52 protein-coding genes and 1 tRNA gene (2 of these 53 running past the window's edge) are annotated in these 57,671 nt (G+C 29.3%); 34 read left to right on the forward strand and 19 right to left on the reverse strand.

Annotated features, from left to right (window positions below):
* Nucleotides 1–458 carry the 5' portion of a response regulator transcription factor gene (locus tag SHK09_RS09795; RefSeq protein ID WP_319810592.1) on the reverse strand. The gene continues 220 nt to the left of window position 1, outside the view, so the window shows 458 of its 678 coding nt (coding positions 1–458); the start codon lies at nt 456–458; its stop codon lies beyond the left edge, outside the window.
* Entirely contained in the window at nt 451–2,049 is a 1,599-nt protein-coding gene (locus SHK09_RS09800) for a HAMP domain-containing sensor histidine kinase (RefSeq protein WP_319810593.1), read from the reverse strand. Before SHK09_RS09800 ends, SHK09_RS09795 begins: the two co-directional genes overlap by 8 nt.
* Before the next feature lie 120 nt (nt 2,050–2,169).
* Between SHK09_RS09800 and SHK09_RS09805 the strand changes: the two genes are divergently transcribed.
* The 6 genes from SHK09_RS09805 (at nt 2,170) to gldA (ending at nt 8,870) form a co-directional block, all read left to right on the forward strand.
* Nucleotides 2,170–2,526, forward strand: coding sequence for a hypothetical protein (locus SHK09_RS09805; protein ID WP_319810594.1), 357 nt, complete (start codon nt 2,170–2,172; stop codon nt 2,524–2,526).
* A 12-nt stretch (nt 2,527–2,538) separates the two neighbouring features.
* Nucleotides 2,539–3,372 (forward strand): GLPGLI family protein, encoded by an 834-nt coding sequence (locus SHK09_RS09810; RefSeq protein WP_319810595.1) that lies wholly within the window; start codon nt 2,539–2,541, stop codon nt 3,370–3,372.
* 89 nt (nt 3,373–3,461) lie between these two features.
* Nucleotides 3,462–4,301, forward strand: coding sequence for a GLPGLI family protein (locus tag SHK09_RS09815; protein WP_319810596.1), 840 nt, complete (start codon nt 3,462–3,464; stop codon nt 4,299–4,301).
* Between the two features lie 31 nt (nt 4,302–4,332).
* On the forward strand, nt 4,333–7,083 hold the full coding sequence (locus SHK09_RS09820; RefSeq protein WP_319810597.1) for a TonB-dependent receptor: 2,751 nt from the start codon (nt 4,333–4,335) through the stop codon (nt 7,081–7,083).
* 24 nt (nt 7,084–7,107) lie between these two features.
* The gene (locus tag SHK09_RS09825) at nt 7,108–7,923 is read left to right on the forward strand and encodes a hypothetical protein (protein ID WP_319810598.1); all 816 of its coding nucleotides are present in this window, start codon (nt 7,108–7,110) and stop codon (nt 7,921–7,923) included.
* Nucleotides 7,924–7,976: 53 nt separating this feature from the next.
* A complete protein-coding gene (gldA, locus tag SHK09_RS09830; protein ID WP_319810599.1) occupies nt 7,977–8,870 on the forward strand; it encodes a gliding motility-associated ABC transporter ATP-binding subunit GldA in 894 nt (297 codons plus the stop codon).
* A 319-nt stretch (nt 8,871–9,189) separates the two neighbouring features.
* On the opposite strand, the gene SHK09_RS09835 is transcribed toward gldA, so the two are convergent.
* From SHK09_RS09835 to dnaE, 3 genes are all read right to left on the reverse strand, one after another.
* A complete protein-coding gene (locus SHK09_RS09835) occupies nt 9,190–9,840 on the reverse strand; it encodes an HAD family phosphatase (protein WP_319810600.1) in 651 nt (216 codons plus the stop codon).
* Nucleotides 9,840–11,153, reverse strand: coding sequence for a D-arabinono-1,4-lactone oxidase (locus SHK09_RS09840; protein WP_319810601.1), 1,314 nt, complete (start codon nt 11,151–11,153; stop codon nt 9,840–9,842). The genes SHK09_RS09835 and SHK09_RS09840 overlap by 1 nt, the downstream gene beginning before the upstream one ends.
* A gap of 81 nt (nt 11,154–11,234) precedes the next feature.
* Nucleotides 11,235–15,575, reverse strand: a complete 4,341-nt coding sequence (gene dnaE, locus SHK09_RS09845; RefSeq protein ID WP_319810602.1) for a DNA polymerase III subunit alpha — start codon at nt 15,573–15,575, stop codon at nt 11,235–11,237.
* Nucleotides 15,576–15,904: 329 nt separating this feature from the next.
* Here dnaE and SHK09_RS09850 point away from each other — a divergent pair, with 329 nt between their 5' ends.
* The 3 genes from SHK09_RS09850 to SHK09_RS09860 all read left to right on the forward strand — a co-directional run bounded on the left by SHK09_RS09850 (nt 15,905) and on the right by SHK09_RS09860 (nt 21,194).
* A complete protein-coding gene (locus SHK09_RS09850; RefSeq protein ID WP_319810603.1) occupies nt 15,905–19,078 on the forward strand; it encodes a TonB-dependent receptor in 3,174 nt (1,057 codons plus the stop codon).
* Nucleotides 19,079–19,145: 67 nt separating this feature from the next.
* Nucleotides 19,146–20,147 carry an endonuclease/exonuclease/phosphatase family protein gene (locus SHK09_RS09855; protein ID WP_319810604.1) on the forward strand — a complete coding sequence of 334 codons (1,002 nt, stop codon included), beginning with the start codon at nt 19,146–19,148 and terminating at the stop codon, nt 20,145–20,147.
* Between the two features lie 12 nt (nt 20,148–20,159).
* A complete protein-coding gene (locus tag SHK09_RS09860) occupies nt 20,160–21,194 on the forward strand; it encodes an alkaline phosphatase D family protein (protein ID WP_319810605.1) in 1,035 nt (344 codons plus the stop codon).
* A 119-nt stretch (nt 21,195–21,313) separates the two neighbouring features.
* Here SHK09_RS09860 and SHK09_RS09865 read toward each other — a convergent pair whose 3' ends face one another.
* Both SHK09_RS09865 and SHK09_RS09870 read right to left on the reverse strand, forming a co-directional pair.
* A complete protein-coding gene (locus tag SHK09_RS09865) occupies nt 21,314–21,943 on the reverse strand; it encodes a Crp/Fnr family transcriptional regulator (protein WP_319810606.1) in 630 nt (209 codons plus the stop codon).
* A 239-nt stretch (nt 21,944–22,182) separates the two neighbouring features.
* Entirely contained in the window at nt 22,183–22,629 is a 447-nt protein-coding gene (locus SHK09_RS09870) for a PA2169 family four-helix-bundle protein (protein ID WP_319810607.1), read from the reverse strand.
* 443 nt (nt 22,630–23,072) lie between these two features.
* On the opposite strand from SHK09_RS09870, the gene SHK09_RS09875 reads away from it, so the two are divergent.
* From SHK09_RS09875 to SHK09_RS09890, 4 genes are all read left to right on the forward strand, one after another.
* Nucleotides 23,073–23,618 carry a 30S ribosomal protein S16 gene (locus SHK09_RS09875; RefSeq protein ID WP_319810608.1) on the forward strand — a complete coding sequence of 182 codons (546 nt, stop codon included), beginning with the start codon at nt 23,073–23,075 and terminating at the stop codon, nt 23,616–23,618.
* Nucleotides 23,619–23,637: 19 nt separating this feature from the next.
* Nucleotides 23,638–24,162, forward strand: a complete 525-nt coding sequence (rimM, locus tag SHK09_RS09880; protein WP_319810609.1) for a ribosome maturation factor RimM — start codon at nt 23,638–23,640, stop codon at nt 24,160–24,162.
* 46 nt (nt 24,163–24,208) lie between these two features.
* A tRNA-Ser gene (locus SHK09_RS09885) sits at nt 24,209–24,295 on the forward strand.
* A gap of 91 nt (nt 24,296–24,386) precedes the next feature.
* Nucleotides 24,387–25,109 (forward strand): tRNA1(Val) (adenine(37)-N6)-methyltransferase, encoded by a 723-nt coding sequence (locus SHK09_RS09890; RefSeq protein ID WP_319810610.1) that lies wholly within the window; start codon nt 24,387–24,389, stop codon nt 25,107–25,109.
* Nucleotides 25,110–25,194: 85 nt separating this feature from the next.
* Here SHK09_RS09890 and SHK09_RS09895 read toward each other — a convergent pair whose 3' ends face one another.
* Nucleotides 25,195–26,565 (reverse strand): saccharopine dehydrogenase family protein, encoded by a 1,371-nt coding sequence (locus tag SHK09_RS09895; RefSeq protein WP_319810611.1) that lies wholly within the window; start codon nt 26,563–26,565, stop codon nt 25,195–25,197.
* A gap of 73 nt (nt 26,566–26,638) precedes the next feature.
* Between SHK09_RS09895 and SHK09_RS09900 the strand changes: the two genes are divergently transcribed.
* From SHK09_RS09900 to SHK09_RS09925, 6 genes are all read left to right on the forward strand, one after another.
* Entirely contained in the window at nt 26,639–27,019 is a 381-nt protein-coding gene (locus SHK09_RS09900; protein WP_319810612.1) for a DUF423 domain-containing protein, read from the forward strand.
* A 93-nt stretch (nt 27,020–27,112) separates the two neighbouring features.
* Nucleotides 27,113–28,723 carry a phosphoenolpyruvate carboxykinase (ATP) gene (gene pckA, locus SHK09_RS09905; protein WP_319810613.1) on the forward strand — a complete coding sequence of 537 codons (1,611 nt, stop codon included), beginning with the start codon at nt 27,113–27,115 and terminating at the stop codon, nt 28,721–28,723.
* 145 nt (nt 28,724–28,868) lie between these two features.
* A complete protein-coding gene (locus tag SHK09_RS09910; RefSeq protein ID WP_319810614.1) occupies nt 28,869–30,023 on the forward strand; it encodes an NAD(P)/FAD-dependent oxidoreductase in 1,155 nt (384 codons plus the stop codon).
* Nucleotides 30,024–30,207: 184 nt separating this feature from the next.
* Nucleotides 30,208–30,540: a YtxH domain-containing protein gene (locus tag SHK09_RS09915; protein ID WP_319810615.1), complete on the forward strand. Its 333-nt coding sequence runs from the start codon at nt 30,208–30,210 to the stop codon at nt 30,538–30,540.
* Nucleotides 30,541–30,543: 3 nt separating this feature from the next.
* Nucleotides 30,544–30,891 (forward strand): hypothetical protein, encoded by a 348-nt coding sequence (locus tag SHK09_RS09920; RefSeq protein ID WP_319810616.1) that lies wholly within the window; start codon nt 30,544–30,546, stop codon nt 30,889–30,891.
* 24 nt (nt 30,892–30,915) lie between these two features.
* Nucleotides 30,916–31,116: a hypothetical protein gene (locus tag SHK09_RS09925; RefSeq protein WP_319810617.1), complete on the forward strand. Its 201-nt coding sequence runs from the start codon at nt 30,916–30,918 to the stop codon at nt 31,114–31,116.
* Nucleotides 31,117–31,205: 89 nt separating this feature from the next.
* Here SHK09_RS09925 and SHK09_RS09930 read toward each other — a convergent pair whose 3' ends face one another.
* Nucleotides 31,206–32,240, reverse strand: coding sequence for an AraC family transcriptional regulator (locus SHK09_RS09930; RefSeq protein WP_319810618.1), 1,035 nt, complete (start codon nt 32,238–32,240; stop codon nt 31,206–31,208).
* A 305-nt stretch (nt 32,241–32,545) separates the two neighbouring features.
* Here SHK09_RS09930 and SHK09_RS09935 point away from each other — a divergent pair, with 305 nt between their 5' ends.
* Nucleotides 32,546–32,992 (forward strand): PA2169 family four-helix-bundle protein, encoded by a 447-nt coding sequence (locus tag SHK09_RS09935; protein ID WP_319810619.1) that lies wholly within the window; start codon nt 32,546–32,548, stop codon nt 32,990–32,992.
* Between the two features lie 199 nt (nt 32,993–33,191).
* Complete coding sequence (locus tag SHK09_RS09940) at nt 33,192–33,353, forward strand: DUF1328 domain-containing protein (RefSeq protein WP_319810620.1); 162 nt, start codon at nt 33,192–33,194, stop codon at nt 33,351–33,353.
* Between the two features lie 66 nt (nt 33,354–33,419).
* Here SHK09_RS09940 and SHK09_RS09945 read toward each other — a convergent pair whose 3' ends face one another.
* On the reverse strand, nt 33,420–35,894 hold the full coding sequence (locus tag SHK09_RS09945) for a M14 family metallopeptidase (protein ID WP_319810621.1): 2,475 nt from the start codon (nt 35,892–35,894) through the stop codon (nt 33,420–33,422).
* Between the two features lie 203 nt (nt 35,895–36,097).
* On the opposite strand from SHK09_RS09945, the gene bshC reads away from it, so the two are divergent.
* Together bshC and rlmF are read left to right on the forward strand one after the other, a co-directional pair.
* Nucleotides 36,098–37,690 (forward strand): bacillithiol biosynthesis cysteine-adding enzyme BshC, encoded by a 1,593-nt coding sequence (gene bshC, locus SHK09_RS09950; protein WP_319810622.1) that lies wholly within the window; start codon nt 36,098–36,100, stop codon nt 37,688–37,690.
* Between the two features lie 134 nt (nt 37,691–37,824).
* On the forward strand, nt 37,825–38,679 hold the full coding sequence (gene rlmF / locus SHK09_RS09955; RefSeq protein WP_319810623.1) for a 23S rRNA (adenine(1618)-N(6))-methyltransferase RlmF: 855 nt from the start codon (nt 37,825–37,827) through the stop codon (nt 38,677–38,679).
* Here rlmF and SHK09_RS09960 read toward each other — a convergent pair.
* From SHK09_RS09960 to argS, 4 genes are all read right to left on the reverse strand, one after another.
* The gene (locus SHK09_RS09960; RefSeq protein ID WP_319810624.1) at nt 38,676–39,278 is read right to left on the reverse strand and encodes a hypothetical protein; all 603 of its coding nucleotides are present in this window, start codon (nt 39,276–39,278) and stop codon (nt 38,676–38,678) included. The two genes, rlmF and SHK09_RS09960, sit on opposite strands and share 4 nt — an antisense overlap.
* Nucleotides 39,279–39,406: 128 nt before the next feature.
* Nucleotides 39,407–39,781: a LysM peptidoglycan-binding domain-containing protein gene (locus tag SHK09_RS09965; protein WP_319810625.1), complete on the reverse strand. Its 375-nt coding sequence runs from the start codon at nt 39,779–39,781 to the stop codon at nt 39,407–39,409.
* Nucleotides 39,782–39,919: 138 nt separating this feature from the next.
* Nucleotides 39,920–41,308 (reverse strand): dihydrolipoyl dehydrogenase, encoded by a 1,389-nt coding sequence (lpdA, locus tag SHK09_RS09970; RefSeq protein WP_319810626.1) that lies wholly within the window; start codon nt 41,306–41,308, stop codon nt 39,920–39,922.
* Between the two features lie 146 nt (nt 41,309–41,454).
* Nucleotides 41,455–43,230 carry an arginine--tRNA ligase gene (gene argS / locus SHK09_RS09975; RefSeq protein WP_319810627.1) on the reverse strand — a complete coding sequence of 592 codons (1,776 nt, stop codon included), beginning with the start codon at nt 43,228–43,230 and terminating at the stop codon, nt 41,455–41,457.
* A gap of 166 nt (nt 43,231–43,396) precedes the next feature.
* Here argS and SHK09_RS09980 point away from each other — a divergent pair, with 166 nt between their 5' ends.
* Both SHK09_RS09980 and SHK09_RS09985 read left to right on the forward strand, forming a co-directional pair.
* Nucleotides 43,397–43,921, forward strand: a complete 525-nt coding sequence (locus SHK09_RS09980; RefSeq protein WP_319810876.1) for a YkgJ family cysteine cluster protein — start codon at nt 43,397–43,399, stop codon at nt 43,919–43,921.
* 158 nt (nt 43,922–44,079) lie between these two features.
* On the forward strand, nt 44,080–44,919 hold the full coding sequence (locus tag SHK09_RS09985) for a sterol desaturase family protein (RefSeq protein ID WP_319810628.1): 840 nt from the start codon (nt 44,080–44,082) through the stop codon (nt 44,917–44,919).
* 7 nt (nt 44,920–44,926) lie between these two features.
* Here the strand turns inward: SHK09_RS09985 and SHK09_RS09990 are convergent, their stop codons facing one another.
* A complete protein-coding gene (locus tag SHK09_RS09990) occupies nt 44,927–46,195 on the reverse strand; it encodes a DUF1343 domain-containing protein (RefSeq protein ID WP_319810629.1) in 1,269 nt (422 codons plus the stop codon).
* A gap of 3 nt (nt 46,196–46,198) precedes the next feature.
* On the opposite strand from SHK09_RS09990, the gene SHK09_RS09995 reads away from it, so the two are divergent.
* The 3 genes from SHK09_RS09995 to SHK09_RS10005 all read left to right on the forward strand — a co-directional run bounded on the left by SHK09_RS09995 (nt 46,199) and on the right by SHK09_RS10005 (nt 50,580).
* Complete coding sequence (locus SHK09_RS09995) at nt 46,199–47,434, forward strand: ABC transporter permease (RefSeq protein WP_319810630.1); 1,236 nt, start codon at nt 46,199–46,201, stop codon at nt 47,432–47,434.
* 264 nt (nt 47,435–47,698) lie between these two features.
* Nucleotides 47,699–49,057 carry a pyridoxal-phosphate dependent enzyme gene (locus tag SHK09_RS10000; protein ID WP_319810631.1) on the forward strand — a complete coding sequence of 453 codons (1,359 nt, stop codon included), beginning with the start codon at nt 47,699–47,701 and terminating at the stop codon, nt 49,055–49,057.
* Between the two features lie 233 nt (nt 49,058–49,290).
* Nucleotides 49,291–50,580 carry a dipeptidase gene (locus SHK09_RS10005; protein ID WP_319810632.1) on the forward strand — a complete coding sequence of 430 codons (1,290 nt, stop codon included), beginning with the start codon at nt 49,291–49,293 and terminating at the stop codon, nt 50,578–50,580.
* Nucleotides 50,581–50,863: 283 nt separating this feature from the next.
* Here SHK09_RS10005 and lipA read toward each other — a convergent pair whose 3' ends face one another.
* The 4 genes from lipA to SHK09_RS10025 all read right to left on the reverse strand — a co-directional run bounded on the left by lipA (nt 50,864) and on the right by SHK09_RS10025 (nt 53,786).
* Nucleotides 50,864–51,733, reverse strand: coding sequence for a lipoyl synthase (lipA, locus tag SHK09_RS10010; protein WP_319810633.1), 870 nt, complete (start codon nt 51,731–51,733; stop codon nt 50,864–50,866).
* A gap of 179 nt (nt 51,734–51,912) precedes the next feature.
* The gene (locus SHK09_RS10015) at nt 51,913–52,476 is read right to left on the reverse strand and encodes an RNA polymerase sigma factor (protein ID WP_319810634.1); all 564 of its coding nucleotides are present in this window, start codon (nt 52,474–52,476) and stop codon (nt 51,913–51,915) included.
* Nucleotides 52,467–53,570: a glycosyltransferase gene (locus tag SHK09_RS10020; RefSeq protein WP_319810635.1), complete on the reverse strand. Its 1,104-nt coding sequence runs from the start codon at nt 53,568–53,570 to the stop codon at nt 52,467–52,469. Before SHK09_RS10020 ends, SHK09_RS10015 begins: the two co-directional genes overlap by 10 nt.
* A gap of 12 nt (nt 53,571–53,582) precedes the next feature.
* Complete coding sequence (locus SHK09_RS10025) at nt 53,583–53,786, reverse strand: membrane or secreted protein (RefSeq protein WP_319810636.1); 204 nt, start codon at nt 53,784–53,786, stop codon at nt 53,583–53,585.
* Between the two features lie 127 nt (nt 53,787–53,913).
* Between SHK09_RS10025 and SHK09_RS10030 the strand changes: the two genes are divergently transcribed.
* The 6 genes from SHK09_RS10030 to SHK09_RS10055 form a co-directional block, all read left to right on the forward strand.
* Nucleotides 53,914–54,744, forward strand: coding sequence for a mechanosensitive ion channel family protein (locus tag SHK09_RS10030; protein WP_319810637.1), 831 nt, complete (start codon nt 53,914–53,916; stop codon nt 54,742–54,744).
* Nucleotides 54,745–54,827: 83 nt separating this feature from the next.
* The gene (locus SHK09_RS10035) at nt 54,828–55,409 is read left to right on the forward strand and encodes an RNA polymerase sigma factor (RefSeq protein ID WP_319810638.1); all 582 of its coding nucleotides are present in this window, start codon (nt 54,828–54,830) and stop codon (nt 55,407–55,409) included.
* Between the two features lie 130 nt (nt 55,410–55,539).
* Nucleotides 55,540–55,860: a hypothetical protein gene (locus tag SHK09_RS10040; RefSeq protein WP_319810639.1), complete on the forward strand. Its 321-nt coding sequence runs from the start codon at nt 55,540–55,542 to the stop codon at nt 55,858–55,860.
* A 5-nt stretch (nt 55,861–55,865) separates the two neighbouring features.
* Nucleotides 55,866–56,357 (forward strand): hypothetical protein, encoded by a 492-nt coding sequence (locus SHK09_RS10045; RefSeq protein ID WP_319810640.1) that lies wholly within the window; start codon nt 55,866–55,868, stop codon nt 56,355–56,357.
* Nucleotides 56,358–56,527: 170 nt separating this feature from the next.
* Complete coding sequence (locus tag SHK09_RS10050; protein ID WP_319810641.1) at nt 56,528–56,830, forward strand: EF-hand domain-containing protein; 303 nt, start codon at nt 56,528–56,530, stop codon at nt 56,828–56,830.
* Between the two features lie 30 nt (nt 56,831–56,860).
* Nucleotides 56,861–57,671 carry the 5' portion of a CotH kinase family protein gene (locus tag SHK09_RS10055; RefSeq protein WP_319810642.1) on the forward strand. It continues 617 nt past the right edge of the window, so only the first 811 of its 1,428 coding nucleotides appear in the window; it begins with the start codon at nt 56,861–56,863; the stop codon falls past the right edge of the window.

Genomic DNA, 57,671 nt, shown 5'->3' on the forward strand with positions numbered 1-57,671 from the left:
GTTTGCTCTTCTTTAGAAAAAAGAAGTATTTGTTTCGTTAAATTAAAAGAATAATTGCCAATTTTAATATTTTCAGAATCTGTTTTTACTTCAACTCTATCTAACAAAGATTTCATTCTAACAATTAGTTCTTCCATAGAGAAAGGTTTTTTTAAATAATCATTTCCACCATGTTTAAACCCTTCTAAAACATCACTAGTTTGCGACTTTGCTGTTAGAAAAATAATAGGAATACTTTTATTTACTTGTCTAATTTCTTTAGCTAATGTAAAACCATCTTTAATAGGCATCATTACATCTAAGACCAAAATATCTGGGCACTCGTTTTTATAAATGTCAAAAGCTTCCGCTCCATTTTCTGCATGAAAAACAGTAAAATTTCTAGATTCTAAACTTTCTTTTACAATTAAACCTAAACTTGCTTCATCTTCTGCTAAAAGCACTTTAATATTATCCATTTGGCAAGTTTATTTTAAAAATTGTATTATTTTTTATTGATGATAAAGTTAAAGTTCCATCATGTTTTTCTATTATTTTTTTGCTGTAATACAAACCAATTCCAAAACCCTTTACATCGTGTGTGTTTCCTTTAGGAACTCTGTAAAACTTGTCAAATATTTTCTCTTGTTGGCTTTTATCTATGCCTAAACCATTATCTGCAACTATAATTTCTGTGGTGTTTAAAATAGAATTTATGTTTATTTCTATAAGATTTCCTCCATATTTTACAGCATTATCAATTAGATTAGAAAGCACATTTTCAAAATGAAAATCGTCTATTTTTAAGTAAATTGGTTTTAAGTTTGAAGAGAATATAATTTCTTTTTCTGAATGTAAAAATTGATGTTTAGTAACTAACCTTTCTATAGTTTCTACAATATCTATTGTTTCCTTTTTTAAGATTAATTGTTCGCTGTCTAAAGTGACAGTTTCTAATAATTTTTCTACCATTTGATGTAGCTTTTTTAACTGAACAGAAGACATTGCTAAGTACCTCTTAGTTTTCTCTTTATCATCTAAAACATTAAAATTTTCTATAGCTTCGATTGCAGTAGAAATTGTAGCAATAGGTGTTTTAAACTCGTGCGTAATATTACTTATTAGATCGTTTTTAATAGTTGCTAATTCTTTTTGTTTGTTTATAATTTTCAACAAGTAAAATAAACTAGAAATTACAGCTAAAGATAATAATAACGATAAGAAAATACCGAAAGAACTTCTCTTTAATGCTTCTAAAGTTGGGTTATTATAGTATAGTTTAAAAGTTTCGTCTTCTCTAACAAAGGTAGATTTAGAACTAATAGAAAATGTGTTTTTATCTAAAATAGAGTCTTTTGTTTGATGAAATAAAGTGTCGTTTTTTAAATGATGAAAACTTGTTTTAAGGTTTATTTCTTTTTGTTTTAATTGATTTTCTATTAAAGAATCTATTTTTTCATATTCTACAGATTGGTCTAAAAATGAAATAAAAATGGGCTTTAAGTTGGTTAAAATTTTTAAACTATCTGCTGCTTTTTTTCCTCTATAATATTTAACAGAGGTTTTAGAACCATCTTTATTTATAGTATAGCCTTTTTTGTTGTCTGTAAATTGAGTAACTATTTTTAAAGAATCTGGTTTTTTCGAAATAGGAGTGTCTTGATCTAAATTAAATTCTGTAACAAATTCTTTTGTAGAGTTCATTAAAGAATCTCTAGCCTCTTTAGACATTTTTTCGTCTGTTGTAAACTTTAAATTGGTAATTTTTATAGTAGGTTTCTCTTCAGAAGTTTTTCCTTTCATCTTTTTTAAAAGTTTACCAATAGAGCTACTTTTAAAAGATTTATTGTTATCTGTATTTTTACTGTCTATTATAGTTAGAAAATTACTTTTTGCTAAAGAAGAGTAATATTCTTCTACAGCATTATCTAAGCTTAATTGAATTTCATTAGTTACCTGTCTTTTGTTTTCTTCATAATTTTTATAATTCCAATAAAACTGTATTGCAATAGTTGCTACAATTGTAATTGTAATAAAAGTTAAAACCCAATGATGTTTTTTGCTTATCATATTACAAATATAGTTGCAAAAAATTATAAAATTAGTTGGTTAACACTCGTTAACACTTATTAACCTTAAAAACTAGTTAAGCGTTGCATCTTTGTAATATAAAATTTAAAAACAAGCCAAATGAAAAAAGTACTAACCTTATTTTTATTAACCTTTTCAGTTATATTATTTGCACAAAAAGAGAAAACAGAAGTTGAATATTTTGAAAATACCGCATTAAAAGTTACTTCTTTAAAAATTTCTTCTGGTTCAGTTAAGGAGTTAGAAAATATTAATTGGATAGATTTGAAGAGTGTTTTTGAGTCCAATAAAAAAACAGAAACGATAAAGTTGGTTTTTGAAATAGATTTAAAAGACTCTAAAAATAAATTCAAAGGCTCTTTTTCTATTAAAGACAAAACCCAAAATATAGATTCCTTAATTACTAGAGCTAAGAAAATGTTAAAAAGTTTGATAAAAATATCTAAAAATTATTAAAATAAATTAATTATGAAAGTATTATTAACAACAACCTTATTACTTTTTGTTATGTCTTTAGTTGCACAAGATTTTCAAGGGAAAGCAACTTATAAAACACATAGAAAAAACTCTTTTAAAATAAAATCGATTAATGGATCTTCTTCTAATGACAAGTTTCAAAAAGAAATGGAAGAGAAGATGAAGAAAATGTTTCAGAAGACATTTATTTTAAACTTCACAAAAGAAGAGTCTACATATAAGCAAGAAGCAACTTTAAAAGCTCCACAACCTCAAGCAAATGGTTTAAGTTTTGTTTCTTTTGGAGGTGGAAGTGACAATAGTATTCTTTATAAAAATATTAAGGAAAATTCTTATGTAAATAAGACAGATATTATGGGGAAAGCTTTTTTAATAAAAGATGATTTAAAGAATTTAGATTGGGAATTAACTTCTGAAACTAAAAATATTGGAACCTATACCTGTTATAAAGCCACTTATTCTGTAGAAGCAGAAAAAACAAGTATGAAAATGGCAGATAACCAATTAAAAGAAACCAAAGAAAAATACACAAAAACAACTACAGCTTGGTTTACAATGCAAATACCTGTAAGTAATGGTCCCGAGAATTATGGTGGTTTACCAGGTTTAATTTTAGAAATTAACGATGGTAAACTAACAATTGTTTGTACAGAAATAATTTTAAATCCAAAAAGTAAAATTAAAATAGAAGTTCCTGAAAAAGGAAAAAAAGTAAATCAGAAAAAATTTGATGAGATTCAAGAAAAAAAATCTAAAGAAATGATGGAACGATTTAGTTCTAAAAGAGGAAGTGGTAATACTATTGAAATTAATATTGGCGGATAATTTTTTTTATTTAGTAATTAAACTTTTAAGTTTTCTTTAAGTCTAAGAATTAGTGATTAACATCATTTTGAATAAAAAGACAAAAACTTATGAAACCATTATTTACATTATTTCTAGTATTACTATCAGTAGCAACTTTTGCACAAAAAGATTTTCAAGGAAAAGCAACTTATATGTCTAAAACAACAATGGACATGGATCGTTTTTCTAGAAACGGACAATTATCTGAAGCTAGAAAAAAACAAATTGCAGATAGAATGAAATCTATGTTAGAAAAAACATTTATTCTAACGTTCGATAAAACTGCTTCTACATATAAAGAAGATGCAAAATTAGAAGCTCCTGGAGGTGGAGGAGGTTTTAGATTTGGAGGATTAACTGGTGGAGGTACCAAATATAAAAACACCAAAGATTTGGTGGCCTTAGAGTCTACAGAGTTTTTTGGAAAAAAGTTTTTAATTTCTGATACTATGGAAAGACCAGAATGGCAATTAGGAAGCGAAACTAAGAAGATAGGAGAGTATGTTTGTTATAAAGCAACATTAATTAAAGAAGCTAACCCTTTAGATTTTTCAAATTTTGGAAGAAGAGGAGGTAATGATGATAAGAAAGATTCTAAAGAAACTGAAGCGCCTAAAAAAACAACAATTACTGCATGGTATACTCCTCAAATACCTGTAAGTAATGGCCCTGGAGAGTATTGGGGTTTACCTGGTTTAATTTTAGAAATTAATGAAGGTAGAACAACTATTCTTTGTACAGAAATTGTTTTAAACCCTGGTGAAAAAGAAGAAATAGATACACCTACTAAAGGAAAGAAAATTACAAGAGAAAAATATAATGAGACAATTACTAAAAAGATGGAAGAAATGAGAGAAAATTTTAGTGGAAGAGGTGGTAGAAATGGTGGTGGAAGAGGTAGATCTTAATTAGTAGAAAAATCAATTAAACAAACAGAAAATGAAAAAAATTATATTAATAGCCATTTTTATGGTTTCATTAGTTTCTAGCGCACAAGTTACTTTAACAGGTGTTGTTAAAGATAGTATTGGTGCACCTTTAGAGATGGCAAATGTTTTAGCTATAAATAAAGTTACTAAGAAAATGTCTTCTTATGGCTTTACAGATGCTAAAGGAAGATATAAGCTAGATTTAGATAAAAATAGTACGTTTGATATTAAAATAAGTTACATCGGTTTTAAAACATCAGACTTTGTAATTGTTACAAAAACTGATGATATTGTTAGAAATGTTGTTTTAACAGAAGACAATTCTTTAGATGAAATAACAATTGTTTCTAAAATGCCAGTAACTATTAAAGGAGATACTATTGTTTATAATGCAGATTCTTTTAAAAATGGTTCTGAAAGAAAGTTAGAAGACGTTTTAAAAAAATTACCAGGTGTAGAAATAAATGATGCAGGAGAAATAGAAATAGAAGGTAAGAAGGTAGAAAAGTTAATGATAGATGGTAAAGATTTCTTCGACGGAGATACTAAATTAGGTTTAAAAAATATTCCTTCTAATGCAGTTGATAAAATTGAAGTTTTAAGAAATTTTGGAGATGTTGGCCAGTTAAAAGGTGTGCAAGACAACCAAGATAGAGTAGCAATAAACATTAAGTTAAAAGACGGAAAGAAGAACTTTTGGTTTGGAGATATTACTGCTGGTTCTGGTAGTGCACCGGATGAAAGTTTGTATCTTTTTCAGCCAAAATTGTTTTACTATTCACCTAAATATACTATAAATGTTATTGGAGATGTAAACAACATGGGTGAAGTAGTATTAGATAGAGGAGATATTAGAAGTTTTAGTGGTGGTTTTAGAAGTCAGAGTCCTTCTAACGGAACAAACATAAGTTTAGGAAGTGCAGGAATTGGTTTTTTATCTGCAAGTGGAAGAAATGCAAATAAAATTGAAACTAAATTAACTGCTTTAAACTTTAGTTATTCACCTAACCAAAAATTAGATTTAAGTGGATTTTTAATTTTCTCTAGTAATACAAATGGACAGAGAAGTATTAGTGATATTGATTATGTAGATCCAGCAACACCAGATGATTTTAAAGAAAGTTTAACAGATCAAACAAGTAATACTGGTTTATTTAAGTTTAGCGCTAATTATAAAAAGGATATTAACAATCAATTAGATTATGATATTATTGGTCGTTTTTCAAACGAATTTAGAACAGATGCCGTAAATTCTCTTGTTTTAAGTGATATAGCAGAAAATGAAAGAGGAACTCCATATACTATTAATCAGAATTTGAGTTATTTCTATACAGCAAATGAAAATAATATTTTTGCTTTAGAGGTAAAACACCAATTGCAAGATGAAGATCCTTTTTATGTAGCTTCATTAGAAAATAACCCTAATAATAATGATGATGTAGATAATGATGGTTTTGATGATGCAGCAGGAAGTTTAGGTTTAGATAGAAGTAATTTGTTTTATAATTTAGAACAAGACAGAAAAGTAAAATCCAATCAATTAGATGCAAAACTAGATTACTATAATATTTTAAATGCAAAAAGTAATTTAAACCTTGTTGTAGGAACCATCTTAAGTAAGCAGAATTTTGATTCTAAGTTTTTTCAAATTTTAGATAACGGAACTAATTTTGATCCTACCCCAACAATTCCTGGAAATACAGATCCAAGAACAACAAATGATACTGAATATAATTTTACAGATATTTACGCAGGTTTAAGATACCGTTTAAAATCGGGTATTTTTACATTTACTCCTGGTTTTACTGTGCATTCTTATTCAGTAAAAAATACACAATACCAAACAGAATTATTAAAAGATACGTTTCAGAAGTTTTTTCCAGAATTTAATATGATTGCTCAGTTTAAGCAAAGTGAAAGCTTACGTTTTTCTTATAAACAAGAAGTTAATTTTACAGATGTAAATCAATTAGCAAGAGGTATTGTTGCCAATAGTTATAACTCTTTTTTCTTCGGAAATGAAGAATTAACCAATGCAAGTTTACATAATGTAAGCTTAAATTATTCTAGTTTTAATTTGTTTAACTATACAAATGTTTTTGCAAGAATTAACTACAGAAAAACTATAGATCAAATAAACAGAAATACTATTTTTGAGCCTGGTTCTGTTGTTTCTAGTAGTACTTCTATAAATTCGCCTTTAGATAACGAGAGTTTTACAGCTTTTGGTAGAGTAGGTAAGACATTTGGTAAAATTAAAACTTCTTTAGGTGCTAATTATAATTATAGCAAAACGTATCAGTTTGTAAATGAAGAAGAAAATACAAATAAAATTAATAGTCATTCTTATAATACAAGTATTGGTACTAATTTTAGAAAAGCGCCAAATGTAACTTTAAAGTATGCTGTAAGTTTTTCAGACCAAGATAACAGTGCAAGAGCTGCTATTGTAAAAAGTGTTACACACAGACCGTCTATTAGTTTCGATGCTTATGTTTGGGATGCTTTAACAGTTCGTTCAGATTTTGCTTTTAATGAAGTAAGACAAGACGGTAACAAACAAAACTCTTTTAGTATTTGGGATGCTACTTTAGCTTACAGAAAAGACAAAGATGCAAAATGGGAATATGAGTTAGTAGGAAGTAACCTTTTAGGAACAGGTTCTACAACTAGTATTAATAATGGTACAATTTCTTATTCTATAAATGAAACGTTTATTTTACCAAGATTTGTAAGTCTTCGAGTAAGATATCAATTATAGTATAAATTAAATTTTTAAGTAAAAATGGCTCAAGAAATTGAGCCATTTTTTATTTACTTTATTTATTTTAGCCAAATGAGTTTACTAGCATCTAAATCTCCTTTTTACGCAACAGCTAAAAGTTTAGGAATCCTTTTCTTATTTATTGGCTTCGGACTATTTTTAGATAGTGCTTACATGGTAGAAATTACAGAAAATGCACAATTGTATGCCAATATTAGTATGGTTATTGGTTTTGCTATTGCTTTTTGGCAAGTAAATAAACGTGTAAGAGAACAAATGATTTATGCTGTTCTTATAGCAATTGTTGGTGAGTATTTATTTTCTATTGTTTTAGGAATGTACACCTATAGGTTAGGCAATGTGCCGCATTACGTACCACCAGGTCATGCTTTAGTATATGTTGGTGTTTTATACTTTTCTAAAGCAGCTTCAATAATAAAGAATAAAATAAAATTAGAACAAATTTTTACTGTTTTTATTCTTATTTATGCAACAGTTTTTCTAATTTTTAGGTTTGATGTTTTTGGTTTTTTAATGACAATTGCAACGCTCTTAATACTAAGAAAAAAGCCAAGAGAGAAACTATTTTACCTTGCTATGTATGTTACAGTTGCTTATTTAGAAATTATTGGTACTAATTATTTATGTTGGGAATGGCCAGCAACAGCTTGGGGAGTTTTCGATTTTTTACCAAGTCATAATCCACCAAGTGGTATAAGTCTTTTCTATTTTTTATTAGATTTAGGTACTTTGTGGCTATATAAGAAACGACATAAAATAGCGTGGTTAAGGATGAAAAATATTCGAAAAGTTAGATTAAATCTGTCTAAACCATAAACTAAAAGTCTTTTTATATCGTTAATTAAAGTGATAACTAATTTTCTTATTAAATGTCTATAAAAGTAACATCCGTTTCTAAAGTTTATAAAACTCAAAAAGCATTACACAATGTTTCTTTTTCTGCAGATAAAGGCCAAATTATTGGTTTTTTAGGTCCTAATGGAGCAGGGAAATCTACAATGATGAAAATTTTAACCGGTTTTATTAAACCTAATGAAGGTACCGTTTTTGTTGATGAGATCGATGTATTAGAAAATCCATTGGAAGCACAAAAAGTAATTGGTTATTTACCAGAGCACAACCCTTTGTATAAAGATATGTATGTGCGCGAATATTTACAGTTTCAAGCAGCAATTTTTAAGGTTGATAAAAGCCAAATAGAAGCTTGTATAGAAAAAGTAGGATTAACTTTAGAAGCACATAAGGTTATTAATCAATTATCTAAAGGATATCAACAAAGAGTAGGTATAGCTGCAGCTATTTTACACAATCCTAAAGTACTAATTTTAGATGAACCAACAACAGGCTTAGATCCTAATCAATTAGTAGAAATTAGAGGGTTAATTAAAGAATTAGGAAAAGACAAAACTGTTTTGTTTTCTACACATATTATGCAAGAAGTAGAAGCAGTTTGCGATAGAGTTATTATCATTAAAAAAGGAGAAATTTTAATTGATGAACAACTAAATGAACTTAAAGAAAATAATCTGCAAGTTATCGAAGTTACTTTCGATTATAAAATTGAAGAAAAGCTTATTAAAAGACTACCAAACGTAGTTTCTTATAAAAATACTTACGATAATACTTGGTTTGTTACCTTTGAAAGTGAAGACGATATGCGACCTGTTATTTTTGATTTTGCACAAGAAAATGGTTTAAAAATTCTTAGTCTAAATACACAAAATAAAAACTTAGAAACGCTGTTTAGAGAAGTAACTGCTTAGGTTTTTATTAAAAATAATTTTCCTTTTTATTACTTTTCAATCAGTTTTGTCATTTCGAATGTAAAGAGAAATTTCATAAGAGTGATACTCCAAGATTTATAAGTGTTCTGTAATTTTACTTTCGTTAAAAATAAAAATATCACGACTTTGTCACTTAGAAGTTATGAGAAGTCGCATAGCGATAACAACTCAAATGAGTTTGTTTTGTACTTTTTTCTCGATAGTTTACCTAATTATAAAAAATAAATAGATACCTTTTAATCACAAAAAAAACATAGAAGAGTATTCTATGTTTTTTAGGAATTATTTTTTCTAAAAATTATTTAGTTAAATATTGATAAGCTTCTAAAACAGTTGGAAATGTAAGTATGCTTCCTACTTCTTTAAGTTCTCTTTCAGTATAAGCTGTGGTAATTCCAATGGGTTGCATACCCGCTAATCTAGCTGCATTGGTACCTGTTAAACTATCTTCAAAAACCCAAATATCTTTAAAATCCTCTTCTTTAAAATTTAAAGCTTTTGCAAGAGAAATATAAGCTTCGGGAGCCGGTTTTGGTTTTACATAATCTTGTAAACCAAAAACAACATCAAAGTTTAAATCTAAATGATAAATGCTATTTTTTAAAAACTGTTTTGTAGCGTTACTAGCAATTCCGTAAGGTATTTTTTCTTGGGATAAAAATTTTGTTATTTCACGAATTCCTGGTAATAAAACAGGAACAGTAAAGTATTTATCTAAATGTTCATCTTTTAAATAATACAAATCTTCTGTCTGCTCTTTTTTACCAATAACATTGCAAAAATATTCGGCAATTATCATTGGAGATTTTCCTGAAAGACTTTTGGGAAAAGGAGCTATTTCTGTATTAAATAATTCTTTAAAAGCAGAAGCCCAAGCCGAATTATGGCTTTCTTTACTGTTAACAACTACGCCATCAAAATCAAATAAAAATCCTTTAGGTATTGCCATTAATTACTTTTTTTTTCGTTAAATATTTCTGTTAAGTACGGATTCAAAAATTTATTAGTTGGGTCTAATTCTTTTCTTAAAAGTTTAAAATCTTCCCATTTATCATATATTTTAGAAAGTTCAGCATCTTTAGCAGCAAAACGTTTTCCCCAATGTGGTTTTCCTCCGTATTTTAGAAATATCTTCTCAATACTCTTAAAAGCTTCATAAGTATCTGCAGTAGCAGCATTTCTAGAAACACAACCCATTGTAACGGTGTCTTTGCCAAAAGCATAGCTTAACCAAGATTTGTCTTTATAAACAAAACGAACATCCATAGGAATATGAATAAACGATTTGTTACTCCATTTGTTTATTTCTGTTTTCAATTCTTCAAAAACAGTAGGAAAAACATCTAAACCAATGGTCCATTCTGCCAATTCTAAAGTAGAACCTCTAGATTTTGTAACGGTTGCTTGGTATAATGAACCTTTGTGTTCTTTTGTAGAACTAAAAAAACCTCTGTATAAAAGTTTGTTTGCAATGGCAGTTATCCAAGGGAAAACATGTGTGTATTTATATAATATTTTAGAAGCTGTTCTTCTATGTTTTAAATACTTAGGACCTAAATCTTCGATAACTTTTGTATTTGGGTCTATTTTATCACCAGTAATAACATAACCTTTATCTGTATGAGGAAGCCATAAAATTCTTAAAAAGTCATGTTTTTTTAAGCGTTCACCTATTTTAGGTAACCAAACGCTATCATCTTCAGGACCTTCTTTTATATGTAAAGTATAGATTGGTTCACATTTAAAAGTGATTTCAGAAAATACACCAAGAACACCAAGTGAAACTCTAATAGCATTAATTAATTGGTCTTTATCTGTTATTACTTTAAGAGAACCATCTGCTAGAACAACACTACATTTAGTCATGTATTCAGAAATAAGTTTACCGCTTGTACCATGTGTTCCTGTAGCTAAAGCACCACCAATAGTAATTGTATTTATATCTGGTAAACAAGGTATACACCAACCTTTAGCTTCTATTGCTTCTAGTAAATCACCTAAGATTACACCAGATTGTACGGTTACTGTATAATCAGTATCGTTAAAAGATAAAATTTTATTATAGGTTGTAATATCTATTAATGTGTCTACTCCAGATGCTATATCTGCAGAAGATTGTTTTGTTCCAAAAAAACGAACTTTTTCAGCATCCGTTATTACTTCTTGTAATTCTTTTTCTGTTGTAATTTTGTAAAGTGATTTGTAGTTGTATGTAAGATTTTCATTCCAACTTACCCAAACACCATTTTTGTTTTGTTTCATGTATTTTTTAAAAGATTAAACAAAAGTAGTAATTATTCTCTTTTTAGAGCACTTACTTTCATTTTATTCTGTTAATTAGAATCAATTTAATTTATAAGCAATTTCCTGACTATCGAGAGTTGCTAATAACTCATTGGTAATATGTATTTTAGTGTTTCTACTAGGTAAACTCACTTCTAATTTTTCTATTTCATCCCAAACAGTAAAATTTAAACCTTGCTTACCAGGTGTATTTTTTAGAATGGATTCTAAATTTAAAATGGTGTCTTCTTTAATTTGATTTAAAGGAAGTTGAATGGTTACTTTTTTACAGAGTTCATCCATAATGTCGTGTAACAATTTCATTTCTGTAAACTTCAATCGAGGTTCACCAGCAACACCTGTTTCTTTATTAGTCCAACCAGGTTGCACTGTAGAACGTATAAATAAAAACTGATTAGGTACCAAGAAATGTTGCATTCTTAAATAATCTTCACCAAATATTCTAAATTCATTACTATCTCCATAATCTTCAACAGTAAACATTGCCCAACCTTTTCCGGCTTTAGAAACTCGATGTTGTACATCTGTAATTATTCCAGCAAAGGCTAAATTCATGTTTACAAACTTTGCCAAATCTGCTTTAAAATATTTTAAAGAAGCGTTGCAAAACTTTAATTCATTTTTAAAATCGTCTAAAGGATGTGCAGAAATATAAATTCCAATTACTTCCTTTTCTTGTTGAAGTGATTCCATTGTTCCCCAAGTTTCACATTCTGGAATATCTGGTTCAGGAAATTGAACTGTAGAAGCTTCGCCAAACATAGAAACTTGTGCAGAATTTTCGTTTTCCTGATATTTACTTCCAAATTTCATGGCACGTTCTAAGAACGTTAAACCTTTTTCGTCTGTTACAAAATATTGAGCCCTATGTGTATCTGTAAAAGAATCGAAAGCACCTGCTTTTATTAAACTATCAAAAGATTTTTTATTTGCAGATCTTAAATCTACGCGTTTTGCCAAGTCGAAAATAGATGTATAATTTCCGTTTTCTTCTCTTTCTTGAATGATAGCTCTTACGGCTCCAGCACCAACACCTTTTACGGCTGCCATACCGAAACGAACTGCACCTTCTTTGTTTACAGAAAATTTTAAGAAAGATTCATTTAAATCTGGACCAAAAACAGGTAATTCCATTCGTTTACATTCTTCCATAAAAAAGGAAACTGCTTTAATATCTTTCATATTATTAGAAAGTACAGAAGCCATATATTCTGCAGGATAATGTGCTTTTAAATACGCAGTTTGATACGCAATCCACGCATAACAAGTAGAGTGAGATTTGTTGAAGGCATAACTTGCAAAGGCTTCCCAATCTTTCCAGATTTTCTCTAATTTTTCTGGATCATGACCTTTTGCAGCTGCTTGCTCTACAAACTTAGGTTTCATCTTATCTAGAACCGCAATTTGCTTTTTACCCATTGCCTTACGTAAAACATCGGCTTCACCTTTGGTGAAATCTGCTAGTTTTTGTGATAAAAGCATTACTTGCTCTTGGTATACTGTAATTCCGTAAGTTTCTGCCAAATACTCTTCCATGGCAGGTAAATCGTACTCAATATCTTCTGTACCGTGTTTTCTATTAATAAAAGACGGAATATATTCCATTGGTCCAGGACGATATAATGCATTCATGGCAATTAAATCGGCAAAAACAGTTGGTTTTAAAGAACGCATGTGCTTTTGCATTCCAGGAGATTCATACTGGAAAATACCTACCGTTTCTCCTCGTTGGAAAAGCTCGTATGTTTTTACATCATCTAAAGGAAACGTTTCTGGATCTAACGTAATATCATGTCTTGCTTTAACAATTTTAACGGTGTCTTTAATTAAAGTCAGCGTTTTTAATCCCAAGAAATCCATTTTTAATAAACCTGCATCTTCAACGACAGAGTTATCAAATTGGGTAACATACATATCGGAATCCTTTGCCAAAGCAACAGGAACATAATTGGTAATATCTCCAGGTGTAATAATTACACCACAGGCGTGAATACCCGTGTTTCTGACAGAACCTTCTAGTATTGTTGCTTTATTAATAGTTTCGGAAACCAAATCGTTTCCGTAAGACATGTTTTTTAATTCCTCTACTAATTGTTTTTCTTCGGCTCGTAAAGCATCTACTTTACCTTTACTTTTTGCATCATCCCCAAAAATATTTTTTAGTTTAATTCCCGGAATTAGTTTTGCAATTCTATCTGCTTCAAAAAGAGGTAAATCTAAAACTCTGGCAGTATCTCTAATAGAAGATTTTGCCGCCATGGTTCCATATGTAATTATCTGCGCAACTTGGTTTGCACCATATTTATCAATTACATAATCCATTACACGTCCACGTCCTTCATCATCAAAATCAATATCAATATCGGGCATCGATACACGTTCTGGATTTAAGAAACGCTCAAAAAGTAAATCGTATTTAATAGGATCTATATTGGTAATCCAAAGACAAAATGCAACTACAGAACCCGCTGCAGAACCACGTCCAGGACCAACTGCAACATCCATTCTTCTAGCTTCTCTAATAAAATCTTCTACAATTAAGAAATAACCAGGATATCCTGTTTTTTCAATAACAGATAATTCAAAATCTAAACGTTCTTTAATAGATTCTGTAATTTCTCCATATCGTTTTTTTGCACCAACAAAAGTTAAGTGTTTTAAGAAGTTATTCTCACCACGTTTACCTTTATCGGCTTCATCTGCAATATCTTTAAACTCTTCTGGAATGTCGAAAGCAGGCAATAAAACGTCTCTTGCAAGTGTAAATATTTCAACCTTATCTACAATTTCTTGAATGTTACTAATAGCTTCAGGTATATCTGCAAACAACGTTTTCATTTCGTCGGTAGACTTAAAATAATACTCGTCGTTAGGTAAACCATATCTATAACCACGTCCTTTACCAATAGGAGTAGACTGTTTTTCACCATCTTTTACACACAATAAAATATCATGTGCATTTGCATCTTTTTTTTCTAAGTAAAACGTATTGTTGGTGGCAATAATCTTAACATCGTGCTTTTTAGAAAATTTTAATAAAGTTTCATTTACAATTTTTTCGTCTTGTTGATCATGACGCATCAACTCAATATATAAATCGTCTTTAAATTGTTCTTTCCACCAAATTAGGGCATCTTCCGCTTGTTTTTCTCCAAGATTCAAAATTTTACTAGGAACCTCACCATATAAATTCCCCGTTAAAACAATAATGTCTTCTTTGTATTGTTCTACAAGAGCTTTATCAATTCTTGGTACATAATAAAAACCATCTACAAAGGCTGCAGAAGACATTTTAGCTAAATTGTGATATCCTTTTTTATTTTTAGCAAGCAAAACAACCTGATAACCGTTGTCTTTTTGCGATTTATTTTTATGATCTTCACAAATATTAAACTCACAACCAATAATTGGTTTCATTGGAGTTGCTGCTGTTTTATTATGATTTAAAACAGCATTCACAAAATGGAAAGAACCCATCATGTTTGCAGTATCTGTCATAGCAACTGCAGGCATGTTATCTTTGGCCGCAGCTTTTACAATATTACCCAATTGCATGGTAGATTGTAAAACAGAATATTGTGTATGATTGTGTAAATGCGAAAATTGTACATTTTCTAGTTCTGCTAAACCATCTGAAGTAGATTTTGTTTCTGCAGTACCTTTTAATTTCTCTATGCGTTGGCGAATTATATCGCTTTCTTTTTTAAGATTGATGTGTTTTAAACCAATAACCTGAATCGGTTTTGGGTTCGCTTCCGAGTAATTTTTAAAATAATCATCATCTACATCTAACTGTTCTTTGGTAAATTCTCTAATACGAATTAACTCTAAAAAACAACGTGTAGTTGCCTCAACATCGGCAGTTGCATTATGCGCATCACCAAAACCAACACCAAATAAATGATTGTGTAATTCTGTTAACGTTGGTAGTTTAAATTTTCCTCCACGACCACCAGGAATCTGGCACATTGTTGCCGTTTTCTCTGTACATGTATCTAAAATAGGCAAAGGAGTCATCTTATTTTCGATACCTAATCTATGGAATTCACAGCCCATAATACTGAGGTCGAAATTTAAATTCTGACCAACAATAAATTTCGTTTTGCCTAAAACCTCGTTAAACAATACCAAACATTCTTCTAATGAAATACCTTGTTCTGCTGCTAATTCAGTCGAAATTCCGTGAATTCTTTCTGCATCATACGGAATATTAAAATTGTCTGGTCTTATTAGAAAATCGTTGTGTTCTAACACATTTCCCATCTCATCATGCAATTGCCACGCAATTTGTATACACCTAGGCCAGTTATCTGTATCGGTAATTGGAGCATTCCAACTTTTAGGTAAACCGGTAGTTTCTGTATCGAAAATTAAGTACATAAAAAGGCTTTTTTTGTGATGAGATTGTTCGTTTTAAACGCACTGTAAATTTAAAGGTTTGTTACTTAAAAAGAGTGGAAGATTTATAAATTTTATCAACAGATAAAAATATATTTATTTAAAATTTAGAATACTATTTATTACTTCTTTCTTTTAATCTATATGGTTTTTTTCTAGTGTTTTACTTTTGATAGTACTGGTGATTATCTTCTTTTTTCAATATTAAGAAACGTTTAAGTTAATATTAAATCTTTATAAATGTTAATATTTAACATCGGTAAATGTTTCTCCAAGTCTAGTTTTGGCACTTATTAAAACTAACTCAACTTATGAAATTATTAGTAGTAAAAATTCGTGTTTCCATTAGTGTGATGATAACTTTTGGATTATTCTTTTTAAGTATTCATCAATCTTTTGGGCAAGCAACAAATGCTTCTATAAAAGGAATAATAACAGATAAATTAGGAGAGCCTTTAATGGGAGCAACTATCGTTGTTAAAAATTCTTCCACTGGTTTTACTTCTGGATCTATAACGAATGAAAACGGAAGTTATAAAATTCAGCAATTACCTCTGGGCGGACCATATGTTGTAACGGCAAAGTATTTAGGGTTTCAAGATGCAGTTCAAGAAGGGTTTACATTAAATTTAAGTGATGTTATAACCATTGATTTTATTTTACAAGAATCTGCAACTTCTTTAAATGAAGTTATAATTTCTTCGAATAGCATTTATAAACGTATTCAGCAAATAGGAGCTTCTACTAAAATTGGAGAAGTTCAAATTAAAAATTTACCATCTGAAGGAAGAAATTTTACAAGACTTACTAGTTTGTCTCCGTTACAAGGAGCAGGAAGTCTAAATTTAGGAGGGCAAAGAAGAACTTCTACAAATGTAACTATAGATGGTGTTAATTTTAGGAACACATTAACAGCAGGTGAAATAGGAAGAGGACCTTATACAATTTCTCAAGAAGCTATTAGAGAGTTTGAGGTTTCTACAAATGATTATGATGTAACACAAGGGCGCCAAGGAGGTGGTTCTATTACTTCGGTTACAAAATCTGGTACAAATGAATTTGAAGGAAGTGCTTTTTTTTATCATAGGGCAGATAACCTACAAAGTCAATATACAATTCAAGGGCAAAAAAGAGATGCAGATTTTTATAACTCTCAATCTGGTTTAAGTATCGGTGGACCAATAATTAAAGATAAATTGCATTTTTTCTTAGTTTATGAAAGGCAAGATGCAGGAGATCCTCAGTATATTGGTAATATTCAAAGTGATAATGATGCGAATCGTTTGCGTATTTCTGAAACAAGTTTAAATAGATTTTTACAAATAGGAAGAGATAAATATGGTTTAAGTAATTCTAAGCAAGTAGGCCAATTTGATAGAGTTACAGAAGCAAATAATTTATTTTTAAGATTAGATTGGCAAATTAATGACAAACACAGATTAACGTTTAGAAACTTATATAATAAATGGGACAATCCTTTAAGCGTAAGTGATAATTCTAATATAGAAGTAGCAGAATCTTATTCAGACTTTGTGTCTTATGAGAATAGTATGTTCCTTTCATTACGTTCTGTTTTTTCATCTAGTGTTACTAATGAATTTAAAGTACAGTATCAGCGTGCAGAACGTGTTTTTAGTCCTAATGCAGAACTGCCATCACAAAATATTCCAAGAGCAATTGTGCAAGTAGAATCTACGTTGCCTAATGGTACTGTTAGTAATAGAAGTGTACAATTAGGTGGGCAGCGTTTTACGCCAGAAACTAATTTAGAAAAACAAATACAAATAGCAAATACTCTATATATTAACTCTGGTAAATTTAATTTTACTTTTGGTACAGATAATTTAATTACTTCTTTAGAAACACAATTATCTAATGAACAAAATGGACGCTTTTTCTTTGATTCTTTAGATGATTTTGATAATTTAAACGCATCTAGATATGCTCGTGAAGTGCCATTACAGGGATCTACTTTGGTAAAGCAAACGGTGTTAGATTTATCTCTTTTTGGTCAAGTAGAATTTGATATAAATCCAAATTTAAATTTTGTAGGAGGAATACGATATGATGCAACAGCATTTTTAGATGCGGCAGAGTTTAATTCTTTAGTATATAATGAATTAGGTGTTCGTACAGATGAAAAACCTGAAGATTTTGATAACATTCAACCAAGATTTCAATTAACGTGGAATATTAAAGGAAACGATACAGATATTTTAAAATTAGGTGGTGGTGTATTTACTTCTCAGCCACATTATTATGCGCAAGTAAATAATATTCAAAATAGTGGAACATTATTAGGTGCCATTGATGTTACAGGAGCAGATGTTCCTGCTCCAGATTTTATAGGTTATAGAAACGACCCAAGTACTGTACCTGGTGTACCAGCAGGTGTTACTCCGTTTTCGACAATAAATGCAGTGAGCAAAGATTTTGAAGTGCCAACTATTTACAAAGCAAATATTAATTATACGCATTTTTTTGGCGATAGATATAGTTTAGGATTAAATGCTGTTTTTAGTCACACAAAAAATAACTACGTATATCAAGAAACTAATTTAGTGGCAGAACCATATTTTGTAACACCACAAGGTAGAGAGGTTTTTGTGCCAGCAAATACTATTTCGGCAAATGGTAGCACAGATTGGACGGCCTCTAGAGCTTCTAATTTAGTAGGTAGAACTTTGGTTTTAAATTCTGATGGTATCTTAGATAACCTTGCTTTAGTAGTAGATGGTTCTGCTAAAATAGGAAAAGATGGTTATCTAAGCGCTAGTTTTACTATAAACCAATCGAAAGATAATTCTTCATATAACTGTTGTGTAGCTAATACATCTACATTTCTTCCTGTTACTGGAGATCCTAGAGATCTTAATTATGGTTATTCAGATAATCATTTTGATACTAAAATAGTAGTTAATGGAGCAACACCAACATGGAAAGGATTTACATTAGGAGCAACAATTGTTGGAACTGGCGGCACAAGGTATTCTTTAAAGTCTGGCGGTAATAGAAGTGCAAATGGAGACTTTAACTTAAGTAATGATATTGCTTATGTATATGATCCTAAAGATTCTAATACGCCTCAAGATATTGTAGATAGTTATAATGAAGTTTTAAATGACCCAGAAACATCACAAGGTTTTAAAGATTACTTGAGAAAAAGTTTTGGAGGTTTTGCAGAAAGAAATGGCGGAAAAAATCCTTTTAATGCTACAGTAGATCTTCGTCTTCAAAAAAAGTTTAATTTATCAAGTAACAAGCATTCTTTAGAGCTTTCTGCAGATGTTTTTAATTTTATGAATTTATTAAATAAAGAATGGGGACGTAGCCATAACCTTGGTAACAGAAATTTTATGAATATCAATGGTTTCGATCAAACAACAAAAGGGTATCAATATAGTGTGCAAACCGGTGCAGGTACAGAACCTATAAACGGTACTCCTTGGAGGTTGCAAGTAGGTGTAAGATATTCGTTTAATTAATATAAGAATTGTTTAATTTTTTATGGGCTTGGTGTCTCTTTATCAAGCCCTTTTATAGTAGTAGATTATGAAAAATTGTATTTATAGTATCGTATTTTTAATTTTAGTAGGATGCAGTAGTGCTAGTAATTTAATAGAAAATGATTCTTATTTCTCTAAAGAAAACTATGTAGCTAAACATAATGGAGAAGTGGTGCCTTTTGGATATAAATATTCTAAAAAGAAAAGTTTTAAAGTGCTTTCTTGGAACGTAGAACATTTTGTAGATTCTTTTGATGATCCTTATATAAATTCAAAAAGAGAAAATAAACCCGACTCTTTAATGGGTAATAAAGTTGATGATTTAATAGCTGCTTTAAAGAAAATAGATGCAGATGTAGTTGTTTTGCAAGAATTTGAAAGTGCAAAATTTTTAAGAAATATTGCTGATAATGGTTTGTCAGATATGGGGTACAAATATTTTGCAGATGTACCTAGCCATGGATGGTATATGAATGTTGTTGTTATGAGTAAATTTCCGTTAGGTGTTATTTATGGTTATGGAAATGTAACAACGCCTATTTTAGAATATAGAAATGATAAAGGAGAACCAGAGACACAAAACACATTAAATACTAGAATGTGGTCTGTTGAGGTGTATCCTAATTCAGATTATAATTTTTTACTTACTGGCGTCCATTTAAAAGCAGGTAGAGGAGAAAGAAATATAGCAATGAGAAAGGGGCAGATTAATTTTTTAAAACAACAGTATAAACGATTTTTAAAAGAAGACAAAAATAAAAATATTTTAGTAGTAGGAGATTTTAATAGCGTACAAGGTAGCGAAGAAATTAATTTATTTTTAAATGAAGAAAGTAAGCGAGAAAAATTTATAGATCCACTACCAAAAACGGTAATGACACACCCTTCTAATGCTCCTGAGCGTAGGTTAGATTATATGTTAATCAATACCAATATGTATAAAGTATATAAAGAGAATTCGGCTAAAGTACCTCAACTTTTTACTCCAAAAAAAATGAAAGAAATTAGCGATCATTTACCAGTAATAACAACATTTATCATCAAATAAAAAGTTTAAAAAATGAAAAAAATTATTATAGCACTTGTAGTTTTTACAGTTTTGTCTTGTAAAACAACTTCTAAATCGAGTGAAAATAAAGTTTATTTTAAGCAGTCTATAAAAGAAGAAAAAGCAGATTTTGTACTTGCTTTTGGTTCTTGTAATAAACCAAATCAAACCAATCTGTTATGGGATGATATTGCTGAATTAAATCCGGATGTATGGTTGTGGGGAGGAGATATTATTTATGCAGACACAGAGAATATGGATAAAATGGAAGCAGATTATAATCTTCAAAAAAAGCAAAAAGGATATGCAAGCTTGTTAAAAGAAACGAAGGTTTTAGGAACTTGGGATGATCATGATTTTGGAGCCAATGATGCAGGTGTAGAATATCCTAAAAAAGTAAAAAGTCAGGAATTACTTTTAGATTTTTTAGGAGTTGATGAAAATTCTCCCAGAAGAAAAAGAGAAGGTGTTTATAATTCTGACGTTATAGAAACAGCTAAAGGATCTGTGAAAATTATTTTGTTAGATACTCGTTATTTTAGAACAAGTATTGATGAAAAAAGTGTGAATGGTATTCAAGAGAATCGTACTATTCTAGGAGCCGAACAATGGGCTTGGTTAGAAAGTGAGTTGGTTAATTCATCAGCAAAATTTAATATTATTTTAAGTAGTGTACAGGTAATTCCAGAAAAACACCCATATGAAAAGTGGGCAAACTTTCCGTTAGAACGTAAAAAACTACTTGATGTAATTGTGTCTTCAAAAGCTAATAATGTTATTCTATTGTCTGGAGATCGTCATATATCTGAGTTTTCTAAAGAAGAGGTTAGCGGTTTAACTTACCCTTTAATTGATTTTACATCTAGTGGAATGACACACGCAAGTGAGAACTTTACCAAAGAATACAATCCGGCGAGAATTGGTAAAGTTATTTCTACAAAAAGTTTTGGGGTGTTAAAAATTAATTTTGATAAAAAAGAGGTTGTCATGGAAATGCGTGGAGACGGCACTTTACAACAAAAAATAGTGCAAACTTATCCTTTATAAAGGTCTTATAAGTAATAATATGCTCTTTGCATACAATTCTTATAACTTGTCTTTTTTATGTAGAACATGAAGTTTATTGTGTTACTTAATTTTAAGATGGTGTTTTGTTTCCGAGAATTTTAAAAGATTAATTGTTTTTCTTTTTGTAGAATAGAAGCAACAGTTTGACGGGTGACCCCAATAAGGTCGCCCATATCTTGTTTTGTTAACAAGTTAAAAAGAATATGAGATTTTCCATTGGCATCTTCTATTTGCAAATTATAGTGTTTTTGAAGTGCTATAATTCTTTCTTCAATTTGTTTTTCTTTAATATTTTTTAATTTTAATTCTGCAGAGCACCACCTTTTTACAAGATAAGAAATAAACCAATTTGTAATAATTGGGTTGGTTACTATAATTGTTTTAAAAAAGTCTAAATCGTATACTCTAATTTTACAATCTACTAATGCTTTTGCATATTCTTGAAATTGGCCATTTAGGTATTTTAAATTGCCAAAAAATTCTTGATGAGGTAATATTTCGTAAACAAAACTTTCTCCATTATCAGAATATCCACCAAGTTTTACAGCTCCATAAATAATTTCATAGATGTAGTTTTCTTTATTTGGAGGTAAATAAATGTAACTGTTTTTTTTTACGTCTATTTCTAATATATGTTCTTTACTTATGAAGATTTCTAAATTATTTAATTCAGAAAAGAGGTCGAAATCCTCAAAGCCTTCATTACTTGGTCTGTTAACATTGCGCATTATCAATGAGTTTAATCAATAAAAATATAGGTTTCAATAAACTTATGTGTTAAGTTATTATTATTTAACATGTTAAATTTTATAAAAATAGAGGTATATTAATTTGCTGGCTAAACTATTTCTGTGCATAAATATAGTTTTAGTTACTAAAAAATAAAAACAAAAAAAGCCAATCTATTTAAAGATTGACTTTTTAAAATGTTTAAAAGGAATAGTTTTAACCTATTCGTATTTTCTTATTAAGCTAACTCTTCTTTTACCATTAATAAATTTATAGCAGCTTGAATTTTTTGTTGTTGTTTTTCTAACATTTTTCTTGTAGAAGGCGCAAAAGCATCTTCTTTTAATATTTCTTTATACTCATCTAAACTAGCTCTTTCTCCTCTTAATGATTCTTCTAGAATAGCTTCTTCATCATTTGAGCTAAATAAAGATTTTAAGGTCATCCAGTTTCTGTGTATTGCCCCTTTAAAAGAGCCATCATTTTCTGGTATTTGACCGTAAGATAGAATTTCTGTTCTTAAATCTTTTGCAAATAGGCTTCTTTCTGAGGCTCTATTTTTAAAGAATATTTTTAATTTTGCGTTGTCTACATTATCAGCTGCGTTTAAATACCCTTTTTCGGCATCATAATTTTTCTCTAATAATTCGTTTAATTTGTTCGAAATTTTTTCTGTGTACTTCATGTTGTCATTTTCATTTTAAATTCCAATAGCTTATTTTAAGATGTGTATTGTTTCACATCTGGTACAAAATTAGAAAACATTAGAGGATGCGATTGATTCATAAGGTTTAGAATTTAACTCATTTGATTTTATGAATTATAGTTAGGCTTTTCGATGATAAGAAAAATCGCATAAATTTTATCTTTATTGTAATTACTGTAGTTAACGGATTTGTTTCTATTATCGATTTAGTTTAATTATTTGCGTTAGGGATTGAACGGTTTGTTTGAGTTCTTTTTGAAGTATGAAAAAAAGCGAGTAGTGAAAGCACGCTCGAACGCCATAAAAAATATTGATAATTAAGGTTTTAGTTTAAAAAGGTTTTTGTATTTTTGCGCCCACTTACTACGAGATAGTAAGATTTTTAATAATCAAGGTCGAGAACCTTAACAAATTAACAAATTATGTCTGTAAAGATTAGATTACAAAGACACGGTAAAAAAGGGAAACCATTCTATTGGATCGTTGCCGCTGATGCTCGTGCAAAAAGAGATGGTAAATACTTAGAAAAAATAGGTACTTACAATCCTAACGTTAACCCTGCAATTATCGATTTAAATATTGATAAAGCTGTAGAATGGTTACAAAATGGTGCGCAACCAACTGATACTGCAAAGAACATTTTATCTTACAAAGGTGCAATGTTAAAGAATCATTTAGTTGGTGGTGTTAGAAAAGGAGCTTTAACTCAAGAACAAGCAGATGCAAAGTTAGCAGCTTGGTTAGAAGAAAAAGCAACTAAAGTTTCTGATAAAGAAGCTGGATTATCTAAAACACAATCTGACGCTAAAGCAGCAGCATTAGCAGCAGAAAAAGCTGTAAACCAAGCAAGAATTGAAGCAGCTAAACCAGTTGTTGAAGAGGTTGCAGAAGTAGCTACAGATGTTGAAGCAGCGGCTGAAGAGGCTCCTGAAACAATTGATGAAGCAGCAGCAAAAGCAGCAGAATAAATTATAAATTTATACGAAGATGCGTAAAGAAGATTGTTTTTATTTAGGCAAAATCGTTACAAAATATAGTTTTAAAGGGGAAGTTGTTATCAAATTAGATACCGACGAGCCTGAGTTGTACACAGAAATGGAATCAGTTTATGTCGAATTTGGCACAAACTTGGTTCCATTTTTTATTGATAAAAGTTCGTTGCACAAAGGAAATCAGTTACGTGTTCAGTTTGAAGATGTATATTCTGATGAGGAAGCGGATTCTATATTAAAATGTGGTGTTTATTTACCATCTACAATGTTACCCAAGTTAACTGGTGATAAGTTTTATTATCATGAAGTAATTGGTTTTACAGTTGTTGATGCAAACTTTGGTGAGGTAGGACAAATTGTTCATATAAACGACAAAGCTGCACAACCTCTTTTTGAAATTGATAGAGATGGGAAAGAAGTTTTTATTCCTATGGTTGATGATTTTATTAAGAAGGTAGATAGAGAAAATAATACAATTCAAGTTGAAACTCCAGAAGGATTAATAGAGCTTTATTTGTAACAATTATTATGTTAAATTTAATACTTAAAGTGTTTATTTAACATATAGAAAGGTGTCTGAGTGGTCGAAAGAGCTACCTTGGAAAGGTAGTGTGCTGGTAACGGCACCGAGGGTTCGAATCCCTTCCTTTCTACATTATAAAACCTAAAGTTAAAAAGGTAAAAAAAAATTACAAGTTCTGTGTTTAATTGCACGGAACTTTTTTATTTAAAATATATTTAATTTTGTCGAAACCATTTAAATTTAAAGAGTTTACAATTCATCAAGATAAAACAGCCATGAAAGTTGGTACAGATGGTGTGTTATTAGGAGCTTGGTGTTCTGTTGATGATTATTCTGATACAATTTTAGACATTGGTTCTGGTACTGGTGTTATTTCTCTAATGATTGCACAGCGTTCAGACGCCATGACAATAGATGCTGTAGAGGTAGATGAGAATGCATATGAGCAAACTGTAGAGAATTTTGAGAAATCTGAATGGGGAGATCGTTTGTATTGTTACAATGCAACTTTTAATGAATTTGCTGATGAAATAGCAGAGGAGGAAGAAACTTATGATTTAATAGTTTCTAATCCGCCATTTTATACAGACGATTTTGAAACAGAGGATGATGCTAGGAATAAAGCACGTTTTACTTCTTCACTTTCTTTTGAAGAACTTATAAGGGGGGTTTCTAAAATATTATCTGAAAACGGTATTTTTTCTGTTGTTGTTCCTTTTAAAGAGGAAGAAAGTTTTATAAATTTAACAAAAGAAAAAAAACTGTTTTTAAATAGAATCTGTAGAGTAAAAGGAAAAGTAACTTCAGAAATTAAAAGGAGTTTAATGGAGTTTTCTTTTATTGAAAAAGTAATAGAAGAAAAAAGTTTAGTTATTGAAATTGAACGCCATAAATATACAGAAGACTATATAAATTTAACAAGAGAGTTCTACTTAAAGATGTAGGTTTTACATTTTACTTAAAATAACAAAGCAGCCTCTATGTGATTAAAGAGGTTGCTTTATTGTTTTTATTAGTAATAATAGAAATTTAACCTATTACATTATTAGGGTTGTAACCTAAATAGGGTACTTCTTTTTCTGTAAATTTAATTCCGTAGTTTTCTAATTCTTTTAGAATTGGAGCATACACTTCTTTTGTTATTGGAAGCTGAACACCTGGAGTTTTTATTTCTCCTTTTAAAATTTTTAAAGCTGCAATTCCAACAGGTAAACCTACTGTTTTTGCCATTGCTGTATAGGTTTGGTTTTCTCCAAGAACAACTAAACTACTTTCAATTTGTCGTTTTTCACCATTAATTTCATAGCCAAAGAGGTGTTGCATAACAATCATATCTTTATCATTTTCTTGAAGCGTCCAAGAATCTTCTAATATTTTTTGAAGCATTTGTGCTGGAGTTGCATTTTTTAATCCTATTGTTTTCTTCGGATTAAAAAGATCTAATTCAACTAATTTGGCCCACATTACATCATCTTGATCTATTTTTAAATAAGAACGTAACTTTAACTCTACAGAGTCTGAAGGTGAGTATGCTAAAAATAAGTTTACGAAATCTCTGTATGTCATGTTTTCAGAGTCTTCTATTGTATAAGTATCATCTGTCATACCTAACTGTACAAAAATGTTCCAAGCTCTAGAAAAACCTACTTTTCTAATTGTACCTCTGTACATGGTTGGTATATTTTCTAAACCGTAAACAGTTCTGTATTTTAAAGAATCTCTATTTGCGTAAGCTTCAAAATTACCAATTTCATTTACTTTTAAAAACTCTGTTCTTCTAAATAATTTATGATACGGAATATATTTATAAGTACCTTCTTGTATAAACATTGCTGCACCACCTTGTCCTGCTAAAACCACGTTTCTAGGATTCCAAGTAAATTTATAGTTCCATAAGTTATTATCACTTTCCGGAGCAACTAAACCACCCGTAAAAGATTCAAATAATAATAATTTAGCCTTTCTTTCTTTAAGTCTATGAATAATGTGCATTGCACTCATGTGATCTAAACCTGGGTCTAAACCAATTTCATTCATAAAAACTAAACCTTTTTCTTTCGCTAAAGAGTCTAATTCTTTCATTTCTTTAGAAATGTAAGAAGCTGTTACCATGTGTTTATCATTAGTAATACAATCTTTAGCAACTTCTATGTGAAATCTTGCTGGCAACATAGATATTACTAAATCGGCCTTTTTTATCTGTGTTTCACGTTGGTTTTTATCAAATACATCTAAAATAATTGCTTCCGCATTTTTATGATTATTAATAAGTTTAGTTGCATTTACTGTAGAAATATCTCCAATTGTTAAAAAAAGATTTTCTTCATTAGATTTACCTAATAGATATTTTATAAGGGCAGAACTAGATTTACCTGCACCAATAATTAGAATGTTTTTCATATATTAAATATGTATTTTTGTATAGATTACGAATATACATTAATTGTTTAAAATTTAACAGAAACCACTATAAATGTTTAAAAATATTATTATTGCTTGTTTTTTTGGAATGTTGGCTATTATTTTAGGTGCTTTTGGTGCACATGCGTTAAAAGAAACATTAACAACAACGCAATTGTTAAGTTTCGAAACTGCAGTTCGTTACCAAATGTATCATGTAATTGTATTACTTTTTGTTAACACGTATAGTGGTTTTTCTTCGGCTAAAAAAAATACAATTAGTTGGTTGTTTATCTTCGGAATACTCTTCTTTTCTGGTTCTATTTACGTAATTCAATTAACAGAAGTAAGTGCCAAATCAATTTGGTTTATTACACCTCTTGGAGGTTTGTTATTTGTATTGGGTTGGCTTTTTATGATTGTGTATTTCATAAAGAAGGCATTATCTAAATAAGATATTCATAAAAAAGCATTAAATAAGTTCTCTATAAAAAAATATTGTTTAATTTTGTAGTGTAATAATAGAAACACAACTAAAATTATAAAAATGATAAATCTAAATACGAAATCGATTTCGTTAGAGAATTTAGGAATCAATAATGCAACAGTTCGTTACCAATTATCTTCAGATGAATTGCATGCTGAAACTTTAGAAAAAGCACAAGGAGTAGAATCTTCTTTAGGAGCAATTGCTGTAAACACAGGAGAGTTTACAGGACGTTCACCAAAAGATAGATTTATTGTAAAAGATGATATTACTAAAGACCAAGTTTGGTGGAGTGATATTAACCTTCCTTTTGATGCTACTAAATTTGATGCACTTTATAATAAAGTAACAGATTACCTTTCAGAAAAAGAAATTTTTGTGAGAGATTCTTATGCATGTGCAGATGAAGATTATAAGTTGAACATAAGAGTTGTAAACGAATTTCCTTGGAGTAATATGTTTGCTTATAACATGTTTTTAAGACCTACAGAAGAGGAGTTAAAAGACTTTGAACCAGAATGGACAGTTGTAAACGCACCTGGTTTTATGGCAGATCCTAAGATCGATGGAACACGCCAGCATAACTTTGCTATTTTAAACTTTACTAGAAAGATTGCTTTAATTGGTGGAACTGGTTATACAGGTGAAATTAAAAAAGGAATTTTTTCTGCTTTAAATTTTATATTACCAGTTTACAAAAACACATTACCAATGCATTGTTCTGCAAATGTTGGTAAAGATGGTGATACAGCAATTTTCTTTGGATTATCTGGTACAGGAAAAACAACACTTTCTACAGATCCTGATAGAAGTTTAATTGGTGATGATGAACATGGTTGGACAGCAGAAAATACTGTTTTTAATTTTGAAGGTGGTTGTTACGCTAAAGTAATTAACTTATCGCAAGAACAAGAACCAGAAATTTTTGGAGCAATTAAAAAAGGAGCAATCCTAGAAAACGTTGTTATGGATGATAAAGGAGTTATCGATTTTGCAGATACTTCTATCACTCAAAATACTAGAGTTAGTTACCCTATTTATCATATAGATAACATTCAAAAACCATCTATAGGTAAAAACCCAAAGAATATTTTCTTTCTAACGGCAGATGCTTTTGGTGTTTTACCTCCAATATCTAAATTAACACCTAACCAAGCAGCATATCATTTTATTTCTGGTTATACAGCAAAAGTAGCAGGAACAGAAGCAGGAGTTACAGAACCAACACCTAGTTTTTCAGCTTGTTTTGGCGCGCCTTTTATGCCTTTACATCCTACAAAATATGCAGAAATGCTAAGTAAGAAAATGAAAGATGCTGGTGTAAACGTATGGTTAATAAACACAGGTTGGTCTGGAGGCCAATATGGTGTAGGTAGAAGAATGCCATTAAAATATACTAGAGCAATGATCTCTGCAGTTCTAAATGGAGATTTAGGAAGCTATAAATATGAAGATTATCATATTCACTCTGTATTTGGAGTAGCACAACCTAGGTCTTGTCCTGGTGTGCCAACAGAATTATTAAGCCCAAGAGCAACTTGGAATAATGATGAAGCTTATTATAAAACTGCTTTTAAATTGTCTAATGCTTTTAGAAATAATTTTACTCAATTCGAAGAAGTAGCAAGTGAAGATATACGTAGAGGAGGACCTCAACGTTACGCACTTTAAAATATTTTTTTAATTTTTTTTTAGAATTAAACACCTCGTTTCGAGGTGTTTTTTTTTTGATTAGTTTCATTAAAAAATAATTATAGTAGAACTTTTGTTTACTTTTATAATATATTAAAATTACTTTTTCTATAATATTTATACTATGATAAAAACAAATGTTTGTATTGTTGGTTCTGGTCCTGCAGGAGCTAGTACATCTTTAATGCTTTCTAAACTTAAGATAGCGCATTTTATTATAGATAAAGCTGTTTTTCCTAGAGATAAAACTTGTGGAGATGGTCTTATATTACATGCATATAAGTCGTTAAAGATATTAGGTTTATTAGAAAAATTTTTAAAACACCCAAAATTTATACACAGTAAAAAAATTAAACTTCATATTAAAGATAAATTAAATATTCAGTTTAGAGAAAGTGAAGAAAGAGAAATGGTAATTTCTTATGGAAAGCGCATTTATTTTGATGAATTTTTAGTTAAAGAATTTTCAGAGAAATATACTACTTGCGAGTTTGGTAATGCTGTAAAAAAGCTTGAAGAGGTTTCTGAAGGAATTATAATTACTTTAAAAGATGGCAAACAAATTTTAACGAAAGTTATTGTTGGAGCAGATGGTATTCAATCTTTAGTATCTAAAAAATTAACAAATTATAAACCAGACAAAAGCAAGATGTCTACATTTATTAGTGCGTACTTTAAAAATGTTGCATTAATGCCATTAGATAATGAAGCAGAAATAAGATTGTATTATAAGAAAATGCCTTTATTCTTTTATCTTTTTCCGTTACCAAACAATGAAGTAAATGTAACTTTAGGTGGTAATACTAAAAGTCTTTTAAAAAACGATATTAATCTAAAAAAAGAGGTTTTATCAATTTTAGAATCGAATGCAGATGTTGCTTTTAAATTTAAAAAAGCAGAACAAATTGGTTCTTGGCGTGGTTGGGGAATTCCTTACCATTATAAGCAACAAAAAGTTTGTGGAAACAGGTTCTTATTGGTAGGTGATGCAGCAGGATTAGCAAATGCTTTCTATAAGGAAGGAGTTGGTACAGGTATGATGTCTGGAATTATATGTGCTCAGAAAATTGCTAATTGTATAAGAGAAGATAATTTTTCAAGTGAATTTATGTTATCTTATAAAAAAGATTTAGATAAAGAGTTTAGTAAAATGTTAATAGTTAGTGAGTTTGCTTTAAAAATGACAGCGTTTAAAGGAATGTTTAGAGGTTTTGTAAAGTTTTCTAAAAAGATAATTGAAAAAAAAGCAGTTAAAATGATTAAGAGTAGAAGTTATTAATAGTCGAAGCATCACTCTAAAGATTAAAAATATAATTAATAATCTTATTTGAGTTAAGATTTGTTTTTATAGAGTTAAATAGAACTTAACTTTCAATATATCTTTGTGGTGTACTATTATTGGTATAGAAATTGTATTATAATAGGTATTACAGATTAGTTTAACCAAAAAAAAATAGATAAAGATGAGTAACAGTAGCAACACAGTAGTAGGTTTATTAGCAGGAACAGTAATAGGTGCAGCATTAGGTATTTTATTTGCACCAGATAAAGGTGAAAAAACTAGACAAAGAATATCTGAAGAAGCTTTAGCGGCTAAAGATAAAATGGCAGAAAGAGCAGCAGAATTAACATCTCAAGTCTCATCTACAGTAACAAATCAAAAAGAAAGCCTAGATACACAATTAGAAAGCGTAGTTTCTAATGTAAGTCATAAAGCAGAAGATGTAATTACTACTTTAGAGAAAAAATTAAAAGAATTAAAAGAGAAGAATAAGAAATTACAAAAACCTGCATAATACATGAGTATATTCGATAATTTAGGTAATTCTGCAGATAAAGGAAGTGCAGCTAGTAAAGAATTTGTTTCTAAAACATATGAACATACAAAGTTAAAAGTTTTTCAATTAACTGCCTTAACCTTTGGTATGGTTGCAAAACTTTTAATTATTGGAAGTTTAGCATTTTTAGGATTTTTGTTTATGGCTTTTTCTTCGGCAATTGCTTTAGGAGAGTATTTACACAATGTAGCTTTAGGGTATTTATTTGTTGGCTTATTTATATTAGTTATTTCTCTTTTATTGTATTTCTTTAGAAAGAGTTTCGATAAAAAAATAATTACTAAAATGTCTAAAATATTTTTTGATTAACCAACAGTAGCAAAACAAATAAGTATGAAAACATATGAAAGTTTCGAAGATATAGACAGAGATTTAAAGCAATTATCTTTAGAAAGACAAATAGCTTTAGAACAACTTAAGGGAGTAAAGAATGATTTTGAAGAAAGTTTAAAACCCCTTAGTATTGTAAGAACTGGTTTTAAATTTTTAAGTAAATATGGAACCTTATTGTTTATTAAGAAAATTTTTAAATAAAAGATAATAAAAAATATTCAGTTATTTTATAATAATTGAATGTGGTTGGTTAGTTAAGGAACCTCAATGTGGAAACATTGAGGTTCTTTTTATTTTTCTAAAACTACTGTTAATAGTTTTTTCTTAAATTGATTAGGAGTAATATCATACTTTTCTCTAAATATCTTAGAAAAATAGCTTCTACTGCTAAAACCAATGGTGTACACTATTTGAGAGATGTTTAAATCTGTTGTTCTAATTAAGTCTCTAGCAGATTCTAAACGAACGTGTCTTATGTATTCTGTAACGGTTCTGTTGTATAAAAATTTAAAACCATCTTGTAATTTAGATTGTGTTAAACCAGATTGTAAAGAAAGTTCTTCTAAAGAATAATCTTTTTCTGGGTTTTTTAATATGATAGCACTAAATTTTCTTACAATTTTTAGTTCACTTTTTACAAGAGATGTTGGCAAAGCAACACCAGCTAACAATGTATTATGTTGTTGTATATGAGATGAAAGAATCTCGTAAACCATTGCTTCTATCTTAAGAATACGCAACATTCCTTTCCCTTTTATTTTGTGTAATTTTTTAATTTGATCTGCCATTTTTAAATTTAACGTACCAAAGTTAGCAAACCTATTTTCATGATCTGTATCTACAAAAACTTCATATAATTTCTTGTTTAAACTAGAAACATTGGTTGTTCTTTTTTGTAAAAAGTGTTTTCTTATAATTTCAATTAGATTTAGGTTTATTCTTTCACCTTTTTTAAAGTGTAAGTAATCGTATCCTCCAATTTTGTTTGTAAATATTAAAGATTGAAATTGCTCTACATTCCTTTCATTATTATCAACACCAAATCTGTGTTTAAAAGAACCAATAGAAGGGTATAAAAAACGAATAGGATTAAACTCTGGAACTGCTTGAATTTTGAAAATAAATTCTTTATGCAGTGTTAAATCAAAATCTAACAAGTGCACACCCCAATCAAAAGGAATAAATCTTAATTTTCCTACGCCATTTTCATTATCAATAGTAAGTGTACTCTCATTCCAACTATTTACAATTGAACCACCAATTTTATCTTGAATTTGTTCAAGTAAATCTTTTTGGCTGTCCGCAATTATTTCAATTGTGATCATAATATTTAAACTTAAATTACTATTAATTTATAGTGCAAAAATAATTTGTAAAGATAGTTGAAAAAATAGATACAAATTTACATCAATTATAACTTTATTAAAATAAGTATTTTATGTCGAAATAGTATTTTTTCTTAAAAAGAAAACCTTAATTAATTTAGAAATTCTGATTGAGTTAAAAAATAATGTGTTTGAATTAATGATGTATAGCTGTTAGAATTAGTTTTGTAAATGTAAAGAATTATAGATGTAATACGTTTGGCATCTTAAAATGAAACGAGCGTTCATTAAAATTTATAAAAAAAATGAATACTTACACACAAGAAGTTGGAGTGAAATTAAATGCTCTTTTAGAGAAAACTTATGACGCAGAAAAAGGATTTAAAAAAGCTGCTGAAAATATTGAGAATCAATCTTTAAAAAAATATTTTGCAGAGAAAGCAAAGGAAAGATATATTTTTGGACATGATTTAAAAAATGAGATTAGAACTTTTAATCAAGATATAGAAAAAGGAGGAAGTGTTTCTGGTTCAGCTCACAGAGCTTGGATGGATATTAAATCTTTATTTTCATTAGAGGATGAAGAATCTATGCTAGAAGAGGCAATAAGAGGAGAGAAGGCATCGATAGAAGAATACAAAGAGGTTTTAGGAGAAATTAATTTACCTTCTAGTACAAAAACCGTATTAGAATCTCAAAAGAACGTTATAGAAAATGGTCTTTATAATATGAAGACATTAGAAGAGATTTAATAAACAATTAAAATTTAGTTAGATTTTTAAAGAGATGCTTAAAAGCGTCTCTTTTTTTGCTTTAAATTCTCTTAATTACCCTTGTTTGAGTTAAAATTGAGCTTATTAGAGTTAAGGAAAATTATATTAAGCGTGTAAATTTGTAGTGTAAGAAATAGTAATAACTATTTAATTATTAACCATTTAAACTTTAAGAAATATGTTACGTTGGACAATCACATTTGTAGTAATCGCATTAATAGCAGCAGTATTAGGATTTGGAGGAATTGCAGGAGCATCTGCAGGAATTGCTAAAATATTATTTTTTGTATTTTTAGTATTATTCGTTCTATCTCTAATTCGAGGAGGAATCAAGAAATAAAACCATATAGATATATAAATTATAATCCCGTCTTAAATCTCTTTAAGACGGGATTATAATTTACTATTACTTTAATTTATTAGAATTAAGTAAGAAAACTGCATTTGCAACAAAGAGTTTTCCGTTTTCCCAAAAAGATCTAAATAATGGGTTATCTACCATATAAATTACACTTCCTCTACCCATTGGTTCTTCACCAAACAATAAAGATTCTGGTACTTCTTTTACTGCTTTACTACCAGCATAACCAGAAACATTCTTAGTGTCTTTACTAAAATACCCAACATTATATCCTTCTTTTAAAAAGTTATAAGAAGTTCCGCTTAATTTCAAAGAAAAATATTCTTTATCATAACCAAATGACAAAGGATGTGAATTATCTAAAGTAGCTTTAAAAATACTTCCGGTAATTAAATTAGCAACACTTTTACGTTCTCTATCTTCAAACGGAGTTAAATTATTATCTTTTTCTTCTTCATCTTTTTTAGTCTTTAAAGAAAAGCCTTCTTTATTGGCAAAACTATTTAATGCACTTCCTATAGCAATTAAAGTACCACCAGAGCGAGTCCATTTTTTTACTTTGTCTAAAGTATTTTTATTTAAAACAGCATTGTAATAACCATTTGGTAGTATTATTACGTCATATTTACTTAAATCTGTACCACCAAAATTTGTAGCGTTTATATTTGTAATAGGATACTGTAATTGTGTTTCGAAAAAATGCCAAACCTCACCAAAACCTAAAGAAGAAGTTGCGTTACCAGATAAAACTGCAATTTTTTGTTTGTTAATTGGTTTTATAGATGAAGAACCAAAATCTACACCAAGTTGAGAAAAACCAGTAGATACAGGCGTTAGATTACGTTGGTGTTCATTTGCTATTTCTATTAATTTTGAATCGAAATTAGCGTTTCTATTATCATTTCTTAAGATAACTAAGGTTCCTTTATTAAAGGATTTCCCGTTAGCAGAAAATGCTTTTTCAGTAAACCTAGGCACAATATTGTTTTGTAACAATGCTCCTAGAAAAGTAGCGTCATTTAAGCTAGTCCATTTAGAGATGTATGCATAAGCAGACTTGTTAATTGTATTAGAAATACTTTTAGTAGAATTTATTAAAGTTGAACTTACTTTAGATTTAGACGCAATTGCATTTAAACCATGTGCATACGGTAAAGACCAAGCAGTAATATCATAAGTTAAAGAGTCTGCTAATTTAGCATTAGGTTCAAATAATACTTTTACCATTTTTCCTTTTGGCTGGCTTGTATGAATTACTAAATCGGTATTATTAACATTAAACTTATCTTCTTTTTGACTTTGATAGTTGTAGCCTTTTACAGAGCCATTTTTAGCGCTTTCATATTTAATTTCATGTTTGTCTAGTAATTTTTTTAAACGATTCATTTTATCGTTATTACTATTTTTTAAGACATAACTTTTATAATTTAAATTCGAATTATCGAAGAATTTTTTAAATTCAATATTTAATTTTTCAGCATTTTTAGAAGAAATTTCAACAGTAGACAAACCAGTTGTTACATGATGTATAGCTCTGTCTTTTAATGTTAATATCTCACCTTCATCTGTATTTATTCCCAAACCAGCACGTCCATGACCAGCTTGTTCATATGTCATACCTATTGCGCCCATGTATGTTGGGTATGTATCGCCATAACTAGGGTATAATAAATCAAAACTTTCTTTTGTAAAATACAACCAACCTTCTTTGTCAAAATATTTTGCATGGTTTTTACCAATTGCTGTTTGAAAATCTCTTTGCCAATCAGAAATTATTTCATGAAAAGGTTCTGCAGCAGGAGCAAAGTAATATGGGTTATTAATTCCTTGTTCATGAAAATCTACATGAACATGAGGCATCCATTTGTTATAAATGTCTATTCTTTGTTGAGATTCTACTTGAGTTACCCAAGCCCAATCTCTATTTAAATCAAATAAATAATGATTTGGTCTTCCACCTGGCCAAGGTTCTGCATGTTCTTTTGCATTTTGATCAACATTAAAAGGAGTACTTTTTACTTGGTTATACCAATTTACATATCTATCTCTACCATCTGGGTTTATACACGGGTCTAGAATAACTATGGTATTTTCTAACCATGCTTTTTTAGAAGTAACTAACTCGTATAAAGTTAACATCGCAGCTTCTGTACTAGAAGCTTCGTTACCATGCACATTATAACTTAACCAAACAATTGCTTTTTTATTCGTAGAATTACTATTTATAATACCGGTTTGAGAAAGGTTGTCTTTTCTAATTTGTTCTAAATTAATTATATTTTCTTCAGAAGAAATATAACTAACATATAAAGGTCTATGCTCATTTGTCTCTCCATATTTTTCTAGTTTTACATTCGATAAATTGCTGCTAACATATTTAAAATACTCTACAACCTTGTGATGTCTTGTAAAACGAGAGCCAATTTCATAGCCTAAAAATTCTTGAGGGGATTTAATTTCTTGAGAAATAAGTGTTCCTGTAAATAAAATAAGAACAAGTAGAAATGTTTTAATTTTCATGTAAGTGTTTGATTAGAAAACCAAAAGTAAGAATATAATTTTAGATTTTTTGGGTAGATAAGATTAGAACTTGTTAAAAGTTTGTTAGATTGATTTTTCATTTTCGACGACCCATAAAATATTTGTATTTTTATAAAAAATTAAATTAATCAAATGAGCGTTACATTAGAAACGGATTGTTGCCTTAAAAGTGTTATTGCATAATGAAAGTAACACAAATTCCATTTAAAAATACAGGTTTTTTCTCTACAACAATGTTAGATTATTTAGAGGAAAAAGACACGATAAAGTCATTTTACAACAATTTTCCTAATATTACAGGTTTTCATAATCAAATAGAAGAGAAAGAGAAATCTTTTAGATTACAATCTCGATTGGTTTTGGTGGATGCTTTAAAGAATCAATACGATAGTTTTGAAGTTTCAGAAAAAACGCAAGAAAACATTGCTCTTTTAAAACTAAAAAACACATTTACAATTACAACAGGTCATCAATTAAATTTGTTTACAGGACCGTTATATTTTTTATATAAAATTATTTCTGCAATTAATTTAGCAGAAGAACTAGCTCAAAAATTTCCAGAGAAAAACTTTGTACCTGTCTATTGGATGGCAACTGAAGATCATGATTTCGACGAAATTAACTATTTTAATTTTGAAGGGAAAAAAGTAAAATGGAATAGAGAAGACGGTGGTGCAGTTGGACGTTTTTCTACTGACGGATTAGAAGAAGTTTTAAATGTTTTTGCAAACCAGTTAGGTAATTCTAAAAATGCAAAGTATTTAAAAGAATTATTTTCTAAAGGATATTTAGAGCACAATAACTTAGCAGATGCTACGCGTTTTATAGCAAACGATTTGTTTAAAGAATATGGTCTAGTAATTATAGATGGTGATGATAAAGATTTAAAAAATCTTTTTATTCCTTTTGTAAAAGACGAATTAGAAAACGGAACTTCTTTTAAAGAAGTTTCTAAAACAATATTAGAGCTAGAGAAAAATTATAAAATTCAAGTAAACCCAAGAGAAATTAATTTATTCTATTTAGGAGAAAATTCTAGAGAACGAATTATTTTCGAAGACGGAGTTTATAAAGTTAATAATACAGTAATTACTTTTTCTAAGGCTGAAATTTTAAAAGAAGTAGAGGTAAACCCATTGGCATTTTCGCCAAATGTTATTATGAGACCTTTATACCAAGAAATAATATTACCAAATCTTTGTTATTTAGGTGGTGGTGGTGAAATGGCGTATTGGTTTGAGTTAAAACGTTATTTCGAAAAAGTAGAGGTGCCTTTTCCTATTATGTTGCTTCGTAATTCTGTGCAAGTTCTTTCTAAAAAACAACAAAAAAAATTAAACAATCTTCATATTTCTCATGAAGAAATGTTTTCTAATCAGCATGAATTATTGTCTAAAAAAGTAATTGAAAATTCTGATATTGAAGTTGATTTTAACGAAAAAATTCAATTTTTAGAAAACCAATTTACTGACTTAAAAGAAGTTGCTAAGAAAACAGATGTTTCTTTTGTAAATGCAGTAAATGCGCAAGAAAAAAAGCAAATTAAAGGGTTAGAAAACCTTCAGAAAAGATTATTAAGAGCAGAAAAAAGAAGGCAAAACGATTTAGTAGAAAGAATTGTAGCGCTACAAAATGAAATTTTACCCAACCAAAGTTTAGAAGAAAGACAGCGTAATTTTTCTGAACATTATTTAGAATACGGTGCTTCTTTTATTGAAGCGTTAAAAGTTTCTTTAAAGCCTTTAAAATTAGAGTTTACCATTTTAGAAATGTAAATTTTAAATTTAAAATAAATAATTAGATATGCTTTGTTGAAGCTGTATTTATTGGTGCTTCATGAACTTCGTTTAACTATCTTTGCACAAAATATGTTTTAAGCTAAATAAAGCTAAAACAGATACTTTAATTTATGAAAGAAAAAAATCTTCACCCAAAAAATAAATTCAATAAAGGTTATAATTTTGACGAGTTAATTAAAATAAACCAGAAGTTAGAAGCATTTGTTTCAAAGAATAAGTTTGATGTTGTTACTATAGATTTTTCAAATCCAGAGGCTGTAAAAGAACTAAATAAAGCATTATTATTTTCTTTTGATAAAATTTCTATTTGGGATTTTCCTAAAGAAAATTTATGTCCGCCAATTCCTGGTCGTTTAGATTACCTTCACTATTTATCAGATTTAATAGGAACAGAAGATAATGTTAAGATTTTAGATATCGGTACAGGAGCAACTTGTATTTATCCTATTTTAGGAGTTGCAGCATATAATTGGAGTTTTGTCGCATCAGACATAGATTTAAAATCTTTAGATACTGCACAAGATATTATAGATGATAATAATTTAGGAAGCCAGATAGAATTACGTCATCAAGTAAAAGAAGAAGAAATTTTAAAAGGAATTGTAAAAGAAAAAGATTCTTTTACAGCTGTAATGTGTAATCCACCATTTTTTAAATCGGCAGAAGAAGCACAAGGAGCAAATAAGCGTAAGAATAAGAATTTAGGAAATAATACAGTAAGAAACTTCTCTGGTAATAATAATGAGTTGTGGTATATTGGTGGTGAAAAAGCATTTCTTCATAATTATTTATACGAGAGTTCTTTATTTAAAGAGAAAAGTAAGTGGTTTACAAGCTTAGTTTCTAAAAAAGAAAATATTGCAAGCTTAGAAAAATCATCAGCAAAATTAGGTGCTGTAGAATTTAAAGTAATTCCTATGCACCAAGGAAATAAAGTAACTAGAATTGCTGCTTGGAGATTTTAATTAAAAACAATGTCTTTAATTTTATACTTTTTACATATTAAATGTAAAATTGTATAAACTAGCATGTGTACAAAGACTAAGCAAATAAAAGCGTATAAAGGCACACCTAAAATTTGGTAAGGCCAATAATACGTCCAAACACCTAAATATATAGTAATAACTTCACCAAAAGCTGGTAGAATTAGAGCTAATAATAAAGCCAAGAAAATTTTATTTTTTTGGCTTTTACTTTTTAAAAGCGGAATTAAATTTCGTTCTAATTTATACAGGTAGTGAAACGCAAGCATCCAAGCAAAAGGTAGCCAAAGAGGTAGTGCTCTTGTAACTTTATGATACTCCCAATAACCGTTTGCAACACCCCAAGTTTCACCAACAATACCACCAAAACCGGTAAGTAGCATTCCTACTAATAATAACCAATTTTTATCTGTTTTTGGTTTAATAATTTCTTTATAAATATTATGTATAATTTTTAGTATTAATATACCGGCTATTACAGCATCATATTCTTTTAAAAAACCAATAAGAATTCCTGCAACAATTAATTTAATAAGTGCTTTAAGGGTTTCTATAAAAAACTTTTTGTTGTTTGTTATCATCTATAAATATATCAACAACAAAAATAATGTTTTTGTTGTATTCTTAGATACCTAATTCATTTCATTTGTAACAAAAAAAAACCGAAGCAATTTTGCTTCGGTTTTTTAAAACTATAATTTGTAATTTCTTATAAATTAGGAATCACTAATTCTTGACCAACCTGAATAACATCTGGGTTTTTTAAGATATTTGTATTTGCTTCAAAAATAGCATTGTATTTAGAAGACTTACCATAATATTGTTTTGCAATTTTCCCTAAAGTTTCTCCGCTTTTTACAGTATGATTAGCAAATACAGAAGTATCTTCAATAGAAATATCTGCAACAATATCAGAAGGGTTTTCTCCACCTACAGCTTTAATCTCATCCCAAATTAGATTTTTTTCATATTGAGTCTTTGCTGTTCCTGTAACATGTAAAACTCCATTTTCTTCTTTTACATCTCCATTTTTAATTGCTAATTCTTCACCTAAGTTAAGTACACTTTGATATTTTGCTTTCATATATTTCTTTTAAAGTTTATTATTATTAATAGTATAAATATACAAAAAAACCAAAGCAACTTGCTTTGGTTTTCGATTAAAGTACATTTTTTGTAGTTAAAAGAACTTGGTTTAACAAGGATTAACAAATTATGTTTTCTATAAGTGAATTACTTCATCATAAGCATCTGCTACAGCTTCCATAACGGCTTCACTCATTGTTGGGTGAGGATGAATTGTTTTTAAAACTTCATGTCCTGTAGTTTCTAATTTACGTCCTAAAACTGCCTCAGCAATCATATCTGTAACACCAGCACCAATCATATGGCAACCTAACCATTCACCGTATTTTGCATCAAAAATTACTTTTACAAAACCGTCTTTATTTCCTGCTGCACTAGCTTTACCAGATGCAGAAAAAGGAAATTTACCAACTTTAATTTCGTAACCAGCTTCTTTAGCTTTTGCTTCAGTTAAACCAACAGAAGCAATTTCTGGAGACGCATACGTACAACCAGGAACGTTTCCGTAATCTATTGGTTCTGTATGTAAACCAGCTAATTTTTCTACACAAGTAATTCCTTCTGCAGAAGCAACGTGTGCTAAAGCTTGTCCAGGAACAACATCTCCAATAGCATAATAACCAGGAATATTAGTTTGGTAAAAATCGTTTACTAAGATTTTATCTCTATCTACAATAATACCAACATCTTCTAAACCAATATGTTCTAAGTTAGATTTAATTCCAACTGCCGATAATAAAATATCTGCCGTTAAAGTTTCCTCTCCTTTTTTAGTTTTTACAGTAGCAACAACACCTTCACCAGAAGTATCAACAGATTCTACAGAAGAATTTGTCATTACTTTTATACCAGATTTTTTAAGAGAACGTTCCATTTGTTTAGAAACATCTATATCTTCTACCGGTACAACATTTGGCATAAATTCTACAATAGTAACATCAGTTCCCATTGAGTTATAAAAATGAGCAAATTCAATACCAATAGCACCAGAACCTACAACAATCATAGATTTTGGTTGTGATGGTAACGTCATAGCTTGTCTATAATTAATTACTTTTTTACCATCTTGTGGTAAGTTTGGTAACTCTCTAGAACGTGCACCTGTTGCAAGAATAATATTATCTGCACTATATTCTGTTACCGAACCATCGTCTGCAGTAACATCTACTTTTTTACCAGTTTTAATTTTACCAAAACCGTTAATAATATCAATTTTGTTTTTCTTCATTAGAAAAGAAACACCTTTACTCATACCATCAGCAACACCACGACTTCTTTTAATTACAGCTTCAAAATCTTTATCAATTGCCTCTGCTTTTAAACCATATTGATCTACATGCTTTAAATAATCATAAACTTGTGCAGATTTTAACAATGCTTTGGTAGGAATACATCCCCAGTTTAAGCAAATTCCGCCAATTTCACTTTTTTCTACAATGGCAACTTTAAAGCCTAATTGAGAAGCTCTAATTCCTGCAACATACCCTCCAGGTCCACTTCCAATAATAATGATGTCGTATTTCATAATTGTATTTTTAACTTTTATTTCTTTATTTTGGGCGTTCGAGCGGGCTTTTCGTTTTATCTTTTTTGTAAAAAACAAAAAAGGATGTCTCTTCAATCCCTAACGCATGCTAATTTACTAACTTTTGTTTTTACAGCCAAGTAATTTTACATTCTCTCTGGAACACTAATTCCTAATAATAAAAAGGCAGATTTAATAGTATCGGCAACTTTCTTAGCTAACTGAACTCTAAATATTTTCTTATCTAAATCATCTTCTCCTAAAATAGATACATTTTGGTAAAAAGAATTAAATTCTTTTACTAAATCATACGTGTAATTTGCAATAATTGCTGGCGAATAATTTGCAGCAGCTTGCTGTATTGTTTCAGGATACAACTCTAATTGTTTCAATAATTCTTTTTCCTTCTCGTGTAATTCTATAGTTACAGGTTTCGAATAATCGAAAGTTGCTTTTCTAATTATAGATTGAATTCTAGCATATGTATATTGAATAAAAGGACCTGTATTTCCTTGGAAATCTACAGAAGATTTTGGGTCAAACAAAATTCTCTTTTTAGGATCTACTTTTAAAATAAAATATTTTAAAGCACCTAAACCAATCGTTTCGTATAATTCGTTTTTTTCAGTATCAGAATATCCATCTAATTTTCCTAATTCCTCAGAGATTTCTTTGGCTGTAGTTGTCATTTCTACCATTAATTCATCTGCATCTACAACAGTTCCTTCTCTAGATTTCATTTTACCAGAAGGTAAATCTACCATTCCGTAACTTAAATGATGTAACTGTTTAGACCAATCGAAACCTAATTTCTTTAAAATTAAAAACAATACTTGAAAATGATAATCTTGTTCATTACCAACAGTATAAACCATTCCACCAACATCTGGAAAATCTTTTACACGCTGTATTGCAGTACCAATATCTTGTGTCATATAAACTGCTGTTCCGTCTGAACGCAACACAATTTTTTCATCTAAACCATCTTCTGTTAAATCGCACCAAACAGAACCATCTTCTTTTTTATAGAAAACGCCTTTCTCTAAACCTTGTGCAACCACATCTTTTCCTAGTAAATACGTATTACTTTCATAATATAGGTTGTCAAAATTTACGCCCATGTTTTTGTAAGTAACATCAAAACCAGCATAAACCCAAGAGTTCATTTCTTTCCAAAGGGTAACAACTTGTTCATCACCAGCTTCCCACTTTAAAAGCATTTTTTGTGCTTCAATAAATAAAGGAGCTTCTTTTTTAGCCTCATCTTCTGTTTTACCTTCAGAAATTAATTGCGCTATTTCTTTTTTATATTCTTGGTCGAATTTCACATAATAATTACCAACCAATTTGTCTCCTTTTAAGCCAGTAGATTCAGGTGTTTCTCCGTTCCCAAATTTTTCCCAAGCCAACATAGATTTACAAATATGAATACCTCTGTCGTTAATAATTTGGGTTTTATATACTTTCTTACCAGCAGCTTTAATAATTTCTGCAACAGAATAACCTAATAAATTATTACGAACATGCCCTAAGTGTAAAGGTTTGTTTGTGTTTGGAGAAGAATATTCTACCATCATCGCTTTTTCATCCGCCTTTGGCGAAACAAAACCAAATTTTAAATCTGAATACACAGAGTTAAAGAAGTTTGTGTAAAAAGCATCTTCAATTACTAGGTTTAAAAAACCTTTTACAACATTGTAATTTGTAATTTCATTTACGTTTTCTACTAAGTATTTCCCTAAGTCTTCTCCAATTTGTACAGGGTTTCCTTTTTTGTAGCGCAACATAGGGAAAACCACAACTGTGATATCTCCTTCAAATTCTTTTCTTGTTGCTTGAAATTCTACAGATGGAATTTCTACATTATATAAAGCTAAAAAACCTTCTTTTACTTTGGTTTCTATGGTGTTTTGAATATTCATTTACTTAAAAAAATTGAATTGCGAAATTAAGAATTTTATTTGTTTTTTAGAACCATTTTTGGGCAAGAATAATTGTATTTTTGCAGTGTTATTCGTTATAACCTTTAAACTCTGATTCTGGAGCTATAATATGTAAGGTTAAGCGGAGTCGAAACCTATTTTTATGATGGAGAAGCGTTTACAAGAATTACCAAAATTAGCAAAGGAAGCAAAGAAGGAAAGTCAGAAATATTTTGCAAGATTAAAGAAGCGTACACCAAAAAGGTTAGACTATTTAATGCAAGAATTACATGAAGAAGAGTTTAAGAAAACAGACTGTTTAACATGTGGTAATTGTTGTAAAACTACAAGCCCTATTTTTACCAACGTAGATGTAGAAAGAATTTCTAAGTCTTTAAAGATGAAAGCAGCTGCTTTTACAGACCAGTATTTAGAAAGAGATGATGATGATTTTATGGTGTTAAAAACTGCACCATGTTCATTTTTTGATGAATCTGATAATTCTTGTTTTATATACGATGTAAGACCAAAAGCATGTGCAGAATATCCTCATACAAATCGTAAAAAGTTTATTGGTATTACAGATTTAACAATAGACAATACAGAAATTTGTCCTGCAGCATATAGTATTGTAGAGAATTTAAAGAAACGTTTGCCTTTAGAAGGAAATAAGAAAGTAAGACGTTCTTAGTATCGTTTTTACGGCTACAATTTTTAAATATTAAAAAACACTTAATTAGATATTCTTTATCTAGTTAAGTGTTTTTTTAGTTTTACTATACTGGTTTCTAGAAAACAAGAATTAGAACTTCTAATTAGTTTTACTATTTTAGTGAAAAATATATTTTCATGCAAACTATTTATAATTATTTTGAAACGATTCCTAAAGAACATCGAAGTATGATTATTGTTGGAGGAATTGCTTTCTTTTGGATTTTAGAAGGTTTCTTTCCGTTATTTAAATTCGATTATAAGAAATGGAAGCACGCAATTCCTAATTTATTTTTTACGCTTACTACCGTTTTAGTAAATCTAGGATTGGCTTTTTTATTGCTAAAAACTGCAGATTGGGTTGCTGTAAATAATTTTGGTTTAATTAATTGGTTACCAGAAATGCCGCTTTGGTTGTATGTAGTTTCTGGAATCTTATTTTTAGATTTTTTCGGAGCGTATTTAGCTCACTTTACAGAACATAAAATTGCACCTTTATGGATGGTTCATTTAGTACATCACTCAGATCATAAAGTAGATACAACGTCTGCAAACAGACACCACCCAATAGAAAGTGTTATTCGTTTTGCATTTACATTATTAGGTGTTTTTATTGTAGGTACACCTATTGCAATTGTTTTTATGTACCAATCTATGTCTTTAATTTTTACACAGTTTACACATGCAAATATTAAAATGCCGCTAAAATTAGATAAATTCTTAAGTTATTTTATTGTTTCTCCAGATATGCATAAAGTTCATCATCATAATATGTTGCCTTATACAGATTCTAATTATGGAAATATTTTTTCTATTTGGGACAGAATTTTTGGTACTTATATGGAATTGGATAGAGATAAAATTGTGTACGGAGTTGATACTTTTCCTGATGAAATTAAAAATTCTTCTTTAAAAGAGTTGTTAAAACAACCATTTCAGGGATATAAAAAACCTACTAATTTAGAAGAAGTAAATTAAGAGGTGTTTATTTATATATTAAATATTTATTTCTCATTAATTTAAACTTTTCTAAATCCTTAACCCAACTTTCTCTAATTTCCTTTTCAGTAACACCTTGTTCAATTTGTTGTTGTAGTTTTTTTGTACCTGCTAATTTGGTAAAGAAATTATTAAAGAACTCTTTAGAGGTATTTTGTTTGTAAGCTTTTATTAAATAAGATAAATCTAGTTTATCTAGTTTTTTTGCGGTTCTTAAATCTTCTCCAAAACACAATTTATTTTTATATTTTGGGTATTTGGCACCTTCATTTGCTTGCGGAGTATAAGAAAACTCTTTTTTTGCTAAAAAAGGAGAACCATAAATTTGGAATTGCATTTCTGTTCCTCGTCCTGCAGAAACATTTGTTCCTTCAAAAAAACAAAGGCTAGGGTAAAGGTTTATACTTTTATCATTAGGTAAGTTTGGCGACGGTTTTATAGGTAAGCTATATGTTGTATTATGATTATAGTTTTCTAAAGGAATTACTTTTAAATTACATTGCATTCCGTTTTTAAGCCATTTCTCACCGTTTATCATTTGTCCATATTCGCCAATTGTCATACCATAAACTACCGGAACTTTATGCATACCAACAAAAGACTTATGAGCCGGTTCTAAAATTGGTCCATCAATATAATGTCCGTTAGGGTTTGGTCTGTCGAGAATAATTACTTTTATACCAGCTTCTGCACATGCTTCCATTACATAATGTAAAGAAGAAATATAGGTGTAAAAACGAGCACCAACATCCTGAATATCGAAAACAACAATATCTATTCCTGTTAATTGTGCAGCAGAAGGCTTTTTGTTTTTGCCGTAAAGAGAAACAATTGGTAAACCTGTTTTTGTATCAAAACCATCTTTTACAATTTCACCAGCATCTGCTTTTCCTCTAAAACCATGTTCTGGTGCAAAAACTTTTTTAATAGTTATGCCATTGTATGTATGTAAATAATCTACTAAATGCTGTGTTACTTTTTTAGAACCCATAACATTTGGCGCAACTTCTGCTCTTTGTAAAACTGTTAAAACAGAGGTTTGGTTTGCAACAATTGCAATATTTTTGCCTTTTAAAAGTTCTAAATATAAATTAGTTCTTTCTGCACCTGTTTTTAAAACAGCAACTTTTTCTGCTATCGTTTCTGTTGTATTTTTTACAATAGGTTTTGTTTTTTGTGCACAAGAAATCAGCTGAAAATTCAGCAATAGAAATAAGAATAAATATGTACTTTTGAAAGGTTTAAAATTGATCATAATTTGAATTACGAGTTATTTATTGCAAAACGCATTATTGCTGGCAAAAAGTATAAAAATAGCATTTCATCTCCAATAATAAAAATTGCAATCACAGCAATTGCATTGGGAATAATTATTATGCTAATTGCTGTTGCCACAGCTGCTGGTTTACAGACTAAAATTCGCGATAAAATGGCGGGTTTTAAAGGACATGTACAAATTGTTAATTATGATAATAATAATTCTGATGTTTCTACAACACCAATAAATAAAGAACAAGATTTTTATCCGGATTTTAAAAACATAGATGGTATAAAGAATGTACAAGCATTTGCTTCTAAATTTGGTATTCTAAGAACAGACACAGATTTCGAAGGCATAATATTTAAAGGCGTTTCTGCAGATTACGACTGGTCTTTTATGCAAGAATATTTGGTAGCAGGTAAAGTACCAGATTTAAACCAACCAAGAACAAAAGAAATTTTACTATCGCAAACCATTATAAATCGTTTGCAATTAAAGTTAAATGATACTATTGCTGCAACTTTCTTAAAAACGACAGCAAGTAAAATACCATCTAATAGAAAATATATCATATCCGGAATTTATAATTCTGGTTTCGCTCAATTCGATAAAAATATGATGATTGGTGACATAAGAGAAGTTCAGAAATTAAATAGATGGACAGAAAACCAAGTTGGTGGCTTTGAGGTTATTTTAGATAATTTTGATGATATAGAAGAAAAAGGAGAAGAAATTTACAAAGAAATTAGCCTAACCTTAAACGCGAAAACCATTTTAGAAAGTTACCCAACAGTATTCGATTGGATAAAGTTATTCGACAACAATGTGTGGTTTATAATAGGTATTATGATTTTAATTGCAGGTATAAATATGATAACTGCATTGCTAGTTTTAATTTTAGAACGCGTACAAATGATTGGTATTCTAAAAGCCTTAGGAAGCAACAACTCTAGCATTCGTAAAATTTTTCTATACAACGCATCTTACCTTATTTTAAAAGGAATGTTTTGGGGTAATATTATAGGTTTAACTATTATTGGTGTTCAGTACTTCTTTAAAATAATTACACTAAACCCAGAAACATACTATGTTGCCACAATGCCTGTTCATATTTCTATTGGTGCAATTTTGGCATTAAATATAGGTACACTTGTTTTGTGTTTTTTAATGTTAATAATTCCTTCTTATATTATTACCAAAATAAACCCATCTAAGTCTATTAAGTTTGCTTAAAAGTTGGGCGTTTCCTAAATAGGTCGCGCTTTACATTATATCTTTTTCTCGTTCCTCGAAAAAGGATGCCATTTCAATCGCTAACGCAACCAATAAAGAAACTATTAGCAAGCTAAAAACTAGCAGACAATTTGCGTTAGTGATTGAATGGTGTGTTTAAGCTCTTTAACACTTCTTAAAAAGTGTTAAAAGCGAGTAATGAAAGCACGACCTTTAGGTAACGCCCAAAAAAAATATTTTATCTTTGCACTAGAAAATAACGAAATGAAATACGCAAAAAATATATTAGAAACTATTGGTAATACACCATTGGTTCAATTAAACTCAGTAACAAAAGAGGTAGATGCTTTGGTTTTAGCAAAAGTAGAAACTTTTAACCCAGGGAATTCTATTAAAGATAGAATGGCTTTAAAAATGGTAGAAGATGCAGAAGCAGATGGCCGTTTAAAACCCGGAGGAACTATTATAGAAGGTACTTCTGGAAACACAGGAATGGGATTGGCATTGGCTGCAATTATAAAAGGCTACAAATGTATTTTTGTAATGTCTGACAAGCAATCTAAAGAAAAAATGGACATTCTTCGTGCAGTTGGTGCAGAAGTAATTGTGTGTCCTACCAATGTAGAGCCAACAGATCCTAGATCTTATTATTCGGTTTCTAAGCGTTTAGGAGCAGAAACGCCTAATTCTTGGTATGTAAATCAGTACGATAATCCTAGTAACGCTTTAACGCATTACGAACAAACAGGGCCAGAAATTTGGGAACAAACAGCAGGTAAGGTTACTCATTTTGTGGTAGGAGTAGGTACAGGAGGAACAATTTCTGGTACCGCAAAATATTTGAAAGAGAAAAACCCTAATATTAAAATTTGGGGAATAGATACGTATGGTTCTGTGTTTAAGAAATATCATGAAACTGGTATTTTCGACGAGAATGAAATTTACCCTTATATAACAGAAGGAATTGGAGAAGATATTTTACCAAAAAATGTAGATTTTTCTTTAATAGATGGTTTTACTAAAGTAACCGATAAAGATGCTGCTGTTTACACAAGAAAAATTGCCAAAGAAGAAGGTATTTTTGTTGGTAATTCTGCTGGTTCTGCAATTAAAGGTTTATTGCAGTTAAAAGAACATTTTACAAAAGAAGATGTTGTGGTTGTTTTATTTCACGATCATGGTAGTAGATATGTGGGTAAGATGTTTAATGATGATTGGATGCGTGATAGAGGTTTCTTAGAAGAAGATATTAAAACTGCTGCAGATTTAATTAAAAATCATTCAGAAAACCCATTAGTTGCTGCACAAACAGAAGAGTTGGTTTCGCATGCAATAGAGAGAATGCGCGATTTTAAAATTTCGCAAATCCCTGTAAAAGATGTAAATGGTTTTGTAGGTTCTATTGATGAATCTGTATTATTACATAATTTTATAGCAGATAAAAATATTGGAGATAAGCCAATTAAAGATATTATGGGTAAACCATATCCTGTTGTTAAATTGTCTGCAAAATTAGAAGATATTTCTAAATTGATAAATAAAGAGAATCAGGCTGTTTTAGTAGATTTAGAAAACGGAAATCACCAGATTATTACAAAATATGATATTATAAGTGCTATTTAAATAAAAATAATACTTAAAAAAAAAAGGCTTTCTATCTATAGAAAGCCTTTTTTTTGTTTTATGGTTTTTTTAATAAAATGCTATTTTAATTTAATTTATTGTTTTTTTAGAGGTATTACATATTTTTTATTGATTTTAATTAAGTGAAAATGTAATTACTTTGAATTTTTAACATTTGTGTTTTCATTTATATTCATATCTTTAGCAAGAATTAACCAACTTATTTAATAAAAATGAAATACCTAAAAATCCTATTTTTTCTTTTCTTAGTAATTGCTTGTAAAGAAACAAAACAAGAAATAACTAAAGAAGATATTATGTCTAAAGCGAAAGAAATTCATAAACGTGTTATGACGCTAGATACGCATGTAGACATTAATGTAGCTAATTTTACAGATTCTATTAACTATACACAAAAATTAGGCAATCAAGTAAATTTACCTAATATGGAAGAAGGAGGTTTAGATGTAGCTTTTTTTATAGTTTACACTGGCCAAGGAGATTTAACAGAAGAGGGCTATGATAAAGCTTATAAAAATGCAATGAGTAAGTTTGAAGCAATTCATAAACTAACAAAAGAAATTGCACCAGAAAGAATTGGTTTGGCTGTAAATTCTACCGAAGCTAGAGAAATTTATGCGTCTGGAAAAAAAGTTGCTATGATTGGTGTAGAAAATGCATATCCTTTAGGAACCGATATTTCTAGAGTAAAGCAGTTTTACGATTTAGGAGCAAGATATATGAGTCTTTCACATAATGGGCACAGTCAGTTTTGTGACTCTAATACCGGTGAAAAAGATAGTATTTGGTTACATAATGGTGTAAGTGATTTAGGGAAAGAGGTTATTATAGAAATGAATAAATGGGGAATTATGATTGATGTTTCTCATCCTTCTAAAAAATCGATGAAAGATATGATTGCTTTGTCTAAAGCACCTATAATTGCTTCCCATTCTTCTGCTAGAGCATTGTGCAACCATAGTAGAAATTTAGATGATGAGCAATTAGGTTGGATGAAAGAGAACGGTGGAGTTGTACAAGCGGTAGCTTTTAGTTCTTATGTAAATACAGAAAAAGATAAAACATATAAAGATCAACTTAATAAAGTAGTAAAAGAATTAGCATTAGAACAAGGAGAAGAAATGCTTACTTGGGCAGAAGCTAGAAAATTAGATACAGATAAAAGAGATGCATTTATAGCAATGTATAGAAGATTGTCTAAAGAGGCAAAGGTTAAAATGACAGCATCAGAAGTTTCTCCTGTTAATGTTTCTGACTATGTAGATCATATAGATTATTTAATTAGTAAAATAGGAATTGATCATGTTGGTATTAGTTCAGATTTTGATGGTGGTGGTGGTGTAGATGGTTGGAATGATGCTTCTGAAACTTTAAATGTTACTACAGAGTTGGTTAAAAGAGGTTATACAGAAAAACAAATTGAACAACTTTGGAACGGTAATTTATTACGTGTTTTAGACGAGGTAGAAAAAGTTGCTAAAGAAATTCAGTTAAAAAGTTAAGACAATTTTATTCTATTATAAAAACAAAAAAAACCATCTCAAGAGAGATGGTTTTTTTAAATCAACTAATTCAAATAGTTTACACAATGAAAACAGTTTACTACGTTGTTTTCAATTAACCTAATGCAAGTACTGTGCCAAAATGAGTTATTATTTGTGTATTTAGCAATTAATTGATTTTTTTTTATTTTTTTAACAAAAAAAACGATTCTCATTAGAGAATCGTTAGTGTTTTTAACTTTTAAAGAAATTATATGTTTATTTTTTTTAACCTAAAATGTTTCTAAACAGCATGTTTGTGTGCTTTATAAGAAGATCTTACCAATGCACCACTTTCTACATACATAAAGCCCATTTCTAAACCTAAGGTTTCATATTTCTTAAATTGATCTGGCGTTATGAACTCTTTGACAGGTAAATGCTTTTTAGAAGGCTGTAAATACTGCCCAATTGTAATTACGTCACAATTTACTGCACGTAAATCTTTCATTGTTTGTATTACCTCTTCTTCAGTTTCACCTAAACCAAGCATTAAACCAGTTTTAGTTCTCATTCCGTTTTCTTTTAGATATTTTAAAACACCTAAACTTCTATCGTATTTTGCTTGAATTCGAACTTCACGAGTTAGCCTTCTAACAGTTTCCATATTATGAGAAACTACTTCTGGGTGTACTGCTATAATTCTATCTATTTGCTTTGTATTTCCTTGAAAATCTGGAATTAATGTTTCTAAAGTTGTTTTTGGGTTTGCTCTACGAATTGCATCTACAGTTTCTGCCCAAATTATAGAACCACCATCTTTTAAATCATCTCTATCTACAGATGTTATTACAGCATGTTTAATGCTCATAATTTTTATAGAACGTGCCACCTTTTCAGGTTCGTCCCATTCTACAGTTTCTGGTCTACCGGTTTTTACACCACAAAAACCACAAGAACGCGTACATATGTTTCCAAGAATCATAAATGTTGCAGTTCCTTCTCCCCAACATTCTCCCATGTTTGGGCAACTACCACTTGTACAAATGGTATTTAGTTTATATTTATCTACCAAACCTCTAAGGTCTGTGTATTTCTTACCAACAGGTAATTTTACACGCAACCATTTTGGTTTTTTAGGTCTTTCTGGAAGTACTACAGTTTCTATTGCCATTTCTAACTTTATTAGATTGCAAATTTACGAAGAAAAATATGAAAAAAAGAGGATATAAACTGAAGTAATTAAACTGTTTTTTTTACTTAAAAAGTAAGTAAAAACTTTTTTTAAATTATTACTTTTATGGAGCAATTAAAGCACTTTTTATGAATTAAAAAAGTTATAATTTATTTAGACTAAGATTTTTTAATAATTTCTGCTAATAATTTTCTAGCACGTAAAAGTTTTACTTTTACATTGTTCATTGGTTCGTTAATTTGCTCAGAAATTTCCTTGTAACTCAATTCTTGAAAATATCTTAATTGAATGACTTCTTGGTATTTAGGCTTTAATTGTTTAATGTCTCTTAACAATTTAGCTAAATTCTGTTCTCTAATAATCTTGTCTTCTGGTGTAGGATTCTCGTCTACTACTAAATATACTTTTTCCTCTTGTTCTTTAGATGTTTCTGTTAAGATAGAAGCATTTTTTTTACGAAGTAAATCGATATGAATATTTTTAGAAATGGTAATTAGCCATGTTTTAAAAACATACTTTTCATCGAAACTATTTATTTTGTCAAAAGCTTTAGAAAATGTTTGTATGGTAATATCTTCTGTGTCGTTCTCGCTTTTTGTTCGTTTTAATTGATAGTTATAAACGTCTGCCCAAAAGAAATTTAATAAGAAACGAAAAGCAGATTGATCTCCACTTTTTGCTTTTATTATATATGTTTCAATGTTTTTTTGGTTTATTTCCAATGCGTAGGTTTTGAAATCAAATTAGTGATAAATATACTAAATTGAAACAATAATAAGCCAATTTCTAAAAAAGGAAGGAAATAAACTACCTGTTGTTCTTTTAATTTTTTTGCAGATAAACCAACAATTATGTATTGAATCATATAATAACCTAAAATGATAGGTAAAATAATTTCCCAAGGATAAAAGAAAAAAAGAATAACAGTAGTTATTAATAAGAGAACTTTAGATATAAAGAATAATCCTAAGAAAAATTGATGCTTTTTTTTGTAATAATTGGCAGTAGAAATATGACGTCTTTTTTGCTGAAACCACTCATTTAAAGAAGTTGGTGCCTCAGACTCTGTAAAACTATTTTCAGAAATACAAATTGTTGTATTCTTTTTGTTTGCAGCATCTTGTATGAATAAATCATCATCACCAGATTTTATTTTTATATGGTTTATAAAACCATTAACATTAAAAAATTCACTTTTTGCATACGCAAGGTTTCTACCAACTGCCATATAAGGAGAACCTAATTTTGCATAATTAAAATATTGAATAGCTGTTAATAAAGTTTCGAAACGCACAAATAGATTTACAAGTCCTTTTGTTTTTCTGTATTTACCATAGCCTAAAATTATTGTTTTTTCTGAGGTAAAGTTTTTTGTTACTTCTGCAATCCAATTTTTAGTTACAGGTTTACAATCTGCATCTGTAAAAAGTAAATGTTCGTTTTTTGCAGCTTTAATACCTAAAGTAAGAGCATATTTTTTATTTCCCCAAAAAGCTTCAGTATTTTCAACATTAATTATTTTAATGTTTGCATGTTTCTCTTTGAAGGCTTCCATAATATCAGAACTTTCATCAGAAGAAGCATCATTAATTAAAACAACTTCAAAATCTGAATAATTTTGATCTAGTACGGCAGGTAAAAATTTTTGAAGATTTTTTGCCTCATTTTTTGCACAAATTATAACAGAAACAGGAATTTCTTTATGAGTTTTCTTTTCTTTTTTATCAATAAATAAAAAAGAGGCAAAAGAAAGGTAATAAATAATTTGAATTGCTGCAAAAACTACAAAGCTGTAGAAAAGTACAGATATTATCATTTATAGAAAGAATTAATTATGTTGTGGCTCCGCACAGTTTTCATACTGTTCTGGTGTTTTTCCACAAAAACCACAAGATTCTCCATCTTTATTTAACATTGGGTTTTGGCTAGCACAGGTTCCTGCAAATTTACCATCTTTTTTTGCCCAAATTTTAATTGCAATTCCTGCAACACCAAGTCCTAATAATACTAAAGTAATAAGTAATAGTTTCATAAGTAAAAATTCTATTGCAAAGATACAAATTCTAATTGTTACCCAAAAAGTCATCTAAGTTTTATTTCCATTTCGTGACTTTATATTTTTTTTTGTGTCCAAATTTTGAACTATTTAAAACAAAACAATGAATACAATTACAGAATCTTTACAAAACTTTTATAAATCTATTTCTTCTGGTTTAGGAAACTGGGGACTTCAATTAATAGGAGCAATTGCAGCATTAATTATTGGTCTTTGGATAATTAGAATGATTATGAAAGCAGTTTCTAAAGCATTTGAGAAAACTAATTTAGATGAAACATTACAGCCTTTTCTTTTAACTACAATTGGTTTTATTTTAAAGTTATTGTTAGTTATTTCTATTGCAGGAATTGTTGGGTTGCCTATGGCTTCTTTTGCAGCATTATTAGCAGGAGTTGGTTTAGCAATTGGAGCGGCATTTAATGGCTCTTTAGGGCATATTGCATCTGGTATAATGTTACTTATTTTTAAACCATTTAAAGTTGGTGATTTAATAAAAACGAATGGTGCTTTTGGTTTTGTAAAAGAAATATCTGTTTTTGTAACAGTTATAGAAACATTTCAAAATGAAACGGAAATTATACCTAACTCTGCAATAACTTCGAATAAAATAACGAATTTAACTAAAATAGGAAATTTACGTATCGATATGCCTTTTGCAATTAGATATGGTTCAGATATTGCAAAAGCAAAAGAGATTGTATTAGATGTTCTTAAAAAAGATAAAAATGTTTTACAAATAGGAACAAATGTACCTAGAGTTGCAGTTAATAATTTAGGGCAAAATAGTGTTGAGTTATTGGCTTTACCTTATGCTAATTGTGAAAACTATTGGGATGTTTATTGGGATACTAGACAAGAAATTGTTGAAGCTCTTGGTAATGCAGGTTTTGAAGCACCTTTACCACAGCGTGTTGTAACGATGACAAAATAATTTATAATTACATATTTTTACAAAAGACTGTTTTAATAAGACAGTCTTTTTTTTGTATGTTTACTTTTTTTGAAAACAAACCATTGAACGAACAAGATTTTATTAAGGACTTAGAAGCTGGTAAAGAAGCTGCTTTTAGTCGTCTTTTAGACGATTATCAGCAGAAAGTTTTTGGCACCTGTATTTCTTTTATCCCTAATAAAGAAGATGCAGAAGATGTTGCGCAAGAAGTTTTTTTAGAAGTTTTTAAATCGATACATAAATTTAAAGGAGACTCTAAATTATCTACTTGGATTTATAAGATAGCAACAAACAAGTGTTTAGAATTCATTAGAAAGAAGAATACTAAAAAGCGTTTTGCTTTTATGCAAACGATTATGGGAAATGAGATTCCTATAGACAAAACGAGTTATTTTACAGAAGTGAATCACCCGGGAATTTTATTAGAGAATAAAGAGAAATCTGCAATTATTTTTAGAGCAATAAATACTTTGCCAGAAAGTCAAAGAGTTATTTTTACTTTGGCAAAAATTGATGGTAAAAGTTATCAAGAGATAGTAGAAATTACAGGCAAAAGTTTGTCTTCTGTAGAATCTATAATGTTTAGAGCAAAAAAAGGATTGCAACAAAAATTAGAGCGTTTTTATAAAAACGAAACCTCATAAAAAGGTGTTAGTAAGTAAACAGAATTTATTTTTAAAGTTTTTTTTTAAAAAAAAATGTTAAAGTTTTGCAAGTATTTACTTTTTATAGCATCTAATTAAAAACAGTACTATTTTTAAGAATTAAGTAAGAATGATAAATAAAGAAAATGTTAAAAACAAGGTAGAAGATACTTTTAAAGTATTAGAAGCTATTGAAAAAGTAGATGTTAATCACTTTTTTAAGCATAAAGTTTTACAGAAGATACAAGCAGAAAAAGACGTTAGAAGCCCTGTTTTTTCTTGGTTTACACCACAATTTCAATTAGCAGCTTTAGGTTTAATTTTATTATTAAATACTTCTGTAATTTTTTATGCTTACGATTCTGTTAAAGAAACAGATACTACAGTTACAATAGAAACTTTTGCAAAAGAGTACTCTTTACAATCTGTTAATAATTCTATTTTAAATTAAATATTATGAAAACAAAATTACTTCCCATACTATTAATCTTATTGGTAATTTTAAATGGTTTTTTAATTTTTATGTTAATTCAAAAACCTCATCAAAAAAGGCAAAATAATCAACAAAGAAATTTTTTAACAGAACAATTAAAATTTTCAGATATTCAAAAAAAAACATTTAAGAATTTAGACAAAATTCATAGAGGTTTTATGATGAATATTGAAGAAAGCATAAAAGAGAATAAAGATGTTTTATTTAATTCTTTTACTAAAAAAGATGTTAATGTAGATTCTATAACAGCTGTAATAGGTGTTTTAGAAGCGAAAAAAGAGGCGGAATTATTTAGATTTTTTAGTAAAGTAAGGGTGCTATGTACAAAAGAACAAACTAAAAATTTTGATAGTATTATAAAAGAAGCACTTAGAGGAGGAGTTAAAAGACCACCAAGAAGAGATGCTAGAGAAGAATATATGGAAGGTGATAGAAGAATGCCTCCACCAAGATAATTATAAATTTTAATATAAAATCTCATCATTAACTTGATGAGATTTTTTTTTATAGAATTAAGAAAGCCTTATTATTTAGTTAATAAGGCTTTTTTGTTAAAGTAACGTTAACGTGCACAAGTTTATAAATTAGGTTGCATCTAAACTTCTATAAACTTAAAATATAAATTATGAAACGTAAAAAAATATTAGTAGCAGTTTTATTTGCAGTAATAACAGTTATCAGTTCTTGTAAATCATCTTCTGAAACAACAGAAAAACCTGAACAAAAAAGAGGAGGCAAACGTATGAGTATAGATGCCCTTTTTACTCAAATGGATTCAAATAAAGATGGAAAATTATCTAAAAGTGAGGTAAAAGGACCTTTAGCAAAAGAATTCTCTAAAATTGATGCAAATAGTGATGGTTTTATTTCTAAAGAAGAACTAAAGAACGCACCAAAACCAGAAAGAAAACAAAGACCAAGAAATTAGAAATTATTAAACTCAATTAAATAAATAATTATGAAATATTTTAAAGAACTATTATTTTCTACATTTATTATATTAATTATTTTTTCTTGCTCCAAAGATGATGCTATTGATGCTGTTTTAGAAGAAGAGGAGGACGAAGAAATTGTTGTAGTTGTAGATGATACTGATTTTGAAGCGACAGATTGGTCAGATGCAACTCACAGTAAAGATGTAGATGCAAATATTGATGAAGTTTTTGAAGATAATAAAGTAAAGAGGTTAGATTTTGTTATTACAGAAGAACGCTGGCAAACTATGTTAGATGATATGACAAATCTTTATGGAACTTTTGGAGGTACTTCTAGTGGGCCAAGAGAACAAAGTTCTGGTGATTTAGATGAAGATCCTGTTTTTGTACCAGGAGAAGTGTTTTACCAAGGTAAAGAATGGTATAGAGTTGGTTTACGTTTTAAAGGAAATTCTAGTTTACGATCTAGTTGGCAAGCAGGAATTTTAAAATTATCATTTAAGTTAGATTTTGATGAATTTGAGGATGAATATTCTCAAATAAAAAATCAACGTTTTTATGGTATTAAAAAATTAAGCCTTAAAAATAATTACGATGACAAATCTATGTTAAGAGAAAAAGTGGCTACAGATGTATTTAGAAATGCTGGTTTAGTAGCTTCTCATACTGCTTTTTATACATTATATATAGACCATGGAAATGGACCAGAATATTTTGGTTTGTATACTTTAGTAGAAGAAGTAGATGGTAGTGTTTTAGATACTCAATTTTCTGATGATGATGGAAATTTATACAAACCAGATGGAGATGCTGCAACTTTTGCAAGCGGAACTT

This window comes from Polaribacter sp. PL03, assembly GCF_033875165.1.
GTDB lineage: Bacteria > Bacteroidota > Bacteroidia > Flavobacteriales > Flavobacteriaceae > Polaribacter.

Bases quoted from the DNA above. Each gene is read 5' to 3' on its own strand.
- SHK09_RS09800 (WP_319810593.1), bottom strand. From the start codon at position 2,049: ATGATAAGCAAAAAACATCATTGGGTTTTAACTTTTATTACAATTACA.
- SHK09_RS09805 (WP_319810594.1), top strand. From the start codon at position 2,170: ATGAAAAAAGTACTAACCTTATTTTTATTAACCTTTTCAGTTATATTA.
- SHK09_RS09810 (WP_319810595.1), top strand. From the start codon at position 2,539: ATGAAAGTATTATTAACAACAACCTTATTACTTTTTGTTATGTCTTTA.
- SHK09_RS09815 (WP_319810596.1), top strand. From the start codon at position 3,462: ATGAAACCATTATTTACATTATTTCTAGTATTACTATCAGTAGCAACT.
- SHK09_RS09820 (WP_319810597.1), top strand. From the start codon at position 4,333: ATGAAAAAAATTATATTAATAGCCATTTTTATGGTTTCATTAGTTTCT.
- SHK09_RS09825 (WP_319810598.1), top strand. From the start codon at position 7,108: ATGGCTCAAGAAATTGAGCCATTTTTTATTTACTTTATTTATTTTAGC.
- gldA (WP_319810599.1), top strand. From the start codon at position 7,977: ATGTCTATAAAAGTAACATCCGTTTCTAAAGTTTATAAAACTCAAAAA.
- SHK09_RS09835 (WP_319810600.1), bottom strand. From the start codon at position 9,840: ATGGCAATACCTAAAGGATTTTTATTTGATTTTGATGGCGTAGTTGTT.
- SHK09_RS09840 (WP_319810601.1), bottom strand. From the start codon at position 11,153: ATGAAACAAAACAAAAATGGTGTTTGGGTAAGTTGGAATGAAAATCTT.
- dnaE (WP_319810602.1), bottom strand. From the start codon at position 15,575: ATGTACTTAATTTTCGATACAGAAACTACCGGTTTACCTAAAAGTTGG.
- SHK09_RS09850 (WP_319810603.1), top strand. From the start codon at position 15,905: ATGAAATTATTAGTAGTAAAAATTCGTGTTTCCATTAGTGTGATGATA.
- SHK09_RS09855 (WP_319810604.1), top strand. From the start codon at position 19,146: ATGAAAAATTGTATTTATAGTATCGTATTTTTAATTTTAGTAGGATGC.
- SHK09_RS09860 (WP_319810605.1), top strand. From the start codon at position 20,160: ATGAAAAAAATTATTATAGCACTTGTAGTTTTTACAGTTTTGTCTTGT.
- SHK09_RS09865 (WP_319810606.1), bottom strand. From the start codon at position 21,943: ATGCGCAATGTTAACAGACCAAGTAATGAAGGCTTTGAGGATTTCGAC.
- SHK09_RS09870 (WP_319810607.1), bottom strand. From the start codon at position 22,629: ATGAAGTACACAGAAAAAATTTCGAACAAATTAAACGAATTATTAGAG.
- SHK09_RS09875 (WP_319810608.1), top strand. From the start codon at position 23,073: ATGTCTGTAAAGATTAGATTACAAAGACACGGTAAAAAAGGGAAACCA.
- rimM (WP_319810609.1), top strand. From the start codon at position 23,638: ATGCGTAAAGAAGATTGTTTTTATTTAGGCAAAATCGTTACAAAATAT.
- SHK09_RS09895 (WP_319810611.1), bottom strand. From the start codon at position 26,565: ATGAAAAACATTCTAATTATTGGTGCAGGTAAATCTAGTTCTGCCCTT.
- SHK09_RS09900 (WP_319810612.1), top strand. From the start codon at position 26,639: ATGTTTAAAAATATTATTATTGCTTGTTTTTTTGGAATGTTGGCTATT.
- pckA (WP_319810613.1), top strand. From the start codon at position 27,113: ATGATAAATCTAAATACGAAATCGATTTCGTTAGAGAATTTAGGAATC.
- SHK09_RS09910 (WP_319810614.1), top strand. From the start codon at position 28,869: ATGATAAAAACAAATGTTTGTATTGTTGGTTCTGGTCCTGCAGGAGCT.
- SHK09_RS09915 (WP_319810615.1), top strand. From the start codon at position 30,208: ATGAGTAACAGTAGCAACACAGTAGTAGGTTTATTAGCAGGAACAGTA.
- SHK09_RS09920 (WP_319810616.1), top strand. From the start codon at position 30,544: ATGAGTATATTCGATAATTTAGGTAATTCTGCAGATAAAGGAAGTGCA.
- SHK09_RS09925 (WP_319810617.1), top strand. From the start codon at position 30,916: ATGAAAACATATGAAAGTTTCGAAGATATAGACAGAGATTTAAAGCAA.
- SHK09_RS09930 (WP_319810618.1), bottom strand. From the start codon at position 32,240: ATGATCACAATTGAAATAATTGCGGACAGCCAAAAAGATTTACTTGAA.
- SHK09_RS09935 (WP_319810619.1), top strand. From the start codon at position 32,546: ATGAATACTTACACACAAGAAGTTGGAGTGAAATTAAATGCTCTTTTA.
- SHK09_RS09940 (WP_319810620.1), top strand. From the start codon at position 33,192: ATGTTACGTTGGACAATCACATTTGTAGTAATCGCATTAATAGCAGCA.
- SHK09_RS09945 (WP_319810621.1), bottom strand. From the start codon at position 35,894: ATGAAAATTAAAACATTTCTACTTGTTCTTATTTTATTTACAGGAACA.
- bshC (WP_319810622.1), top strand. From the start codon at position 36,098: ATGAAAGTAACACAAATTCCATTTAAAAATACAGGTTTTTTCTCTACA.
- rlmF (WP_319810623.1), top strand. From the start codon at position 37,825: ATGAAAGAAAAAAATCTTCACCCAAAAAATAAATTCAATAAAGGTTAT.
- SHK09_RS09960 (WP_319810624.1), bottom strand. From the start codon at position 39,278: ATGATAACAAACAACAAAAAGTTTTTTATAGAAACCCTTAAAGCACTT.
- SHK09_RS09965 (WP_319810625.1), bottom strand. From the start codon at position 39,781: ATGAAAGCAAAATATCAAAGTGTACTTAACTTAGGTGAAGAATTAGCA.
- lpdA (WP_319810626.1), bottom strand. From the start codon at position 41,308: ATGAAATACGACATCATTATTATTGGAAGTGGACCTGGAGGGTATGTT.
- argS (WP_319810627.1), bottom strand. From the start codon at position 43,230: ATGAATATTCAAAACACCATAGAAACCAAAGTAAAAGAAGGTTTTTTA.
- SHK09_RS09980 (WP_319810876.1), top strand. From the start codon at position 43,397: ATGGAGAAGCGTTTACAAGAATTACCAAAATTAGCAAAGGAAGCAAAG.
- SHK09_RS09985 (WP_319810628.1), top strand. From the start codon at position 44,080: ATGCAAACTATTTATAATTATTTTGAAACGATTCCTAAAGAACATCGA.
- SHK09_RS09990 (WP_319810629.1), bottom strand. From the start codon at position 46,195: ATGATCAATTTTAAACCTTTCAAAAGTACATATTTATTCTTATTTCTA.
- SHK09_RS10000 (WP_319810631.1), top strand. From the start codon at position 47,699: ATGAAATACGCAAAAAATATATTAGAAACTATTGGTAATACACCATTG.
- SHK09_RS10005 (WP_319810632.1), top strand. From the start codon at position 49,291: ATGAAATACCTAAAAATCCTATTTTTTCTTTTCTTAGTAATTGCTTGT.
- lipA (WP_319810633.1), bottom strand. From the start codon at position 51,733: ATGGCAATAGAAACTGTAGTACTTCCAGAAAGACCTAAAAAACCAAAA.
- SHK09_RS10020 (WP_319810635.1), bottom strand. From the start codon at position 53,570: ATGATAATATCTGTACTTTTCTACAGCTTTGTAGTTTTTGCAGCAATT.
- SHK09_RS10025 (WP_319810636.1), bottom strand. From the start codon at position 53,786: ATGAAACTATTACTTATTACTTTAGTATTATTAGGACTTGGTGTTGCA.
- SHK09_RS10030 (WP_319810637.1), top strand. From the start codon at position 53,914: ATGAATACAATTACAGAATCTTTACAAAACTTTTATAAATCTATTTCT.
- SHK09_RS10040 (WP_319810639.1), top strand. From the start codon at position 55,540: ATGATAAATAAAGAAAATGTTAAAAACAAGGTAGAAGATACTTTTAAA.
- SHK09_RS10045 (WP_319810640.1), top strand. From the start codon at position 55,866: ATGAAAACAAAATTACTTCCCATACTATTAATCTTATTGGTAATTTTA.
- SHK09_RS10050 (WP_319810641.1), top strand. From the start codon at position 56,528: ATGAAACGTAAAAAAATATTAGTAGCAGTTTTATTTGCAGTAATAACA.